Below are 57,671 nucleotides of genomic sequence, written 5' to 3'. Positions count from 1 at the left end.
TGTTCGTCTCGCTGCACCACCAGTGGAACTTCGGCGGCTACTACCAGTACGTGCCGCAGCAGTCCAGCACCACCCTGCGCAAGCTGTACGGGCAGCTCGACAACGCCACCGAGCAGCAGCTGTGGACCGACAAGCTGCGGGAGGTCATCGACGGCTACCAGCCCGACCTGATCTGGCAGGACCTCTATCTGGGCCGCATCGACGAGGCGCGCCGGCTCGACTTCCTGGCGTACTACTACAACAAGGCCGTCGCGTGGAACAAGGACGTGGTGGTCACCTACAAGGACGGGTTCAACAACCGCGGCGAGGTCTACGACTTCGAGCGCGGCGGCCCGGCGGGCATCCAGACCCCGTACTGGCTGACCGACGACAGCGTCTCCAGCAGCAGCTGGTGCTACACCCAGGGGATCGGCTACTACTCGACCACCGCGCTGCTGCACGCGCTGATCGACCGGGTCAGCAAGAACGGCACGATGGTGCTCAACGTCGCCCCGACGGCCGACGGCGTCATCCCGTCCGGGCAGCAGACCATCCTGCGGGGCATCGGCGACCACCTCAAGCGGTTCGGCGAGTCCATCTACGGCACCCGGGCCTGGTCCGTCTTCGGCGAGGGCCCCACCCAGATGGGCGGCGGGTCGTTCGTCACGCCGCGCGCGGGCACCAACAAGGACATCCGGTTCACCCGCAACAAGAACAACACCGTCCTGTACGCCACCGTCATGGGCTGGCCGGGCAGCACCCTGACCATCACCACGATGACCTCCAGCCGGGTCAACCTGGGCAACCTGACCGGCGTGCAGCTGCTCGGCTCCACCGCCGGCACGTACATCAACCTGCCCCGGCCCACCCAGGACGGGGGCGGCCTGCACATCACCATGCCGTCGGCGAGCGCGCCGTACAGCGCCCTCGCGTACGTGGTGAAGCTGACCTTCGTCGGCGCGACCCCCACCCCCACCGCGTCGCCGACCGTGGCGCCGACCCCGACGCCGACCGGCACCACCACCCCGCCGCCGGCCGGCCAGGCCACCGCGAAGTACACCGTCACCAACTCCTGGTCCGGTGGCTTCCAGGCCGACGTCACCGTCACCGCCGGGGCGGCACCGATCAACGGCTGGAAGGTGTCCTGGAGCTTCCCCAACGGCCAGGTGATCAACCAGATCTGGAACGGCAGCCACACCCAGAGCGGGTCGAACGTGACGGTCTCCAACGTCGCCTACAACGGCGCGCTCGCCGCGGGGGCGTCCACCACGTTCGGCTTCACCGCGACCTGGAACGGCACCAACAACCCGCCGGCCAGCATCACCTGCACCACCAGCTGACCGTCCGCGCCCGCGCCCGCCGGTGACCGGGCCGCTGCGGCGCGGGGCGTCCGTGCCCCGCGCCGCAGCGACCCGAACTGGTCAAGATTGACTAGTTTCGATGCATGTGGGAGTCTGCCAGGCAGAGCCGCAGCGGGAGCCACGCAAGCAGGCGCGGGAGCGGGCAACTCCCGACCGTCCGGGTGTCGTCGTCCGACCTTTCCCTGGAGGGCTCCGTGTCCCATCTCGTCCGATCACGTCGCATCCCCCTCGTGGCGTGGCTGCTTGCCGTCGGCGCGGCCGCCGCGCTGCTGCTGACCACCGCGCTGGCCAACCCGGCCGCCGCCCACGGCTCCACCGTCGACCCGGCGTCCCGCAACTACGGCTGCTGGGCCCGCTGGGGCAGCGACTTCCAGAACCCGGCCATGGCCACCGAGGACCCGATGTGCTGGCAGGCCTGGCAGTACAACGCGTCGGCCATGTGGAACTGGAACGGCCTGTACCGCGAGGGCGTCGCCGGCAACCACCAGGCCGCCATCCCCGACGGCCAGCTGTGCAGCGCCGGCCACACCGGCGACGGCCGCTACAACTCCCTCGACGCGCTCGGCGCGTGGAAGACCACCAACGTCTCCAACAGCTTCAAGGTCAAGCTGTGGGACCAGGCGAGCCACGGCGCCGACTACATCCGGGTGTACGTCACCAAGCAGGGCTTCAACGCCCTGACCAAGCCGCTGGCGTGGAGTGACCTGGAGCTGGTCGGCCAGATCGGCAACACCCCGGCGTCGCAGTGGCCGACCAAGGAGAGCCAGGGCGTGTCGATCCAGGTCCCGGCGAACGCGCCGGGGCGCACCGGACGGCACATCGTCTACACGATCTGGCAGGCCAGCCACTCGGACCAGTCCTACTACCTGTGCAGCGACGTGAACTTCGGCGGCACGACGACCCCGCCGACCACCCCGCCGCCGACCACCACGCCGACCACGGCTCCGCCCACCACCCCGCCCGCGACGACCCCGCCCGCGACCACGCCGCCGGCCTCCGCCGGTTGCTCGGCCGTCTACAAGTCCACCGGGCAGTGGTCCGGCGGCTTCCAGGGCGAGGTCGAGGTGACCGCCGGCAGCAGCCCGATCCGGGGCTGGACGGTCACCTGGACGTGGTCCGGCGGGCAGCAGATCGCCTCCTCCTGGAGTGCCACGGTCACCACCAGCGGGTCGACCGTGACCGCCCGCAACGCCAGCTACAACGGCACGCTGGCGGCCGGGGGGAAGGCCAGCTTCGGCTTCACCGGGTCGGGGGCGGCCAGCACCCCGACGCTGAGCTGCACCGCGACGGCCTGACCGACGGCCGGGCCGCCCCCGATCCCACGTCGGGGGCGGCCCGGCCCGTGGCCGCTGCCGCCGGCGGTCAGACCTGCGCGTACGCGGCCCGCCAGGCGCCGTAGCCGCCGAGCAGGTCGGAGACGTCCCGCCGGCCGGCGCTGCGCAGCAGGCTCGCCGCGACCGAGGAACGGTAACCCCCGGCGCAGTGCACGACCACGGGCCGGTCGGCGGGCACCTCGTCGAGGCGACGGGTCAGCTCGGCCAGCGGGATGTGCAGCGAACCCGCGATGGCCCCCTGCTCCCGCTCCCCGCCGTTGCGGACGTCGAGCACGACCGGCGGCTCGGCGCGGTCGAGCGCGGCGCGCAGCTCCGTCGCCGTGACCCGGCTGGCCCGGCTCGTCTCGGACGCCAGCTCGGCCAGGGTCGCCCCCGCGTCGCGCAGGTGGCCGAGGACCCGGTCGAAGCCGATCCGGGCGAGCCGTACGACCATCTCCTCCTCGCGGCCCTCCGGCGCCACGACGAGCACCGCGCGGTCGGGCGCCACCACGCTGCCGGCGGTCTCGGCGAACCGGCCGTCGGCCGGGATGTTGATCGCCCCGGCGACGTGCCCGGCGGCGAACTCCTGCGGGTCGCGGGCGTCGACGACGACCGCGCCGTCGGCGCGGGCCCCGGCGAACTCGGCGGCGGTGAGCGGGCGGGCCGTGGCGCGGGAGTCGAACAGCTCGTGCGCCCGCCGGTTGAGCACGGCGTCGAACGCGAAGTAGCCCGGCGCGGCCGGCTGGCCGCCGGTGACCAGGGCGAGGAACTGCTCCTGGCTCATCGGCGCGCAGGCGTAGTTGGTGCGGCGCTGCTCGCCGATGGTGGACTGCCGTTCGGTGGAGAGGTTCTTGCCGCAGGCGGAGCCCGCCCCGTGGGCGGGGAAGACCCGCACCTCGTCGGGGAGGCCCATCAACTTGCGCTGCACGCTGTCGTAGAGCATCGCGCCCAGCTCCTCTGCGGTGACGCCGAGGGACGCGAGCAGGTCGGGGCGGCCGACGTCGCCGATGAACAGCGCGTCGCCGGTGAGGACGCCGTGCGGCACCGGGTCGGCGGCGTGCTCGTAGACCAGGACGCTGATCGACTCCGGGGTGTGGCCCGGGGTCTCCATGATTTCCAGGGTGACGTCACCGAGGCTGATCCGCTCGCCGTCGGCGAGCTTGCGGATCGGGTACTCGGTCTCGGCGCGCCGGCCGTAGCCGATCCACGCGCCCGTCGCGGCGGCGACCTCCAGGTGGCCGGCGAGGAAGTCGGCGTGGAAGTGCGTGTTGATCACTCCCTCGATGGTCAGCCCGTGCGCCCGCGCGTCGGCGAGGTATTCGCCGATGTCGCGGCGGGGGTCGACCAGCACGGCCCGGCCGGTGCGCTCGTCGGCGACGAGGTAGGACGCCTGGGACAGGCAGTCGAGGTAGTACTGCGTGAACAACATGGGCCGGTCTCCTCTGCGGTGATGGTCGGCGGTACACCGACTGTAGCGTATACCCCCCGGGGTATATTCCGGGTCGAAGGTCCCGTCCCTTTCCGGGTGGGCCGCTGGCGGATCGCGTACCCCCGGGGGTATGTTCGACCCGGTGGCGCGCGGCCCGCATGGCGACGGCGGGCGCGGGTAGACCGTGGTGCGCCCGGCCTGGGGCGCAGTCCGCCGACAGCATACCCCCAGGGGTATTTGTGGAGGGAGTACGCAATGACGCTCGACGTGTCCGTTGTCGCGACCTCGTCGCTGGGCGACCGCAGCTACCTGGCCTCCGACGGCCGGGTGGCCGTCGTGGTCGACCCGCAGCGCGACGTCGACCGCATCCTGTACCTCGCCGGCACGAAGGGGACACGGATCACCCACGTGGTCGAGACCCACCTGCACAACGACTACGTCTCCGGTGGCCTGGAACTGGCCCGCCTGACCGGCGCGCGATACCTGGTCGCCGCCGCCGACGACGTCCGGTTCGACCGGGACCCGGTCACCGACGGCGACACCGTCGCCATCTCCGACACCCTGCGGCTGCGGGCCGTGGCCACGCCGGGCCACACCTTCCACCACCTGTCGTACGTCCTCGACGAAGCCGCCGCCGGCCGGTGGCGGCCCGTCGGCGTCTTCACCGGCGGCTCCCTGCTGTTCGGCACCACCGGACGCACCGACCTGCTCGGGCGGCGGCACGCCCACGACCTCGCCCACCGCCAGCACGCCTCGGCCCGACGGCTGGCCGACCTGCTCCCCGACGGGACGCAGGTGTGGCCCACCCACGGCTTCGGCAGCTTCTGCTCGGCCAGCCAGGCCGACGCGCCGGACTCCACCATCGGCCGGGAACGGCGGGTCAACCCCGTGCTGCGGCTCGCCGCCGACGACTTCGTCACCGAGACCCTCGCCGGGCTGGACGCCTACCCCGCCTACTACGCCCACATGGGCGTGGCCAACGCCGCCGGACCCGCGCCGGTCGACCTCACCCCGGCGGCCCGCGCCGACGCCGCCGAGCTGAGCCACCGGCTCGCCGCCGGGCAGTGGGTGGTCGACCTGCGCCACCGCAAGGCGTACGCCGCGTCGCACCTCGCCGGCACGGTCGCCCTCGGCCTCGACGGGCCGATGTCGACCTGGCTCGGCTGGCTGATCGACTGGGGCGCCCCGCTCACCCTGCTCGCCGAGACCCCCGAGCAGGTCGCCGACGCCCAGCGGGAACTGGCGCGCATCGGCATCGACCGGCCCGCCGCCCAGGCCACGGGCGCGCCCGAGCGGTGGGCGGCCCGGCCGGAGCAGCTACGGCAGCTGCCCACGGCCGACTTCCCCGCGCTCGCCGCCGCCCGCGCCGGACACCCGCCCGCCGGCCTGCCCGCGCCGGACGTCCTGCTCGACGTCCGGATGACCAACGAGTGGACCGCCGGCCACCTCGACGGCGCGGTGCACATCCCCCTGCCCGACCTGCCGAACCGCCTCGCCGACGTGCCCGCCGGCACCGTCTGGGTGCACTGCGGCTCCGGCTACCGCGCCACCGCCGCCGCGTCCCTGCTGGCCAACGCCGGCCGGGAGGTCGTCGTCATCGACGACCGGTTCGAGCGGGCCCAGACCCGACCGACCGGGACCGACAACAGGAACGAGGAGACATGAGCACTTCCGAGAACACCCGCCCGGCCACGCTCGACGCCGCCGGCCTCCGCGAGCTGATCGACTCCGGCCGCGCGCCCCGCCTGCTCGACGTGCGTACCCCCGCCGAGTTCGAGACCGCGCACATCCCCGGCGCCTACAACGTCCCGCTCGACCTGTTGCGCGAGCACCGCGAGGAGCTGCGCAACCACCTCGACGAGGACGTCGTGCTGATCTGCCGCTCCGGCGCGCGCGCCACCCAGGCCGGGCAGACCCTCGCCGGGGTCGGGCTGCCCCACCTCAAGGTCCTCGACGGCGGGATGCTGGCCTGGCAGGCCGCCCACGCGCCCGTCCGGCAGGGCGTCCCGCGCTGGGACCTGGAACGGCAGGTCCGCCTCGTCGCCGGCTCGATCGTCCTGGTCGCCGTCCTGGGATCGGTGCTCGTCCCCGGCCTCAAGTGGGTCGCCGCCGCCATCGGCGCGGGCCTCACCGTCGCCGCCCTCACCAACACCTGCGCGATGGGCATGCTGCTGGGCAGGCTGCCCTACAACCGGGGCGCGAGCTGCGACCTCGACACCATCGTCGGCCAGCTCCGCGAGGGCTCGACCGCCGGGCGGCGGTCGTGACCGGCAGCCTGGCCCTGACCGTCGGCCTCGCCGTCCTCATCGGCGTCAGCCTCGGCCTGCTCGGCGGCGGCGGCTCCATCCTCGCCGTGCCGCTGCTCGTCTACGTCGCCGACCTGCCGGCGAAGGAGGCGATCGCCACCTCGCTGCTCGTCGTCGGCGCCACCAGCGCCGTCGGCGTCCTGCCGCACGCCCGCGCGCACCGGGTGCGCTGGCGCACCGGCCTCGTCTTCGGCCTCGCCGGCATGACCGGCGCGTACGCCGGAGGCCGCCTCGCCGCGTACGTCCCGGCCGCCGTCCTGCTCACCGGGTTCGCCCTGATGATGCTCGCCACGGCGGTCGCCATGATCCGGGGGCGGCGCGACGCCGGGGACCGGCCCGTGCCGCACGAGCTTCCCGTGCCGCGGGTGATCCTCGACGGGGTTGTGGTCGGGCTGGTCACCGGCCTGGTCGGGGCGGGTGGCGGCTTCCTGGTGGTGCCCGCGCTGGCGCTGCTCGGTGGCCTGCCGATGCCGGTCGCCGTCGGCACCTCGCTGGTGGTCATCGCCATGAAGTCCTTCGCCGGCCTGGCCGGCTACCTCTCCACCGTCAGCATCGACTGGGGGCTGGCCGCCGCCGTCACCGCCGCCGCCGTGGTCGGCAGCCTCGCCGGAGGCCGGCTCGCCGGGCGCGTCCCCGAGGCGGTGCTGCGCCGGGCGTTCGGGTGGTTCGTGGTGGTGATGGGCGTGTTCGTCCTGGCCCAGCAGCTGCCCGACGGGCTGCGCACCAACCCGGTGCTGTGGATCGCCCTCGGCGTCGCCGTCGCCGCGGCGGTCACCGTCACCGCCACCCACGGCCGCCGGGCCGCCCCGGTGGAGGCACCGCCGCCAGCCGAGGCCGAGGTGGCGCACGCCGGCCCGGGGGCGGCGACGGGCCGTGGGCAGCGGAGCCGTAACGCCGGGGTGGTTTGATGGTCCGATGGCGCACCCGGTGATCCTCTCGATCGACGACGACCCGGCGGTCTCCCGCGCGGTCGCCCGCGACTTCCGCCGCCGCTACGGCGACCGGTACCGGGTGGTGCGCGCCGGCTCCGGCCCGGAGGCCCTCGACACGCTGCGCGAGATCAAGCTGCGCGGCGAGCAGGTGGCGGTGCTGGTCGCCGACTACCGGATGCCCGAGATGAACGGCATCGAGTTCCTCGAGGCCGCGATGGACCTCTTCCCCGCCGCGCGCCGGGTGCTGCTCACCGCGTACGCGGACACCGGCGCGGCGATCGACGCCATCAACCTGGTCGACCTCGACCACTACCTGCTCAAGCCGTGGCACCCGCCGGAGGAGAAGCTCTACCCGGTCGTCGACGCGCTGCTGGAGGCGTGGACGGCCAGCCCGGAGGCCGCCACCACGGAGATCCGGGTGGTCGGGCACCGCTGGTCCGCCCCGTCCTTCGCGGTGCGCGACTTCCTGGCCCGCAACCTGGTGCCGTACCGCTGGTTGCTGGCCGACGAGCCCGAGGGCGGCCGGCTGCTCGCGGCGGCCGGGGCGAGCGCCGCCGACGTGCCGCTGGTCGTCACCGCCGACGGCAAGGCCCTGGTGGCGCCCACGGAGACGGAGCTGGCCGGCCTCGTCGGCCTCAACGTCGTCCCGGCGGCGGACTTCTACGACCTGGTGGTCGTCGGCGGCGGGCCGGCCGGGCTCGGCGCTGCCGTCTACGGGGCGTCGGAGGGGCTGCGCACGGTGCTGGTGGAGCGGCGGGCCACCGGCGGGCAGGCCGGGCAGAGCAGCCGGATCGAGAACTACCTCGGCTTCCCCGACGGCGTGTCCGGGGCGCAGCTCACCGACCGGGCCCGCCGGCAGGCGCTGAAGTTCGGCGCGGAGCTGCTCAGCACCCGGGAGGTCGTCGGCCTGGCGGAGGCCGGCTCGGCGCGGCTGCTGCGCTTCGACGACGGGTCCACCATCGCCGCGCACGCGGTGGTGCTGGCGACCGGCGTGTCGTACCGGATGCTCGACGCCCCCGGCCTGGCCGAGCTCACCGGCCGGGGCGTGTTCTACGGCTCGGCCGCCACCGAGGCGCCGAGCTGCGTCGACCAGGACGTCTACATCGTCGGCGGGGCGAACTCGGCGGGCCAGGCGGCCGTCTACTTCTCCCGGTACGCCGCCCGGGTGCACGTGCTGATCCGGGGCGCGGACCTCACGGCGTCGATGTCGAGCTACCTGATCGACCAGCTCGACCGCATCGACCGCATCACCGTGCACCCGCACACCGAGGTGGTGGCCGGCGCGGGGGAGGAGCACCTGCAACGGCTGACCCTGCGCGACACCCGCACCGGCGAGCGGCGCGACGTCGACGCGTCGTGGCTGTTCGTGTTCATCGGCGCGGAGCCGCGTACCGAATGGTTGGAGGGCGTCGTGGTCCGCGACGAGCGGGGATACGTGGTCACCGGGCCGGACCTGGTGGCCGGTGGCAGCCGGCCGCCCGGCTGGTCGCTGCCCCGCGACCCCTACCACCTGGAGTCCAGCCTGCCCGGCGTGTTCGCGGCCGGCGACGTGCGCGCGGCCTCGGTCAAGCGGGTCGCCTCCGCCGTCGGCGAGGGCGCGATGGCCGTGTCGCTGGTGCACCGCTACCTGGAGGCGCAGTGACCGGCCTGACCCCCGCCGAGGTGCGGACGCTGTTCCTGTTCGAGTCGCTCGACGACCGGCAGGTCGCCTGGTTGGCCGAGCACGGCCGGGTCGAGCACCGCACGGCCGGGGAGGCCGTCTACGCCGAGGGCGAGCCGGCGACCTGCTTCTTCGTGCTGCTCGCCGGCGAGGTGCGGCTGTGCCGGACGATCCACGGCGAGGAGGTGGAGATCCTCCGCACGGCGCAGCGCGGGGTGTACGGCGGGGCCACCCAGGCCTACCTCGACGACCAGCAGATCTACCGCAACGGGATGTGGTCGGTCACCGACGCGGAGTTCTTCGTGCTGCCCGCCGAGACGTTCGCCCACGCGGTGCGATCCTGGTTCCCGATGGCGATGCACCTGCTGGAGGGGCTGTTCATCGGGATGCGGGACACCCAGACGGTCGTCGGGGAGCGGGAGCGGCTGGTGGCCCTGGGCGCCCTGTCGGCGGGGCTGACCCACGAGCTGAACAACCCGGCGAGCGCGGCGGTGCGGGCCGCGTCCGCCCTGCGGGACCGGGTCGCCGGCATGCGGCACAAGCTGGCGATGATCGCCGACGGCCGGCTCGACGGGCGGCGGCTGCACGCCCTCGTGGCGTTGCAGGAGGAGGCGGTCGAGCGGGCGGCGAAGGCGTGTGCGCTGTCGCCCCTGGCCACCAGCGACGCCGAGGACGAGCTGACCGACTGGCTGGACGACCAGGGGATCGCCGCCGGGTGGGAGCTGGCCCCGACGCTGGTCGCCGGCGGGCTGGACGTCGCCTGGCTGGACCGGGTCCGCGCGGAGCTCGGTGCCGACGACCTGGAGCCGGCGGTGCGGTGGCTGACCTACACCGTGGACACCGAGCTGCTCATGCGGGAGATCGCCGACGCGGCCACCCGGGTCTCCAAGCTGGTCGGCGCGGCCAAACAGTATTCCCAGCTCGACCGGGCGCCCTACCAGGTGGTGGACGTGCACGAGCTGCTCGACGCGACGCTGGTGATGTTCAAGGGCAAGCTCCCGCCGGGGGTCCGCCTGGTCCGGGAGTACGCCCCGGCGCTGCCCCCGATCCCCGCGTACGCGGCCGAGCTGAACCAGGTGTGGACCAACCTGATCGACAACGCGCTCGGCGCGATGGGCGACGAGGGCACGCTGACCGTCCGCACCGGCCGGGTCGACGACCAGCTGACCGTCGAGGTGGCCGACACCGGCCCCGGCATCCCGGCGGCGGTGCGCCCGCGCATCTTCGAGCCGTTCTTCACCACGAAACCGGTCGGCGAGGGGACGGGGCTCGGGCTGGACATCTCGTACCGGATCGTGGTCAACAAGCACCACGGGGACATCCGGGTGACGAGCGAGCCCGGCCGGACGGTGTTCCGGGTGCTGCTGCCGATCACCCCCGCCCCCGGCGTGGCCCCGGAGGTCGCCCCAGCGCCGTGACGCGGGCTGGCTGCGGCAGCGTGCCTGGCCTGGCCCGGCCTGGCCCGGCCTGGCTTGGCCCGGCCCGGCCGACGTCGCGTGACACGGCGTGGTTTCCGCTCGCCGGGTGCCGACACCTTCTCCGCCCCCTTTGCTCTGCACCCGCATACGCAACGCCTACGCAGCGCGACGGTCCGCCGGTCGCGGCGTCGTTCGCGTTCGCGTTCGCGTGCAGCCCAGCCGGGTGCTGCGTCCGTGGGTGCAGAGCAAAGGGGGCGTGCGAGGTCGGTTGGGGTCGGAGGAGGGTCACCCAGAGTCAGCCAGCGCCGTCGACCGCTGCACGCACAACCGGGGGTGGTCCACCACCCGTACCGGTGCCAGGGGCGGCCCCGGCAGGGCGGGTGTGGCCAGGGCGGTCGTGCGGTGGGCGGTCATCCGCTCCGCCGCGACCCGCAGGGCCAGCGGCCGACCGCCGCAGCGCCGGACCAGGTCGTAGGCGGACTCGGGGTCGGCGTCGACCCGGTCGCCGATCAGCCCGCGCAGCAGCTCGACGCCCGCCTCCGCGCTCAGCGGACCCAGCTCCAGCCGCCGCGCCCCGTGCCGCACGACCAGCTCGGCCAGGCCGTCCCGGCTGGTCACCAGGACCAGGCAGCCGGGCGAGCCGGGCAGCAGGGGGCGCACCTGCCCGACGGTGCTGGCGTTGTCGAGCAGCACCAGCATCCGGCGTCCCGACATCCGGGTGCGGTAGCGGGCGGCGAGGGCGGCCGGCGACGCGGGCAGGTCGGCGGTGGCGACGCCGAGGGCGTCGAGGAAGGCCGTGAGCACCTCGACCGGTGTCGGCGGCTGCCCGGGGCTCTCGCCGCGCAGGTCGGCGTAGAGCTGGCCGTCGGGGAAGCGGTCGGCGACCCGGTGGGCCCAGTGCACGGCCAGCGCGCTCTTGCCGATCCCGGTCGAGCCGGTGAGCAGCACGGTCATCATCGCCGCCCGGGTGGCGCCCTCGGCGAGCAGGCCGTCGAGCGCGGCGCGGACCGGGCCGCGCCCGGTGAACGGCAGCACGTCCGGCGGCAGCTCGCGGGGGACGGGCGTGGCGTCGGCGGGTGCCCACGGCCGGGCGTGCGGCGCAGGGTCGGCCAGGCTGTCGTCGTGCGACTGGCAGCGGTTGGCCCGACGCCACAACGTGGCGAACTCCTCGACGTCGCCGCCGAGCACCCGGACGATCTCGCCCACCACCTCCCACCGGGCCAGGCGGGGGCGCGTGAAGACCGCGTGGATCGACGTCGGGTTGATGCCCCGGGGCCGCCGCTCGGCGCGGGTGAGCTGTTGCAGCCGGCGCACGCTTGGCTGGCCGGCGGCGAGGTGCAGGGCGTGTAGTCGGTCGTAGAAGTCGGCGAGGGGACCTGCTGGCACGAGAGGGCGGGTGAGCCGGCCCATTGGCGTTCTCCCCACATCTTGGCGCTGGCCCGGAAACCTCCGAGCTTCACCACTGTCCGATGTTGAATCCTTGCGGTCAGTCAGGTCGCGGACACACTGTCAGCGACAGAGTTGACGGCCCCGGGTCCTTCCGTCGCCGTTTCCCGGCCCCGCATGCTGTGCCGAGCGCTTAGACAAGCGCCAATGTGTTTTGGTGGGAGGAGAACGAATGCACTTTCCGGACATCCGGCGGGTGGCCACGGTCACCGCGTCCGCCGCGCTCGTCGCGGCGACGGTGTTGGTGGGCACCGGGCCCGCGCAGGCAGCCCCCGTCGGCGGAGCGTCGGCCACCACGGTGGCGGCGACCACCTCCACCACTGCGGCCCGCAGCGGGCTGACCGCCGCCCAGCAGGCGAGCGACTACTGGACCAAGGAGCGGATGCGCACCGCGATCTCGGCGGACGTGCTGGTCGAGAAGGCGGGAGCCGTGGCCGGCGAGGGCCTGAAGCCGACCGGGCCGGCCCGCTCCGTGCCGCCGGCCGCGCCCACCGTGACGGCCGCCTCCAGCGTCGCGTCGCAGGCCGGTGGGGACATCAGCGCCTACGTCGCCGCGTCCGCCACCGTCGGCAAGGTCTTCTTCTACAACCCCGTGGACGGCAAGAACTACGTCTGCTCGGCCGGTGCCGTGAACAGCGCCTCCAAGCTGCTCGTCATGAGCGCCGGGCACTGCGTGCACGGCGGCAGGGGCGGCCAGTGGATGCAGAACTGGGTCTTCGTGCCGCTCTACAACTACGGCGCCGAGCCGTACGGCCGGTGGTCGGCCAAGTACCTGACCGCGTTCAACGCCTGGATCAACGACAGCAACCTCGACCGGGACGTCTCGTACATCACCGTGTACCCGAACGCGTCGGGCCAGCGGCTGGTCGACCGGGTCGGCGGCAACGGGCTCTCGGTCAACTACAGCTACACCCAGGCCGTCACCATCCTCGCCTACCCGGCGGCGCCGCCGTACGACGGCGGGTGGCAGCAGTACTGCCAGGGCACGACGTACCGGCCCGGCAGCGAGAACAAGATCGCCCTCAACTGCGGGTTCACGGGCGGCTCCAGCGGCTCGGTCTGGCTACGTCTCTACAACGACGTGTACGGCTACGTGAACGGAATCATGAGCACACTGAACAGCGCCGGGGTGAACAAGAGTTCGTACTTCGACACCGCGGTCATGGACGTCTACAACTCGGTCGCGGCCCGCGTCTGAGTCATCCGATCGGGTGATGCCCGCCCCCGGCCCGGACCCGACGGATCCGGCCGGGGGCGGCGCGCGTCCAAAGAGTGTGGTCGTGGCCGGGCGTCGGGTTCCCGGTCCCGCGTCGCCGCGGGGGCGGCGGAGAGGAGTGCGGGATGAGGCAGGGGTGGGGTGCGGCGGTGGCGGTGGCCGTCGCGGTGGTCGTGGTCGCCGTCGTGGTGGCCGGGGTGGCGGCCCGCCGGTCCGGGCCGGGGGAGCGGCCGGCGGCGCCGGCGTCCGTGGGGGACAGCGGCGCGTCGAGCAGCCGGGCGCCGTCCCCGGACGCCTCGTACTGGGACCCGGGCCGGATGGGCAGCGCGGAGCCGGCCCCGATGCCCACGGAGTGACCCGGAACCGTCGGCGGACGCCGGCTCAGGGGCGGGGCAGGCCCCGGCCGAGGTCGGCCAGCTCCCGGTCGAGCAGCTCGACCAGGAGCGCGGACCGGCCCGACGCGTTCTCCCCGGTCATCCCCCGGCTGGGCATTTCCACGATCATCAGCAGGTAGAGGTGCAGCCGGTAGAGGCCGAGCCGCACCCGGGCCGCCGGGTCGAACGCCGCCGGGTGCCCGCCGGCCGCCCGCCAACCGCGCAGGAAGGGGTGGTCCGGCTCGTTCTCGGCCCGCCGGAACAGCAGCGGCGAGACCAGGTCCAGCAGCGGGTCGCCCCACAGGTACCGCTCGCCGTCGACCAGCCCGCACATCCGGTCGCCGGTGATCCGGTGCAGCGCGACGGTGGCGGCGCCGAAGTCGGCGCGGGCCGGACCGGCGTCGACGTCGGCGGTCAGCTCGGCGAGGGGACGCCCGGGCAGCCGGTCGGTGAGCAGCCACTCGCCGCGTTCCGGGTCCCGGCCGTGGTGCAGCACCCGGGGCACGGGCACCTGCGGCGCGTGTGCGGCGACCAGCCGGAAGTAGCGTGCCTCCGCCGCCGCCAGGCCGCGCTCGTAACGCAGCAGGCGGGCCCCGGGCGGCGGCGCGACCTTCAGCACGGCCGCGGCGCCGTCGTCCAGCGTCAGCCACCACACGGTGGCGAAGCCGCCCCCGCCGAGCGGTCCGCAGTCGACCACGCCACGCCCAGGGCCGAGGGAGGCCCGGACGTGCCAGGCCACGTCGTCCCGGGTGAGGGACCGCTGGGTGGGGCTGGGCCCGCTCATTCCGCACCTCCGCGCCGTGTGTGGGGTGGACAGTCCGCCCGGCAGCGAGCCTAGGCAGGGCACCCAGGTGGCCGGGTCCGACCCCGCTGCGGGCCGCGTCGGTTAGCGTCGCGGCATGGAACACATGCTGGTCACCGGGGGTGCGGGGTTCGTCGGCGCCAACTTCGTGCGCCGGGCGCTGGCCGCCCGGCCGGGCCTGCGGCTGACCGTGCTCGACGCGCTCACCTACGCCGGGAGCCGGGACAGCCTCGCCGAGGTCGCCGACCGGATCACCTTCGTCCGTGGCGACGTCTGCGACGGCGACCTGGTCGACGCCCTCGTCTCGGACTGCGACACGGTGGTCCACTTCGCCGCCGAGTCCCACGTGGACAACTCGTTGCAGGACCCGACGCCGTTCCTGCGTACCAACGTCGAGGGCACGTTCGTGCTGCTGGAGGCGGTCCGCCGGCACGACCGGCGGCTGCACCACGTCTCCACCGACGAGGTGTTCGGCAGCCTGCCGTTGCACGGCGGCGGGGCGTTCACCGAGCAGAGCCGGTACGACCCGTCCAGCCCGTACTCGGCGACGAAGGCGGCCTCGGACCTGCTGGTGCGGGCGTGGGTCCGGTCGTACGGGGTGCGGGCGACGACGTCCAACTGCGCGAACAACTACGGGCCGTACCAGAACGTGGAGAAGTTCCTGCCCCGGCAGATCACCAACGTGTTGCGCGGTCAGCGGCCCAAGCTCTACGGCACGGGCGCGAACGTGCGGGAGTGGACCCACGTCGACGACCACAACGACGCCGTGCTGCTGATCCTCGACGCGGGGGTGTGCGGGGAGACGTACCTGATCGGCTCCGGGGCCGAGTGGAGCAACCGCGCCCTGCTGGAGTTGACCCTGACGATGCTCGGCCGGCCCGCCGACGACTTCGACCACGTGCCGGACCGCCCCGCCCACGACCTGCGCTACGCCTGTGACAGCTCCAAGATCCGCCGGGAGCTGGGCTGGCGTCCCCGCCACCGGGACCTGGCCGACGGGCTGGTCGCCACCGTCGACTGGTACCGCCGCAACGAGTGGTGGTGGGGGCCGCAGAAGGCCGCCACGGAGGCCCGCTACGCGGCGATCGGCCGGTAGCGGCGTCACCGTCGCCCTGCCCGTACGTGCTACCGTATCTTGTACGGCAACGTTGGTGGGGTGCGGCGGAGGGGGCGACGTGACAGCGGGTGGATACGCGATCGCGGCGGAGGGGCTGCGCAAGCGGTACGGGGACACCCCGGCCCTGGACGGCTTCGACCTGCGGGTCCGGCCGGGAAGGGTGTGCGGCCTGCTCGGCCCGAACGGGGCGGGGAAGACCACCGCCGTGCGGATCCTGTCGACCCTGCTGCGCCCCGACGCCGGCCGCGCCGAGGTCGCCGGCTTCGACGTGGCCCGCCGGCCCGACCAGGTGCGCCACCGCATCGGCCTGGTCGGGCAGCGCGCCGCCGTGGACGAGGTGCTCAGCGGCCACGAGAACCTGGTCATCTTCGGCCGGCTGTGCCACCTCGGCGCGAAGCGCGCCCGGCAGCGCGCCGACGAGCTGCTCGACCGGTTCGGGCTCGCCGACGCGGGCGGCAGGCCGGTCAAGGCGTACTCCGGTGGCATGCGCCGACGGCTCGACCTGGCCGCCGGGATGATCCTGGCCCCGGCGGTGCTCTTCCTCGACGAGCCGACCACCGGGCTGGACCCGCGCAGCCGCAACGAGGTGTGGGAGGCGGTCCGTGAGCTGGTCCGCGCGGGGACCACCGTCCTGCTCACCACCCAGTACCTCGACGAGGCCGACCGGCTCGCCGACCGGATCTCGGTGCTCGACGGCGGGCGGGTCATCGCCGAGGGCACCCCCGACGACCTGAAGGCCCGGCTCGGCGGCGACCGGATCGACCTGGTCGTCCGCGACGCCGCCGACCTGGCCGCGGCCGGGGCCCAGCTCGGCCGGGTGGCCGGCGGCGAGCCGGAGGTCGACCCGGACCGGCGGCTCGTCAGCGCCCGGGTGGAGCACCGGGCCGGCGCGCTGACGGAGCTGCTGCGGGCGCTCGACGCCGCCGGTGTCGCCGTCGAGGACGTGGCGCTGCGCCGGCCGACCCTGGACGAGGTGTTCCTGCACCTGACCGGCCGCCGCACCGAGACCGCCGAGGAGGTCCCCGCGTGACCAGCACGACCCTGCCCGACACCGCGTCCCCGCACGTGACGCCCGGCCGCCCCGCCCTGCTGGCCGACAGCGTCACGCTGACCCGGCGCAGCCTGGCCCACTGGCGGCGCGACCCGGGGCCGCTGGTCGCGGCCCTCGGGTTCGACATCGTCATGGTGCTGATGTTCGCCTACCTGTTCGGCGGCGCGTTGCGGGTGCCCGGCGGCGGCGACTACCGGGAGTTCCTGATGCCCGGCATGTTCGCCATGACCATGGTGTTCGGCATCAGCCTCACCACGCTCGCCGTCTCCGCCGACCTGGACCGGGGCGTCACCGACCGGCTCCGCTCGATGCCGGTCTCCCCGCTGGCCCCGCTGGTCGGCCGGGCGGCGGCCGACCTGCTCTTCGCGGTGCTCACCCTCGCGGTGATGCTGCTCGTCGGCCTCGCGGTCGGCTGGCGGGCGCACGGCGGCGTCGGCGACACCGTCGCGGCGTTCGGGCTGATCCTGCTGCTGCGCTTCGCCCTGGTCTGGGTGGGCGTCTTCCTCGGCCTCGTGCTGAAGGGCCAGCAGGCCGTGGCCGGAGTGCAGACGCTGGAGTTCCCGCTCGGCTTCCTGTCCAGCGCGTTCGTCGCCCCGGCCACCATGCCCGGCTGGCTCGGCGCGGTCGCCGAGTGGAATCCGCTGTCGGCGACCGTCGGCGCGACCCGGGAGCTGTTCGGCAACCCCGGCTGGGGCGGCGACTCCTGGGCCGTCCAGCACGCGCCCGCGCTGGCGCTGATCTGGCCGGTCGTGCTGGTCGCCGTCTTCCTGCCGCTGTCGGTGCGCAGGTACCGGGCCCTCGGCCGCTGACGCCCGCCGCGATCGTGCCACCTACGGTACGACGTACGCTAGGATTGTCCTTCCCTCGGCGGGCGGTCGCCGCCCGCCCGATCACCGCTGGAGGCACGGTGCGACTCGGCCGGTTCGCGGTCGTCTTCGAGCCGGGCGACCCGCCCCGGGCCGGCACGGTCAGCTTCTACGACCCCGCCGGGCACGCGCTGCCCGAGGAACTCGACGCGCTGGGGGAGTGCGGCGAGCTTGACCTCGCCCTCCGGCTCGACGGCCCCGTGGCGGCGTGGACGGTGCCCGCCTGCGCCGTGCCGGTCGGCGACGCGGTCCGGCAGCTCGCCGCGCTGCGCGACGCCGACGCCCCCACCCCCGCCGCCGCGTTCTGGTCGGCGGTGGCGGTCACCGGCCTGCACCTGGCCGCCCGGGGGCGGATCCTGCCCGGCGTCTCCCCGCAGGGCTGGGACGCCTGGCGGGTGGGCCCCCTCGACGTGGCCGACGTGGAACGCATCCGGGCCCTCGCGGCGGCGATGCCGCCCGAGGCGCGGGCGATACCGGTCGACGCCGCTGCCGAACACCTCACCCTGCCCGAGCCGGAAGGGCTGGTCCGCGCCTTCCTCGACGCGGTGGCCGACACCCTGCCGCGCACCCCGGCCGCGACGTGGCTGACCGGCGACCCCCGGTTCGCCGGCCTGGACCCGGAGCCGGTGGACGACCTGCGCGACTGGGCGCGGGAGGTCTCCGCCGGCGTCGACACCGGCCTGCGGGTGGCGCTGCGGCTGGAGGGCCGGGGCGACCTCGGCAGCACGCCGCTCGCCGCCGTGGTGCGGCTGCGCAGCCTCGCCGACCCGACGCTGGTCGCCGACGCGGCGGCCCTGTGGGAGGGCGACGGGCACGGCCTCGGCGAGCAGGCCACCTTCGAGGCCATGCTCGCCGTGCGCCGCGCCGCCGTCGTGTGGCCGCCGTTGGAGCGGCTCCTCGACCACGCCGCGCCGGTCGAGCTGGAGCTGCTCGACGAGGACCTGGTCGACCTGCTCGGCGGCGCTCAGGCGCGGCTCGCCGCCGCCGGCATCGACGTCGAGTGGCCGCCCGGGATCTCCCGCGAGCTGGCCGCCCGGGTGCTGGTCGGCTCCCCGCCGGAACGGCCCGCCGAGGTGGCGGAGTTCTTCCGCTCCGCCACGCCGCTGCCGCTGAGCTGGCAGCTCACCCTGGCCGGCGACGCACTGACCGACGACGAGATGGACCTGGTGGCGAAGTCCCGGCCGATCGTCCGGCTGCGGGACCGGTGGGTGGCGGTCGAGCCGGAGCTGGCCCGCCGGGCCCGCGAGCGGCAGCTCCCGCCGCGCAGGGCGTACGACGCCCTGGCCGCGACGCTGATCGCCAGCACCGACGTCGAGGGCGAACGGGTCGACGTGGTCGCCGACGGCTGGCTGGGCGCGCTGCGCGAACGGATCGCCGAACCCGACGCCGGCCCCGAGCCGCTGGAACCGCCGGCCGGGCTCCATGGCACGCTGCGCGAATACCAGCTCCGCGGCCTGCGCTGGCTGGAGCGGATGACCTCCCTCGGCTTCGGCGGCTGCCTCGCCGACGACATGGGCCTCGGCAAGACCGTCACCGTCATCTCGCTGCACCTGCGCCGCCAGGCGGAGCCGGCCACCGCCGGGGCCACCCTCGTCGTCTGCCCCGCGTCGGTGCTCGGCAACTGGGAGCGGGAGATCCGCCGATTCGCCCCGGGCGCGAGCGTCCGCCGGTTCCACGGCACCGCCCGGTCCCTCGACGGGCTCACCGGCGGGTTCGTGCTGACCAGCTACGGCACCATGCGCCTCGACGCGGGCAGCCTCGCCGGGCACGAGTGGGGCCTGGTGGTCGCCGACGAGGCGCAGTACGTCAAGAACCGGCTCAGCGGCACCGCGAAGGCGCTGCGGGCGATCCCCGCCCGGGCCCGGGTCGCGCTCACCGGCACGCCGGTGGAGAACAACCTCTCCGAGCTGTGGGCGATCCTCGACTGGACCACCCCCGGCCTGCTCGACTCCGTCGGCGCGTTCCGGGCCACTTGGGCCCGGCCGATCGAGGTGGACCGCGACGGCCCCGCCGTGGCGCGGCTGTCCCGACTGGCCCGCCCCTTCCTCCTGCGGCGGCGCAAGTCCGACCCCGGCATCGCCCCCGAACTGCCGCCGAAGACCGTCACCGACCACCTCGTGTCGCTCACCGCCGAACAGGTGGCCCTCTACCAGCGGGTGGTCGCCGACGTGCTGGCCGAGATCCGCGCCAGCACCACCACCATCGCCCGGCGCGGCCTGGTGCTCAAGCTGCTCGTCGGCCTCAAGCAGGTCTGCAACCACCCGGCGCACTACCTGAAGGAGGCGCACGGCCCGCTCACCGGCCGGTCGGAGAAGCTGCAACTCCTCGACGACCTGCTGGAGACCATCCTCGCCGAGGACGGCGCGGCGCTGGTCTTCACCCAGTACGTCCAGATGGCCCGGCTGCTCCAGCGGCACCTGGCCGAGCGGGGCGTGCCGGCGCAACTGCTGCACGGCGGCACGCCCGTGCCGCAGCGCGAGGAGCTGGTGCGCCGGTTCCAGGCCGGCGAGGTGCCGGTGTTCCTGCTCTCGCTCAAGGCGGCCGGCACCGGCCTGAACCTGACCCGGGCCGACCACGTCGTCCACTACGACCGGTGGTGGAACCCGGCCGTGGAGGAGCAGGCCACCGACCGCGCGTACCGGATCGGGCAGACCCGGCCGGTGCAGGTGCACCGGCTGATCGCCCAGGGCACCCTGGAGGAGCGGATCGCCGAGCTGTTGGAGGCCAAGCGGGAGCTGGCCGACGCGGTGCTCACCGGCGGCGAGACCGCACTGACCGAACTCTCCGACGCCGAGCTGCTCCGGCTCGTGCAACTGCGCCACCAGGGATGAGGGGCCGCGACGTGGACTTCGACATCGAGTACGACTTCGACGAGGCGGAGCCCGACGACGAGCGGGAGCCGGACGCCGGGCCGACCGCCGACGAGCGGCGGGCGCGCAGCTTCCCGAGGTTCGGCCCCGGCCGGCGGGTCGGCAGGAAGTTCGCCGACACCTGGTGGGGCAACGCCTGGATCGAGTCGATGGAGCGCACCGCCCTCGACCCGGAGCAGCTCAAGAAGGGCCGCCGGTACGCCTTCGCCGGGCAGGTCGGGTCGATCACCGTCAGCCCCGGCCGGATCTCCGCCGGGGTGCACGACGGCGACCAGTACACCCCGCACGACACCATCGTGCGCGTCGGCACCCTCGCCGCGGCCGAGTGGGACCGGCTGCTCGACCGGGTCGCCGCGAAGGCCGGGCACATCGCGGCCCTGCTCGACCGGGACATGCCCCACGACCTGGTGCAGACCGCCGACGACGCCGGGGTGCGCCTGCTGCCCGGCTACGGCGACCTCGACCCCGAGTGCGACTGCCCGTCCTGGGACCACCCGTGCCGGCACGCCGCCGCGCTTGCGTACCAGGCGGCGTGGCTGCTCGACCGGGACCCGTTCGTGCTGCTGCTGATGCGTGGGCGGGGCGAGGCGGAGCTGATGGCGGACCTGCGCCGGCGCAACGCCCGCCGGTCCGTCGCCGCCGACGCCACCGACGAGGCGGCCGGCACCCCGGCCGAGCAGGCGTACGCCGCGCCGCCCGCCGCCCTGCCCGCGTCGCCGGGGCCGGTGACCGGCGAGCCCCTCGCCCTCGCCCCGCTGCTCGCCGGGCACGAGGCGCCCGGCATCGACGCCGAGGCGCTCGGGGTGCTCGCCGCCGACGCGGCGCACCGGGCCCGGGACCTGCTCGCCGTGACCGGATCGGGGCCGCTCGTCCCCGAGCCCGACGCCTGGTGCGACGCGGTGCGGTTGGCGGCCCGGATGCCGCGATCTGCGGCGACGAGGCGGCTGGGCGAGGCCAGCGGCCGGGTCGCCGACCTCCCCCGGGCCGTCAGGGCCTGGGAGTACGCGGGCGCGGCCGGCGTGGACGTCGTCGACGCGGTGTTCGGCCCGCCGAAGGAACTGGTCGCCCGGGCCACCGAGGCGCTGCGCGAGGCGGGCGGGGTCGACGGGGCCGCGCCCGAGGTGCGCAACTGGCGCAACCGGTGGACGGTCGGCCGCGACGCGCAGGTGCGCTACGGGCGCGACGGCCGCTGGTATCCGTTCCGCAGGCGCGCGGGCCAGTGGTGGCCGGCGGGGCCGCCCGGTCCCGACCCGGCGGACGCGCTGCTCGACCTGATCGAGGAGTGACCACCAACCGCGGTGGCCGGTCATGTCGGGAGGCCGATGGCCGTGGCCAGGCTGGCCACGTCGGCCGGCAGCGGCCCGCCGCGCGTCAGCTCGGCGATCACCGTACGCGCCGCAGGCCGCAACCGAACCTCGCTGGGCGCGGTCCGATCCGCCTGGATCAGGGTCCGCCCCGCCGCGAGCAGGTCGCCCACGAGCAGGTGCGCCTGTGCGACGTCCAGCAGGTAGGCCGCCCGGTGCTCGACCGGCAGCCGTAGCCACTGGCCGAGGGCGACGACCTCGGCGTGCAGGGTGACGGCCTCGTGGGCGTCGCCGAGGTCGGCGGCGGTGGTGACCCGGGCCAGTGTCACGGTGGCGGGGCAGAAACCGACGCGGCACGGGTCGTCACCGTGGTTGACCTGCGCGGCGATGCTGGCCGCCTGGTCGAGCAGCTCCCGTACGCCGTTCGCGTCTTTGCACGCTGCGGCGGCGCGGGCGGCCTCGACCAGCAGGGCCCCGCGCAGCAGCATGGTGCCGGGCGGTCGAGGGGTGGTGATCCGGTGTGTGGCGGGGACGGTGGCGGCCAGCGCCAGCCGGGCGCAGCCGAGGGCGCGTAACGCCTGCCCGAGCGGCACGACGGCCGACGCTGACAGCGACGGGTCGCTGCTGGCCACGGCCATCGCCCGGTCTGCGGCGAACCAGCTGAGGTCGGCCTGACCGAGCTTGACCAGCACCGACGCGGTGATCCGGTACGCCTGCACCAGCAGGCTGGCCGTCTTGCCGCTGCCGCTGGCGGCGTGGGCGAGTTGGGCGTCGCCGAGTAGGCCGGGCAGCGCGCGCAGCAGGCCCGGGTAGTCGGCGTGCTCGTACGCCAGCCAGGCATGCCCCACCCGTGCGGCCAGGTCGCCGGCCGGGGTGGCCGCGGGGCGGTCCGGGTCGGTGTCGTAGCGGGCGAGAGCAGCGCGTACCGCGTCGATTCCGGCCGCGACCGATGCGCCGCCGGTCGGTGGCGGGGTGTCCCGTCCGAGCAGGAGTGTCGGGTCGACGCACAGCACGGTGGCGACCTCGGCGATGACGGAGAACCTGTCCAAGGTGCGTACGCCGCGTTCGACCTTGTCGACCCAGCTCTTGGATCTGCCCAGCCGGTCGGCGAGCATCTGCTGGGTCATGTGCCGCCGGCTTCGCAGGCGGGCCACGCGGCGGCCTATCGGCAGCTCATCATTGGTCACGACGCCACCGCCGGTCGGGTATTGCCCGGGTGGTCTCCTCGGCGGGTATCCGCTCCGCCTCGGCCAGCTCCAGCAGGCGTTGCCGGGCCGCCTGCCGTTCGGCTTCCTGTATCTGCTCGCCCCGACTCTGCTCCTGGTCACTGCCCAGCATGTCTCCCGCCTTCTGGCTGGTGCGCATACCACCGCCGGTGGCCTCGACCTGTCGAATCGGGCGCTCTGGTGCCGCCCACGACCCGAGCGGTCTGGCGCACCACCCGACGAAGCGCTCGGTGATCTCGGCGGTGCTGACGCCGACGATCTCCTCGCGGGCGTCGCGCAGGTAGTCGCTCATGTACCGGGTGAGCGTCCGAATGTTGCAGTGGCACAGCTCCTTGAGCTGGCGTTTGCGGGTCAGGCAGGGCCACGGCTCACCGCAGGCGCGACAGTTCCAGTCCGGCCGCGACGGGCTGTGCGGCGCCGGACAGTCAGCCATCGCCGCACCCGTCGTCCGCCTGCCGGTGGCTGCCGGGGCGGCGCTGGGAGTCGGGCGGCCACATGGGCGGGTCGGCGGGCTTGTCTGTGCTGGGCTCCATCTGGGTCCTTCTGCTGTCGACGTCATGGTGCTCATCGCGAGTGGTGCGCGTGTGGTGCCGATCCCCGCGTCAGACGCCAGCCAGGGCGGGGGACTGCAGATCTAGGTCACTGTATGACCTAGGTCAATCACTGCGCGGACCCCGTCGGCGAGTCGTGATCTAATCGCCGGGCCAGCCAGGGAGTGACCACATGCCCATACCGATGTCGTCGCGGCAGATCGCAGACGACCTGACTGCCCGGATCAACGCTCGGGAGTACCAGCCCGGCACCAAGCTGCCGTCGTTGCGCGAGCTGTCCGACCTCTACTCGGTCAGCGTGTCGACCATCCAGCGTGCCCTGGAGTTGACCCGTGATCGGGGTCTGACGGTGGGCCGCGCCGGCAGTGGGGTGTACGTCGCGGACGAGCCGCAGAGGTGACGGTGCGGTGCCGGTGCGCCTGGTGTGGGCGGGATCTGTTCGGCAACGCCGTCTGAGCCGCATCTCCGGGCCGGTCGGCGACCGGCCCGCCGCTCGCCCCGTACGAGGTACGGTATCCCGCCGTTAGGATGGCGGCACTATGTCGAACGCGCGCAAGGGCAAGGTCGACCCCGCCCGCAGCCTGGCCATCCTCTGGCGCACCCGCGAGCCGGCCAGCCGCAGCGCCGGGCCCGGCCTCAGCGTCGACCGGATCGTCCGGGCGGCGATCGAGATCGCCGACGCCGAGGGGATCGACGCGCTCACCATGCGCCGGGTCAGCGAGGCGCTGGGCGCCGGCACCATGTCCGTCTACACGTACGTGCCCGGCAAGGCCGAGCTGCTCGACGTCATGGTCGACACGCTCTACGGCGAGATGAGCCGCCCGGTCGACGTGCCCGGCGGCTGGCGGGCCCGGCTGGAGCAGATCGCCCGGGAGAACCTGCGGCTCTACCGCGCCCACCCGTGGCTGCTGCGCGCCGAGACGAGCCGGCCGGTGCTCGGCCCGAACCTGCTCGCCAAGTACGACTACGAGCTGGGCGCGGTGGCCGACATCGGGCTCGACGACGTCGAGATGGACGCCGTGCTCACCCTGGTCCTCGGCCACGTGCGGAGCGCGGCGCGGGCCGAGCTGGACGTGGTGAACCTGGAGCGCGAGACCGGCATGACCGACGGCCAGTGGTGGCAGTCGCACGCGCCCTGGCTGGAGCGGTTCATGAAGTCGGGCAGCTACCCGACGGCCGCCCGGGTCGGCACCGCGGCCGGCGAGGCGCACGGCGCGGCGTACGGGCCGGAGCACGCGTTCGAGTTCGGCCTGCAACGGGTGCTCGACGGCATCGCCGTGGTGGTCGCCGACCGTCAGGGCACTTGATCCGGGCGGGCCCGGACGGGGAAGCTGTACGCATCCACGCACGCCGATACATGGAGGTTCGGATGCGCCGCTTCCCCCTGCTCGCCCTCCTGCTCGCCGTACCCCTGCTCGCGCCGCCGGTGGCTGCCCACGCCGCCCCCACCGCCCCGACCGGCGTGCCCGCCCCGGTCGTCGTCGCCGACGCGCCGGCCGGCACCGCGTGGACCGTGGACCCGGCCACCGGCCGGACCACCGTCGCCGCCGACGACACGGTCGGCGAGGGCCAACTGGCCGCCCTGCGCGTCCGGCTCGCCGGCACCGACGCCGTGGTCCGCCGCGAACCGGGCCGGCTGAGCACCCTCATCGCCGGCGGGCAGGCCGTCTACGCCGCCGGCGGCGGGCGCTGCTCGCTCGGCGCGAACGTCCGCAGCGGCAGCACCTACTATTTCGTCACCGCCGGCCACTGCACGACGACCGCCACCACCTGGTACGCCGACAGCGCCGGCACCAGCGTCCTCGGCTCCCGCGCCGGCAGCAGCTTCCCCGGCAACGACTACGGCATCGTCCGCTACACCTCCACCACCGTCGCCCACCCCAGCGCCGTCCACACCTACCCCGGCACGCTGACCGTCACCGGCACCGCCGCGCCCGTCGTCGGCATGGCCGTCTGCCGCAGCGGGGCCACCACCGGCGTGCGGTGCGGCTCGATCACCGGGCTCAACGCCACCGTCAACTACGCCCAGGGCTCGGTCACCGGCCTGATCCGCACCAACATCTGCGCCGAACCCGGCGACAGCGGCGGCCCGCTCTACGTCGCCGCCACCGGCAGGATCGTCGGCATCCTCTCCGGCGGCAGCGGCAACTGCACCACCGGCGGCACCACCTACTACCAGCCGATCAACGAGATCCTCGCCGCGTACGGGGTGACGATCCCCTGAGCGGGCGGGCCGGGCGGCCTCAGGCGACGAAGTGCGGGTTGCCCGCCGTCAGCCGCAGCGTGTAGCCGCCCGGCCCCCGGTGCGCCGACACGTGGTTGCAGGACTGGTGGGCGATCCACAGGCCGAGGCCGCCTTCGGCGCCGTCGCCGGCCGGGAGCAGCCCCGCGAACGGGTCCTTCGGCCCGTCGCCGCCGTCGGAGACCGTCGCCACCAGCCGGTCGGGCCCCACCCACAGCCGCAGGCAGACCGGCGGCTGGCCGTGGCGCAGCGCGTTGGTCACCGTCTCGCTGACCGCCACCACCAGGTCCTCGGCGTCGTCGACGGGCAGCCGGCCCCCGCCGGCGGCGTGCACGGCGGCCCGGGCCTGCGCCGCCGTGGGCTCGGCCAGCTCGACCACCGGCGGCGTCGACTGGAGCGGGTCCGGCGGCGCAGGCCGGTTCTCCCGCAGGTAGGTGGTCGGTTCCGTGTAGCCGGGACTCGGCACGTGCCGCCCGTCCGGGGTGGCGTGCCGGGGATGGGTGCGCGCCACGTCCCGCAGCACCGACGCGGGCGTGCTGCGCGTGTCGTACGCGCACATGCTCCACAGCGGGAACTCGTCGTACGCGTGGTTGATCGCCGACTCGTAGCGGGCCCACCAGTCCCAGGTCACCCCCAGGGCGACCGGCGGCAGCTCCCCGACGATCCGGATCTGCCGCGCCCCGTCGGCCACGTGCCCGGCGAGCATCTCGCGGTAGGAGCGGATGGCGGCGGTCGGCCGGGCGTAGACGTCGCCGCCGGGCAGGAAGGTGACCCCGCAGCCGGCGGGCAGGGCGCCCCGCACCAGGGCGGCGTTGCGCGCGCCCAGCGACACCACCGTCGGCTCCCCGGCCGCGACCCCGCCGAGCAGGAACGGCACCACGACCGCCAGCAGCTCCTCCTCGGAGGCATAACAGACCGCCTCGTGGAAGTAGCCCCGGTGACCCGCCGCCGCACCCGTCCTCACCGCGCGGCCTCCACGCGTATCCCGGGCAGGCCCAGCAGGTCGACGAGGCGGGCCACGCCGACGCCGGGCAGGACGCGCAGCACCGCCACGGCACCCAGACCGCGGGCGTACTCGCCAAGGAGCTGCAGGCAGCGGTGGTCGGCGAAGCGCAGCCGGCCCGCCTCGAACACCACCCGCCCGTCGACCGGCCGGGGCGCGGCCCGCTCCAGCGCCGTGGCGAGCAGGTCGCGGGCCGACCGGTCCAGCTCGCCGGCCAGCCCCGTGCGGCCCCGGCCCGCCGCGTAGAGCCGGAACAGCACGTCGTCGACGTTGCCCGCCGGGTGCAGGCAGGCCAGCTCGGCGACCGCCGCCGCACCCAGCTCACGGGGGTCGTAGACGCACATGGCGGAGAACGGGTGGGCCCGCATGTAGCCGTCGATCAGGTGTTCGTAGCGGGTGAAGGCCACCCGCTGCCGTGGGGTGCGGACCAGCCCGGTGGCCTCCGCGACCACCCGCAGCCCGGCGTGGCCGGCGGCCAGGGCCGCCTCGGTCGCCTCCGCGTAGGCCCGCACCTGGGCGGCCGGGTCGGCGACCCGGCCGTCGACGTAGGTGCCGTCGAGCGGGACGACCCGGGCGCTGCCGTCGCGCAGGGCGTCGGCCAGCCCGGGGACGGCGGCCAGCCACTCGCGGGCCCCGGCCGGATCCCGCTCCGTCACGAACCACAGCTCCTCGCCCGCGGCGAGGCCGACGGTGAGGAACGCGCGGGCGGCGGCCTCGAAGGCGGCCGGGTCGTCGTGGCGCCAGCAGACGTGGTCGGTGGGCAGCGCGGGGCACCCGTCGCCGCTCACCGATGCTGCCCCATGCCCGCAGTCTATGCCCACCCCGCCGCGGCCGGCCGTCCCGGCCGTCCGCGCTGGTGGGGGCGGTTCTGCGGCGGCCGGTTCAGCGCCCCCGCAGCACGCGCAGCGCGCCGGCCCAGGCGACCACCTGGTCGAGCATCTCGCCCACCGCCTTCGCCTGCGCCGGGGCCGGCCGGAACTCGGTGAAGTCGACGAAGTCCGTCACCAGGGAGAGCGACACCTGCGACCGGACGTCGGCGACCTCCACCTGGGAGAGGACCAGCCGCAGGTGCTCGGCCGCCCGGGTGCCCCCGTGCACCCCGTAGCTGACCAGCCCGGCAGCCTTATTCCGCCACTCCCGGTAGAGGTAGTCGATCGCGTCCTTGAGCACCCCGGGCACGGAGTGGTTGTACTCCGGGGTGACGAAGACGTACGCGTCGAAGGCGGCGATCCGGGCGGCCCACCGGCGCACCGCCGGGTCACCCGACGGGGCCATCGACGGCGGCAGCGGCGTGTTCAGGTGCGGCAGGGCGTGATCGGCGAGGTCCACCAGCTCGGCGGTCGCGTCGCCGCGCTGGGCGGCGATGTCCCGCACCCAGGCGGCGACGGCCTCCGCCTTGCGGCCCGGCCGGGTGCTGCCGACGACGACACCGATCCTGATCATGTGCGTTCCTCTCGGTCGAACGGGCGGCCCGGGTCGACCCGGGCCGGTGCGGCTTCAGCGGGGCGCGGCCAGGTCCCGGGCCAGCGCCACCGCGCCGTGCAGCGAGGAGAGCCCGCCCAGGGCGGCGGCCCGCACGGCGGGGGCCGGGCGGCCCGGCCGGGCGAGCCGGATCACCTCCCGACCGACCAGGTCGACGAAGCCGGGCAGCCCGGCGGCGAAGCCGCCGCCCAGCACCGCCACCGCCGGGTCGAGCAGCTCGCCCAGGCTGACCACGGCCGCCGCGAGGGCCGTACCCGCCGGTCGGACCGCGTCGTGGGCCCACGGCCGGTCCTGCGTCAGCCCGTCGCGCAGCTCGGCGAAGCCCACCTCGCCGCCCCGGGCTGCTGCGGCCCGGCGCAGCGTCGCCGGCCCGGAGGCGATCGCCTGGAGGCAGCCGTGCCGGCCGCAGTCGCACCGGGGCCCGTCGATGTCGACGACCAGGTGGCCGACCTCGGGGGAGCCCCGGCCCGGCACCGGCAGCGGCCGGCCGCCGAGCACCACGCCACCGCCCACGCCGGTGCCGACCCCGAGGTAGACGACGTCCTGCGCGCCCACGTGCCGGGCCTCGGCCAGCGCCGCCAGGTCACCGTCGTCGGCCCAGGCGGTGCGGCTGCCCGGGAAGAGCCCGCGCAGCGTCTCGTCGAAGGGCAACCCCGCCCAGCTCGGCCGGCCCGGCCACACGACCACCCGGCCCGTCGGGCCGGTGGTGCCGGGCATCGCCACCCCGACCGCCGCGAACCGCAGCCCCGACTCCGCGCGCAGCGCGCCGACCGCGTCGGCCAGCGCCGCCACGTCGGCCTCGACGCCGCCGCCGGGCCAGGCCAGCACCCGCTCGTACGCCCGGACGCCCGCTCCCGTCGCGCCCCGGACCTCCCCGGCGCGCGCGCCCTCCGCAGGCCCGGCCGCGAACTCCTCGGCGCGCAGCGCCACCTTGGTGCCGCCGATGTCGACGCCGAGGACGCCGACGTGGTCCCTGTCGCTGCCCCCGGGCACCGGTCTCACCTCTGGAGCACGTGCAGCACCGCGAGCGCGGCGGCCGCCAACCCGAACGCGATCGGCATCACCGTCACCGCGAACGGGTCCCGGGCGCGCAGGTGGTAGCCGGCGGCGCCGATCATCAGCGGGACGAGGCCGACCGCCGCCGCGAGCCCGGCCAGCGGCCAGAACAGCCCGACGAGCAGGCCGACGACGGCCGCCAGCTCCAACACCCCGATGACCCGGGTGAGGCCGGCGGAGACGCCGAGGTGGTCCATCCGCTCGCGGGTCTTGCGCTCGCCGACGAGCTTCTGCACGGCCGTGGCCATGAACACGGCGGCCAGGATGATGCTGAGGGTGATGGTGGGAGTCCGCACGGAAACATCCTTAGTGGAGGGGGGTGACGGGTCGCCGGGACCCTGTCGGGCTGCCCGGACCCGGCGGGCCGGTCGACGCGGGGGGTCCTGCCTTCCGGCCGGGCTCAGCCGACCGTGGCGACGAGGGCGCGGGCGGCCAGCCGGTAGCCCAGCGGGCCGAGCCCGACGATGACCCCGCTGGCCAGCGGGGCGAGCACCGAGTCGTGCCGGAAGCTCTCCCGGGCCCACACGTTGGACAGGTGGACCTCCATCCACGGCCGGGGATAGTTGGCCAGCGCGTCGCGCAGGCTCCAGCCCGCGATCATCAACGCGCCCGGGTTCACGATCGCGCCGACCGTGTCGTAGCGCTCCTGCACCGTACGCACCAGCGAGCCCTCGCAGTCGTGCTGCACGGCCACCACGTTCCAGCCCCGCGCGGCGACCTCCTCGCCGACCGCCCGCTCGATGTCGGCGAGCGTGTCGGTGCCGTAGATCTCCGGCTGGCGTCGACCGAGGATGCCCAGGTTCGGGCCGTTCAGCAGGAGCACGTCGGACACAGCTCACCTCGCGTGGGGCGACCCGGCGGGGCCGGCGACAGATTCCCCGCAGTCTTACTACGCCACCCGCCGACCACGGGCCGGGCACCGCCGGCCGACCGGCGAACTAAGGGGTGGGTAGGGGCCCGCTAGGGGAAGTGAGCAGGCTGCCGGGTCGGTTAGCGTCCACCGCGAGCCGATGACGTTGCCAGCTGGAGACCGCTGCGTCCAGCCGCCGCGGGACGGCCGGGGAACCGCTGGTCCTCCTGGATTGGGAAGTGGGAAGTCATGAGTGGTCAGCCGTCGACGGTGCCGGAGTTCCCCGAGTGGCCGCAGTTCGGTGACGAGGAACGAGCCGGCCTGATCCGCGCCCTCGAACAGGGCCAGTGGTGGCGGATGGGCGGGAGCGAGGTCGACACCTTCGAGGCCGAGTTCGGGGCGTACCACGGCACGCCGCACGCCCTCGCCGTCACCAACGGCACCCACGCCCTGGAGGTGGCCCTCGAGGTGCTCGGCGTCGGGCCCGGCGCCGAGGTCATCGTGCCGGCGTTCACCTTCATCTCGTCGTCGCTCGCGGCGCAGCGCCTCGGCGCGGTCGCCGTGCCGGTCGACGTCGACCTCGACACCTACTGCGTCGACCCGGCCGCCGTCGCCGCCGCCGTCACCGACCGCACCAAGGTGATCATGCCGGTGCACATGGCCGGGCAGTTCGCCGACATGGACGCGCTCGACAAGATCGCCGCCGACGCCGGGGTGGCGCTGCTCCAGGACGCCGCGCACGCCCACGGCGCGCAGTGGCAGGGCCGCAAGGTCGGCGAACTCGGCTCGATCGCCGCGTTCAGCTTCCAGAACGGCAAGCTGATGACCGCCGGCGAGGGCGGCGCGGTGCTCTTCCCCGACGAGGAGACCCGCGAGCGCGCCTTCCTCGTGCACAGCTGCGGCCGGCCGCGCACCGACCGCGACTACCTGCACCGCACCACCGGCTCCAACTACCGGATGGGCGAGTTCACCGCCGCCGTGCTGCGCGCCCAGCTCGCCCGCCTCGCCGGCCAGATCGACGTACGCGAGCAGCGCTGGCCGCTGCTGGCCGGCCTGCTCGCCGAGATCCCCGGCGTGGTCCCGCAGACCATCGACCCGCGCACCGACCGCAACCCGCACTACATGGCCATGTTCCGCATCCCGGGGATCACCCCGGAGCGCCGCCGCGCCGTGGTCGACGCGCTCATCGCCCGGGGCGTGCCCGCGTTCGTGGCGTTCCGGGCCATCTACCGGTGCGAGGGCTTCTGGAAGGCCGGCGCCCCCGACGAGACCGTCGAGCAGATCGCCGCCCGCTGCCCCAACGTCGAGCAGATCCACTCCGACTGCGTCTGGCTGCACCACCGCACCCTGCTCGGCACCGAGCAGCAGATGCACGACATCGCCGCCGTGCTGGCCGACGTCCTCGCCGGATGACCACCCCGCCGCCGGCCGTCTCCGGCGTCGCCGTGCCGCCCGGCGGCCCGATCCGGGTCGCCGTGGTCGGCCTCGGCTGGGCCGGCCGGGAGATCTGGCTGCCCCGGCTCGCCGCGCACCCGGCCTTCGAGGTGACGGCCCTGGTCGACCCGCAGCCGGCCGTCCGGGAAGCCGCCCGCGACACCCACGCGGTGCCCTTCGCGTACGCCGACGTCGACGACCTGCCCGCCGGCGCGGCGGACCTGGTGGTGGTGGCCGTGCCCAACCACCTGCACGCCGCCGTCGCCGCCCGGCTGCTGCGCCGGGGCGTACCCGTGTTCCTGGAGAAGCCCGTCTGCCTCAGCTCCGCCGAGGCGGCGCTGCTGGCCGACGCGGAGCGCGCCGGCGGCGCGGTGCTGCTGGCCGGCAGCGCCGCCCGGTGGCGCGCCGACGTGCGGGCCCTCGCCGACGCCGCCGCCGAGCTCGGCCCGATCCGGCACGTCGACGTGGCGTGGGTCCGTGCCCGGGGGGTGCCCGACGCGGGCGGCTGGTTCACCCGCCGCGACCTCTCCGGCGGCGGCGCGCTCGTCGACCTCGGCTGGCACCTGCTCGACACGGTGCTGCCGCTGCTCGGCCCGGCCACCCGGATCACCCGCGCCGTCGGCAGCGTCTCCGCCGACTTCGTCAACGACACCGCCGCACACGCCGTCTGGCGCGACCCCGCCGGTTCCGCCGCTGCCGCAGGCGCGCTACGGGGTGACGGTTCGGTCGGCGGGTCGCGGGGCGACGTCGAGGACACCGCGCGGGGGTTCCTGCTCACCGCCGACGGCGCGTCCGTCGCCGTGCACGCCTGCTGGGCGTCGCACGAGGCGCTGGACCGCACCACCATCACCGTGCATGGCGTCGCCGGCACGGCCACCCTGCGCTGCACGTTCGGGTTCAGCCCGAACCGGGAGCCGTCGCCGGTGCTCACCCGCACCCGCGACGGCGAGACCGTCGCGCTGCCGCTGCCCGCCGAGGCGATCGGCACCGAGTACGACCGCCAACTCGATGCCCTGCCCGGCCTGCTCACCGCCCCGGCCAGCCGGGGCGCGGCCGTCGCCGAGGCACACCGGACCATCGACATCATCGAACGGATCTACCGCACCGCCCGGCCCACCGAGCCGGAGCGGGAGCACGCGCTGGCGGGCCAACGCGACCGGTGAGAACCACCGGCGACCTCACTCGCTCCGGGGAGCAGCCAATGACCCATCCACCGTCCACCATCGACGTCACCCTCCCGCCGCCGCCCGCCCGGGGCCCGATCCGCGCGGTCGTGTTCGACCTCGACGGCGTCGTGGTCGACAGCTCGGCCGTCATGCGCGAGGCGTTCAGCATCGCGTACGCCGAGGTGGTGGGCGACGGGCCCGCGCCGTTCGAGGAGTACAACCGGCACATGGGCCGGTACTTCCCGGACATCATGCGGCTGATGGGGCTGCCGCTGGAGATGGAAGAGTCGTTCGTCCGGGAGAGCTACCGGATGGCGCACCTCGTGCCGCTGTTCCCCGGCGTACGCGAGACCCTGGAGGAGCTGCACGGCCGGGGCGTCCGGATGGCCATCGCCACCGGCAAGAGCGGCCCCCGGGCCCGCTCGCTGCTCGACACGCTCGGCGTGCTCGGTCTGTTCGACCAGGTGATCGGCTCCGACGAGGTGGCCCGCCCGAAGCCGGCCCCGGACATCGTCCTCGCCGCCCTCGGCCACCTCGACGTGCCGCCGGAGCAGGCCATGATGGTCGGCGACGCGGTGATCGACCTGCTCAGCGGCCGGGACGCCGGCGTCACCACGGTCGCCACCACCTGGCACGGCGGGGACGTCGCCGCCCTGCTCGCCGCCGGCCCGGACGTGGTCGCCCACGCGCCGACGGACCTGCTGGCGTACTGCCCGGCGGCCCTGGTCCCCTGACCCGCGCGCCCTGGGCCGCGCGGCGGCGCTGGGCCGCGGCGCGGCCAGGTGCGGCCAGGTGCGGCCTGGCGCGGTCGGGCGCGGCCGAGCGCGGTCGGGCGCGGCCGCCATGTCGGCGGCATGGCGGTATCAAGTCGGCCCGGATGCCGCGATGTCGCCGACATGGCGGGGCGACCCGCCGGCCCCGGACCCCGCCGACGCGGCGGCGGGGCGTTCGGCGGGCGCGGCGACCGGTCAGGGGAGGCGGTACACGGAGACGTGGTCGCGCGACTCGGCGGTGAACTCGCCGCCGGCCCAGTCCGCGTGCCGCGACTCCAGCTCGAAGCCGGCCAGCTGCGCCATCAGGTCCAGCTCCGCCGGCCAGATGTAGCGGTGCGGCGTGCGGAACACCTGCGCCTCGGTGCCCTCGCCGAACCTGAAGTGGTGCGACACGACGTGCTGGCGCAGCACGTCGTAGGTGTCCAGGCCGAGGTAGCCGGGCTCGCAGTGCCAGACCGTGGCCTGCCGGCCCGGCGGGAGCTGGCGCAGCTCCGGCACCCACAGCTCGACCACGAACCGGCCTCCCGGGCCGAGGTGGCGGGCCGCGTTGCGGAAGCAGGCGACCTGCTCGGCCTGGGTGAGCAGGTTGGCGATCGTGTTGAAGACCAGGTAGACGAGCGTGTACGCCCCCGGCGCGACGGTGGTGGCCATGTCCCCGACGACCACGGGCAACGCCGCCTCGTCCACCTTCGTCCGCAGCCTGTCGACCATGGCGGTGGACAGCTCGATGCCGGTGACGGGCACCCCGCGCTCGGCGAGCGGCACGGCCACCCGGCCGGTGCCGACGGCGAACTCCAGCGCCGCCCCGCCGCCCGCGAGCGCGGCGAGCCGGTCCACGGTCGGCCCCAGCACCTCGGGGGCGAACATGCCGACGCCCGGCGTGTCGTAGCGCGCGGCGGCGTCCGCGTCCCAGATGTCTTCCTGCCTCATGGGCCGACGATCGTCCTACGACGGCACGCTGTCCACCCGATTACGGCTTGTTAGGAAGGGTCCCCTGTACAACAGAATGCGTTAACAAGGTGCCCTTCCTTACGCCAAGGCGGTGCGGACGGCCTCCGGTGGGACGTCCGCCACCAGCTCCGGCCCGGCCGGGCCGTCGAGGACGAACGACAGGCCCGCCGTGGCCTTCTTGTCGCGCCGCATGAGCGCGACCAGCTCGTCGTGGTCCACGTCAGAGGGCAGCTCCGGGTCCAGGCCGTAGCCGGCGACCACCTCGTGGTGCTCGGCGACCCGCTCGGGGCCGATCCGGCCGAGGACGCCGGCGAGCCGGCCCGCGAAGACCGTGCCGACGCCGACGGCCTCGCCGTGCCGCAGCCGGAAGCCCGTGGCGACCTCCAGCGCGTGCCCCAGCGTGTGGCCGTAGTTGAGGATGTGCCGCAGCCCCGAGTCGCGTTCGTCGGCGGCGACGACCCGCGCCTTGAGCGCCACGCACGCGGCGATCTGCTCCGCGACGGGCCGCCCGCGCAGGTCGCCCGCGCCGATGAAGTGGGCGCGGGCGATCTCCCCGTAGCCGTTGCGCCGCTCCCGCTCCGGCAGGGTCGTCAGGTGTTCGGTGTCGCAGAGCACCGCGCGGGGCTGCCAGTAGACGCCGACGAGGTTCTTGCCCTCCGGCAGGTTCACCGCCGTCTTCCCGCCGACGCTGGCGTCGACCTGGGCCAGCAGCGACGTCGGCAGGTGGATGACGGCGATCCCCCGGTGGTAGAGGCCGGCGGCCAGCCCCACCACGTCGGTGGTGGTGCCGCCGCCGCAGGAGACCACCGCGTCGGTGCGGGTCAGCCCGAACTCGGCGAACGCCCGGCACAGCTGTTCCACCGTGGCGAGGGTCTTGTCGTGTTCGCCGTCGCGGGCCGGCACCACCCGGTGCGGCACGCCCGGGTCGGGCGTCCACTCCGGCGGCCGGGCCGAGACCACGACGACCCGCCGCGCGCCGATCCGTGCCACCTCCGTCGGCAGCCGGTGGCGCACGCCCGGCCCGATCAGCACCGGGTAGGCGCGCTCGCCGAGCGCCACCTCGATCCGCGCGGGGGTCCCTGTCACCTGCATGCGGCTGCTCTCTCCTCCGACTCGGGTGTGCGGCGGACCAGCGTCAGCCGCAGCGCCAGCGCGGCCAGCGCGTCGACGTCCGGGGCGATGCCCCACCGGTCGTGGCTGAGCTGGGCGTGGTGGGCCAGCAGGAAGCCGCGCGGCGCGTCCGGGTGGTCCCGCCCGGCGAGGTCGGCGACCCGGTCCAGGTAGCGCCGCCACGCGGCCTCGGTCGCCCCGCCCGGCGGCAGGTCGTCCGCCGCGAGGACGATCTTGTCCGCCCCGGCGGCGGCCTGCGCGGCCAGTTCCCGCCGCTGCGCCCCGGTGAGCGCCGCGCCGCGGTCCTGCCAGTGCAGGAAGAGGAACGCGGCCCGGTCGGCCGCGGGCAGCAGCCCGGCCAGGTGCCGCAGGTGCGCCACGGCGAGCGGCAGCTCCGTGCCGGGCAGCCACGGCCCGTCCCCGGCGAGCAGGGCCAGCGCCAGGTCGCTGCCGGCCTGCGCGAGGGGTCCGCCCCGGGCCGGGTCGCGGACCACGTGCGGCTCGTCGACCAGGGAAAACCCTCGGTCGTACGCGCGCAGCCCGGCCCGGACCGCGGCGAGCCCCGCCGCCGACGCGCAGATGCCGAGGCGCAGCCGCGGCCCGGCGGCGGAGCCGGCCGGGGCGACGGGGACGCCGGTGGGGTCGAGCCGGTCGTAGAACCAGCCGGACCCCGGGTCGGCGCGGCGGGCTGCGGCGACCAGCCCGGCGACGACGGTGCCGACCAGCTCGGCCGCCCGGGCGTCCGGGCAGCCGCCGGCCGGCACGGCCAGGCGGGCGAACAACCACGAGCGTTCCAACGACGGCACCTCGACTGACGGAAGGCGGGGCATGGGCGCGACGGTCTGCGCAGGCTCGCCCCATCATCACCTCCGCCGCAGGTCGCGCCGGTCGGTCGGCGGCCGGAACTGGGGACGGGTTAGGGGTGCGACAGGGGTAGGTCGCCGCCACGACGCTGGGAAGACTTGTGCCGTTACGGCGAGCGAGGTCTACGCCGCGGATGGGGAGTCTCGCCGAGCGGACGGATGGTGACATGCTTCGGAGCGACCTGGTCCAGCCGTTGCCCGGTCTGCTGAAGGCGCACGCGGAGGAGTTCGGGGACCGGGTCGCGTTCCGCGACGACCGCCGCGCCGTCCGGTACGCCGAGCTGGCGGCGCGTACCGCCCGGCTGGCCGGGCACCTCGCGGCGGCGGGCGTGGGCCGGGGCGAGCGGGTGGCGTTCTGCCTGGGCAACCGGGTGGAGACGGTCGAGACGTGGCTGGCGGTCACCCGGGCCGCCGCGGTCGGCGTACCCCTGAACCCGCGCTGCACCGACGCGGAGCTGGCCCATCTGCTGGACGACTCGGGTGCGGTGCTGGTCGTCACCGACCCGGAGCACCTCGACCAGCTGCTGCGGCTGCGCGCCGACCGTACCGCCCTGCGCCTCTGGGTCACCGGCGACGGCGTCACCGGCGACGGCGTGGCCGCCTGGGGCGAGCTGGTCGACGCCGAACCGGGCGTGCCGGCCCGCGACGACCTGGGCCTCGACGAGGTCGCCTGGATGCTCTACACCTCGGGCACGACGGGCCGGCCCAAGGGCGTGCTCTCCACGCAGCGCACCTGCCTGTGGTCGGTGGCGTCCTGCTACGTGCCGATCCCCGGCCTCACCGGCGACGACCGGGTCGTGTGGCCGCTGCCGCTGTTCCACAGCCTGTCCCACATCGGTTGCGTGCTCAGCGTCACCGCCGTCGGCGCGAGCGCCCGGCTCGTCGACGGCTTCTCCGCCGACGACGTGCTGGCCGCCGTCGCCGAGGACTCCGCGACGGTGCTGGCCGGCGTGCCCGCCATGTACCACCACCTGGTCACCGCCGCCCGCAGCACCGGCTTCCGCGCTCCCGACCTGCGGGTGTGCCTGGTCGGCGGGGCGATCACCACCGGGGCGCTGCGCCGGGCGTTCGAGGAGGTCTTCGACGCGCCGCTGCTCGACGCGTACGGCAGCACCGAGACCTGCGGCTCGATCGCGATCACCCGCCCGGACCGGCCCCGGGTCGAGGGCTCCTGCGGGCAGCCCGTGCCCGGCGTCGAGGTGCGCCTGGTCAGCCCGCAGACCGGGGTGGACGTCCCGGCCGGCGTCGAGGGCGAGGTGTGGGTACGCGGCCCGAGCGTGATGCTCGGCTACCACGGCCTGCCCGAGGTGACCGCCGCCGCGCTGCGCGACGGCTGGTACCGCACCGGGGACCTGGCCCGCCGCGACGCCGACGGCAACCTCTTCGTCACCGGCCGGCACCAGGAGCTGATCATCCGGGGCGGGGAGAAGATCCACCCGGCCGAGGTGGAGGACGCGCTGCGCTCGGTGCCCGGCGTCGCCGACGTGGCGGTCACCGGCCGGCCGCACGAGGTGCTCGGCGAGGTGCCGGTGGCGTTCGTCGTACCCGGCCCGGACGGGTTCGACCCCGCCGAGGCGTACGCGGCCTGCCGGGAGCGGCTGTCCTACTACAAGGTCCCCGACGCGCTCTACGAGATCGACCAGGTGCCCCGCACCGCGTCCGGCAAGGTCACCCGCCGGCTGCTGCTGGCACGGCCGGCGCGGCTGCGCGCGGTCAACGGCGGCCACCACGGGGCGCTGAGCCGGGTCACCTGGCAGCGGCTGGACCTGGCCGCCGCCGCTGTGGAGCCCACCGCCGACCCCGCCACCGAGCCGCGCCGCTGGGCGGTCGTCGGGCCGGGCGGCGCGGCCCTCGTCGAGGCGCTGGCCGTGGCGTCGGCGGGCGAGGTGTTCCGGGCGTACCCGGACCTCGCCGCGCTGGGCGACGACCCGGACCCGCCCGACGTGGCGCTGCTGCCGGCCGGCGTCGCCGACCCACCGGACCTCGCCGGGCGGCTGGGCGACCTGCTCGCCGACGCCCGGTACGCCCACACCCGGCTGGCGCTGCTGACCACCGGCGCGGTCGACGCGTCCACTCCCGACCGCCCCGACGACCCCGACCTGGTGCCGGCCGCCGTGGCGGCGTGGGCGTGGGGGCGCTGCCTCCAGGCCGCGTACCCGGATCGGGTCGTGCTGGTCGACCGGGACGCCGACGACCTGTCGCTGGCCCTGGTGCCGGCCGCCGTGGCCGCCGACGTCGCGCAGGTCGCGCTGCGCGCCGGCGCGGCCCGGCACCCGGCCCTCGGGCCGGCCCCCGCCCGCGCGCCCCGCCGGCCGGCGACGGTGGTCGAACCGGCCGCCCCGGTGGTGGTGACCGGGGTCGACGGGCCGACCGGGGCGGCGCTGGCCCGGCACCTCGTCGCCGCGCACGGCGCCCGCCGGCTGCTGCTGACGCCCGCCGGCCCGCCCGACGACGCCGTCCTGCGGCGACTCGTCGCGGACCTGGCCGACGCGGGCGCGGCGACCACTCCGTCCGACACCGGCGCGGCGGTCGCCCCGCTGGCAGCGGCCGGCGGGCCGGTCGGCGCGGTCTTCCTCTGCCCGTCCGCCGCCGACCTCGCCGACGACGCCGCCGTCGCGGCGCTGCTGACCCTCGCCGGGGCGCTCGACGCCCGGACCCGGCACGCCGCCGCCACGGCGTTCACCGTCGCCGTCCCGGCGGCCCTGCTGCTCGGCGCGGCCGGGCGGGAGCGCGCGGCCGCGGCCGTCGCGGCGCTGCACGCCCTCGTCGCCCGCCGCCGCGCGGCGGGCCTGCCCGCCCGGCTGATCGGCACGACCGACCCGGCCGCACCGACGCCGCCGGCCGATCCTGCCGCACCGCCGCAGCCGACCGACACCGCCGGCCGGCCGGTCGCCCCCGCCGCGCCGACGCACGCGGCCGACGCCGGTGCTCCGGCGGGCGGGACCGCCGCCGACCTGGCCGCGTTCGACGTCGCCCACGACGGCGACGACCTCGTGCTGCTCGCCGTCGCGGCCGACGCGCCCCATCCGGCCTGGCGGCTGCCCGCCCGCACGGCGGGCGGCGGCGGCGCGCCGGACGCCGCCGAGCTGCGCCGCCGGTTGGCCGGCCTGACCACCGCCGAGGGCGACCGGCTCCTGCTCGACCTGGTCCGCGCCGCCACCGCCGACGTCGCCGGCCTGCCCGGCCCGGCCGCCGTCCGCCCCGGCCGCGCGTTCAAGGAGCTGGGCTTCACCTCCGTCGGCGCGGTCGCCCTGCGCGACCGGCTGGCCCGGGCCACCGGGGTACGGCTGTCCGCCACTGCCGCGTTCGACCAGCCGAGCCCGGACGCCCTCGCCCGGCACCTCGCCGCCCGGCTGCGCGGCGGCCCGGGTGTCCCCGTCGCCCCGGCTGCCGGGCCGGCCGCCGCGCCCGACGCCGCCGACCCCGTGGTCATCGTCGCGATGGCCTGCCGGCTGCCCGGCGGGGTCGGCTCCCCGCAGGAGCTGTGGGACCTGGTCGCCGATGGGCGGGAGGGGCTCACCGGGTTTCCCACCGACCGGGGCTGGGACCTGGCGCACCTGTTCTCCGACGACCCCGACGCCCCCGGCACCTCGTACGTGCGGGTCGGCGGGTTCCTGCCCGACGCGGCGGACTTCGACGCCACCCTGTTCTCGATCAGCCCCCGCGAGGCGCTGGCGATGGACCCGCAGCAACGGCTGCTGCTGGAGACCTCCTGGGAACTGTTCGAGCGCGCCGGCATCGACCCCACCTCGCTGCGGGGCAGCGCCACCGGCGTCTTCACCGGCGTCATGCACCACGACTACGCCGCCAACCTGCGCCAGGCCCCGCCCGGCACCGAGGGCTACCTGGGCGTCGGCACCGCCGGCAGCGTCGTCTCCGGACGGGTCGCGTACGCGCTCGGGCTGGAGGGGCCGGCGGTCACCGTGGACACCGCCTGCTCGTCGTCGCTGGTGTCGCTGCACCTGGCCGCCCAGGCGCTGCGCGCCGGGGACTGCGACCTCGCGGTGGCCGGTGGCGTCGCGGTGATGGGCACCCCGCAGGCGTTCGTCGAGTTCAGCCGGCAGCGCGGGCTCGCCCCCGACGGCCGGTGCAAGGCGTTCGCCGACGCCGCCGACGGCACCGGCTGGTCCGAGGGCGTCGCCGTGCTGCTGCTGGAACGCCTCTCCGCCGCCCGCCGCAACGGCCATCCGGTGCTCGCCGTGCTGCGCGGCAGCGCCGTCAACTCCGACGGGGCGTCCAACGGACTGACCGCCCCCAACGGCCCCGCCCAGGAGCGGGTCATCCGCCGGGCGCTGGCCAACGCCGGCCTCACCACCGCGGACGTGGACGCCGTCGAGGCGCACGGCACCGGCACCCGGCTCGGCGACCCGATCGAGGCGCAGGCGCTGCTCGCCACGTACGGGGCGGGGCGCGGCGACGCCGGGCCGCTGTGGCTGGGCTCGCTGAAGTCGAACCTCGGCCACACCCAGGCCGCCGCCGGGGCCGCCGGGGTGATCAAGATGGTGCTCGCCCTGCGGCACGGCACGCTGCCCGCGACCCTGCACGTGGACGCCCCGACGTCCGAGGTGGACTGGGCCGGCGGTGCGGTGGAGCTGCTCACCGAGGCGCGCCCGTGGCCGGCGGTGGACCGGCCGAGGCGGGCGGCGGTCTCGTCGTTCGGCATCAGCGGCACCAACGCCCACGTGATCATCGAGGCGCCCCCCGCCGACGACGAGGAGACCACCGCCGCCGACATACCCGCCCCGGGCACCGCCACCCGCCGGCTGCCGGTGCCGTGGCCGCTGGCCGCCGCCACCGGCGAGGCGCTGCGCGACCAGGCGGCCCGCCTGCTCGCCTGGCTCGACGGCCCCGGCGCGGACGCCGACCCGGCCGACGTCGGGCACGCCCTGGCCACCACCCGCGCCGCCCTGGAACACCGGGCCGTGGTGCTGGCCGGCGACCCGGCCGCCGCCCGCGCCGGGCTGACCGCGCTGAGCCGGGGCGAGGCGGAACCCGACACCGCCGCCGTGCTGACCGGCCGCGTCGCCGACGGCCGGCTCGGCCTGCTCTTCGGCGGGCAGGGCGGCCAGCGCCCCGGGATGGGCCGCGAGCTGCGGGCCGCGTACCCGGTCTTCGCGGAGGCGTTCGACGCCGCCTGCGCCGAGCTGGACCGCTGCCTGACCGGGCACGCCCCGCACCCCGTCGCCGACGTGGTCGCCGCCGCCGACGGCACCGACCTCGCCGCCCGGCTCGACCACACCCTCTACACCCAGCCGGCCCTGTTCGCCTTCGAGGTGGCCCTTTACCGGCTGCTGGAGTCCTGGGGCGTACGCCCCGACGCGCTGCTCGGCCACTCCGTCGGCGAGCTGGCCGCCGCCCACGTCGCCGGGGTGTTCTCCCTCGCCGACGCGGCGGCGCTGGTGGCCGCCCGCGCCCGGCTGATGCAGCAGCTGCCCGACGGCGGCGCGATGGTCGCCGTGGAGGCCGACGAGGCCGAGGTGGCCGCCCACCTCACCGACCGGGTCGGGCTCGCCGCCGTCAACGGGCCGAGCAGCGTCGTCCTCTCCGGCGACACCGACGCGGTGCTGGCCGTCGCGGCGACCCTGCGCGCCGCCGGCCGCCGCACCAGCCGGCTGCGGGTGTCGCACGCGTTCCACTCGCCGCGCATGGAACCGATGCTCGACGCGTTCCGCGCCGTGGCCGCCGGCCTCACCTACCGCACCCCGCACCTGCCCGTGGTGTCCAACGTGACCGGTCGGCCGGTCGACCCGGCCCGGCTCTGCTCGCCGGAGCACTGGGCGGAGCACGTGCGCGGCACCGTCCGCTTCCTCGACGGGATGCGCGCCCTGCGCGGGCTGGGGGTCACCACGTTCCTGGAGGTCGGCCCCGGCGGGGTGCTCACCGCGATGGCCCAGGACTGCCTCGCCGACGACACCGCCGACGAGCTGGCCTTCGTGCCCGCCGTGCGGACCGTCGACGGCGAACCGGACGCGCTGGTCGCCGCCGTCGCCCGGCTGCACGTGCGCGGCGTCGCCGTGGACCCCGCCGCCCCCGCCGGCCCCGGGCCGCGCCGCCGGGTCGACCTGCCCACCTACGCGTTCGCGCGCCGGCACTACTGGCTGCCGTACTCGGCGGTGGCCGGCGGGCCCGCCGACGTGGGACTGGCCGACGCCGGGCACCCGCTGCTCGGCGCGGTGCTGCCCGTCGCCGGCACCGGGCAGGTCGTTTGCACCGGGCGGGTCGCCGTCGCCACCCACCCGTGGCTCGTCGCGCCCGACGCCGACGGGCCGGCGCTGCTGCCCGCCACCGCCCTGCTGGACCTGTTCGCCCACCTCGGCGTGCTGCTCGACCTGCCCACCGTGGAACGGCTGCGCGTCCCCGCGCCGGTGCCGCTGCCCGCCGACCTCTCCGTCGACGTGCAGGTCACCGTCGACGCGCCCGACGAGCACCCGCGCCGGGTGGCGCGCTGCCACGTGCGGGCCGGCGACGGCCAGCCGTGGCGGGAGGTCGCCGAGGCCGTCCTCGCCCCCGCCGACCACCAGGCCGGACCGGCCGCCGCCGCGGCGGCGTGGCCGCCCGCCGGGGCCCGGCCCGTCGACCTGGACACCCCGCAGCGGCGGGCGCTCGCCGACGGGCTGGCCCGGGCCGCCTGGGTCGCGGGGGACCGGCTCTGCGTCGACGTACGCCTGCCGGAGGACGCCCGGGACGCGGACGCCGAGCGGTACGCGGTGCACCCGCTGGTGCTGGACGCGGCCCTGCGCCTGCTCCCGCTCGCCGGCTTCGCCCTCGCCGCCGGGGAAGTGGCCCGGCTGACGCCCACCGACTGGGCGGGGGTGCGGGTGCACGCCACCGGCGCGCACGCCCTGCGGGTCGTGCTCGCCCCCGCCGGGGCGGACGCGGTCACCCTCTCCGCCGTCGACGACGCCGGTGCCCCCGTGCTCGACGTGGAGCGGGTGGTGCTGCGCACCGTGGCCGCCCCGACCCTCGCCGGCCCGGCCCCCGCCGCCGCCCCCGCCGGCCTGTACGCCGTGGACTGGCTGCCCGCCGCCGCCCCGGCGACGCCGGTGCCCGCCTGGGCGCTCGCCGACGGCGCGCCGCCGGCCGGCCCGCTGCCGCCGCTGCTGGTGCTGCGGGTCGGCGACGGCGACCCGGCCGCACCGGTGCCCGACCGGGCGCACGCCGTCGGCCTGGACACCCTCGGCGTGCTCCAGCGCTGGCTGGCCGACCCCCGCGCCGAGAGCACCCGGCTCGCCGTCGCCGTCCGCGACGGCGACCCCGCGCACGCGACCGTCGCCGGGCTGGTCCGCGTCGCCCAGGCCGAGCACCCCGACCGGTTCCTGCTGCTGCGCCTCGACGCGGCCGACGACGCGGGGATCCGCACGGCCCTGGCCGTCGGCCCCGACGAGCCGGAGGTCGCCGTCCGCGACGGCCGGGCCCTGCTGCCCCGGCTGCGCCCCGCCGAGCCCCCCGCCGGTGGTTCGCCGGCCCCGGCGGTGGACTGCGCCGGGCCGCTGCCCGCGCTGGCCGGCGGGACCGTCCTCGTCACCGGCGGCACCGGCGGGATCGGCCGGCACGTCGCCACCCACCTCGCCACCGCCCACGGCGTCGCCGAGCTGGTGCTGGTCAGCCGCACCGGCCGGCACGCCGACTGGATGGACGCGCTCACCGCCGCCGGGACGACCGTGCGGGTCGTCGCCGCCGACGTCGCCGACCGGGCCGCCCTCGACGCGGTCCTCGCCCCGCTCGCCGGCCGGCTCACCGCCGTCGTGCACGCCGCCGGGGCCACCGACGACGCCCTGCTCACCGGCCTCGACGCCGCCCGCTGGGAGCGGGCCCTGCGGTCCAAGGTGCACGGCGCGTGGCACCTGCACGAGCTGACCGCCGGCCTCGACCTGGCCGCGTTCGTGCTGTTCTCCTCCGCGTCGGCCGTGTTCGGCAGCCCCGGGCAGGGCAACTACGCGGCCGGCAACGCGTTCCTCGACGCCCTCGCCGCGCACCGCCGCGCCCACGGCCTGCCCGCCACCGCCCTGGCCTGGGGCCTGTGGGCCACGCCTGAGGGGATGGCCGGCGCGCTCACCGCCGCCGACCTGGCCCGCCTCGCCCGGGGCGGCACCCGCCCCCTGGACACCGCCGCCGGCCTGGCCCTGTTCGACGCCGCCCTGCACGCCGACCGGCCCGCGCTGGTGCCGATCGGGCTGGACCTGGCCGCCGTCCGGGCCGCCGGGGAGGCGCCCGCCCTGCTGCGGGCCCTGCTGCCCCCGCCGCCGCGCCGGGCCGTCAACGCCGACCCCGCGCCCGCGTCCGCCGCCGGGTTCGCCGACCGGCTCGCCGGCCGCACCGAACCCGAACGGGCCGCCGCGCTGCTCGACCTGGTGCGCGCCCGGTGCGCCACCGTCGTCGGGCACGCCGGCGGCGAGCAGATCGAGCCGCGCCGCCCGTTCAAGGACCTCGGCTTCGACTCGCTGATGGCCGTGGAGCTGAGCAACCGGCTCTCCGCCGCCACCGGCGTCCGGCTCGCCCCGCACGCCGTGTTCAACCACCCCACCCCGGAGCTGCTCGCCGCGCACCTGCACGCCCGGCTGCTCGGCACCACCGCCGCCGAGGTCGCCGACGCCGCCACCGTCGCCGCCGACGAACCCGTCGCCGTCGTCGCCATGGCCTGCCGGTTCCCCGGCGGCATCGGCTCGCCCGAACAACTGTGGCGGCTGCTCGACGGCGGCGGCGACGTCATCGGCGACCTGCCCACCGACCGGGGCTGGCCCGACCTGTACGACCCGGTCCCCGGCACCCCCGGCCGCACCTACGTGCGCTCCGGCGGGTTCCTCACCGGCATCGCCGACTTCGACGCCGCGTTCTTCGGCATCAGCCCCCGCGAGGCGCTGGCCATGGACCCGCAGCACCGGCTGCTGCTGGAGACCTCCTGGGAGGCCCTGGAGCGCGCCGGCATCGACCCCGGGACCCTGCGCGGCAGCCGCACCGGCGTGTTCGCCGGCACCCACGGGCAGGACTACGCCGACCAGATCGCCTCCGGCGTCGCCTCCGACGACGGGGAGACCACCGCCGACGAGGGACACCTGCTCACCGGCACCGCCGGCAGCGTCCTGTCCGGCCGGGTCGCGTACGCCCTCGGGCTGGAGGGGCCCGCCGTCACCGTCGACACCGCCTGCTCGGCGTCCCTGGTCGCGCTGCACCTGGCCGCGCAGGCGCTGCGCGCCGGCGACTGCGACCTGGCCCTCGCGGGCGGCGTGTCGGTGCTGTCCAGCCCCGCCGGCCTCACCGGGTTCAGCCGCCAGCGCGGCCTCGCCGCCGACGGCCGGTGCAAGGCGTTCGCCGAGGACGCCGACGGGTTCGGCATGTCCGAGGGCGTCGGCGTGCTCGTCGTGGAACGCCTCTCCGACGCCCGCCGCCGCGGCCACCCCGTCCTCGCGCTGATCCGGGGCACCGCCGTCAATCAGGACGGGGCGTCCAACGGGCTGACCGCCCCCAACGGGCCCTCCCAGGAGCGGGTCATCCGGGCCGCGCTGGCCGCCGCCGGCCTCACGCCCGCCGACGTGGACGCCGTCGAGGCCCACGGCACCGGCACCCCGCTGGGCGACCCGATCGAGGCCGAGGCGATCCTCGCCACCTACGGCCAGCGCCCCGCCGACGCCCCGCCGCTGCTGCTCGGCTCCGTCAAGTCCAACCTCGGGCACACCCAGGCCGCCGCCGGCGTCGCCGGGGTGCTGAAGATGGTCCTCGCCATGCGGCACGGCGTCCTGCCCCGCACCCTGCACGCCCAGCAGCGCACCACCCGCGTCGACTGGGCCGCCGGCTCCGTGGAACTGCTCACCGAGGCCCGCCTGTGGCCGCGCGCCGACCGGCCCGCCCGCGCCGGGATCTCCTCCTTCGGCATCAGCGGCACCAACGCCCACGTCGTCGTCGAGGCCGTCGCCGCCGAGCCGCAGCCCGGCCCCGCCCCGCCCGCCGACCCCGCCGCCCTGCCGTGGCTGCTGTCCGCGCGTACCCCCGAGGCGCTGGCCGGGCAGGCCCGCCGGCTGCGCGACCACCTCGCCGACCACCCCGACCAGCCGCCCCGCGACGCGGCCTGGTCGCTGGCCACCACCCGGGCCGCGTTCGACTCCCGGGCCGTGGTCGTCGCCGCCGAACCCGACCGGGTCGCCGCCGCCCTCGACGCGCTCGCCGCCGGCCGCCCCGACCCCGACCTGGTACGCGGCGACGCCACCGCCGCCGGGAAGGTCGTGTTCGTCTTCCCCGGTCAGGGCTCCCAGTGGCCCGGCATGGGCCTCGACCTGCTCGATGCGGCACCCGTGTTTGCCGAGCGGATGGCCGCCTGCGACGCGGCCCTGCGCCCCCACCTGGGCTTCTCCGTGCTCGACGTGCTGCGCCAGGCCCCCGACGCGCCCAGCCTCGACCGGGTCGACGTGGTGCAGCCGGCCCTGTTCGCGACGATGGTGTCGCTGGCCGAGCTGTGGCGCTCCCACGGCGTGCGGCCCGCGGCCGTCGTCGGCCACTCGCAGGGCGAGATCGCCGCCGCCTGCGTCGCCGGGGTGCTCTCGCTGCCCGACGCGGCGAAGGTGGTGGCGCTGCGCAGCCGCGCGATCCGGGCCCTGGCCGGGCACGGGGCGATGGCGTCCGTGGCGCTGCCCGCCGACGTGGTCCGCGACCGCATCGCCCGCCACGGCGACGCCGTCGCCGTCGCCGCCGTCAACGGGCCCGCCGCCGTCGTCGTCTCCGGCGAGGAGGCCGCCGTCGAGGAGGTGCTCGCCGAGCTGGCCGCCGACGGGGCCCGGGTGCGCCGCATCGCCGTCGACTACGCCTCCCACTCCGCCCAGGTGGAACGGATCCGCGCCGACCTGGCCGAGGCGCTGGCCGGCATCAGCCCCGGCCCGGCCGCCGTGCCGCTGTTCTCCACCACCGACCTGCGCTGGCTCGACGGGCCGGAGCTGGGCCCCGACTACTGGTACCGCAACCTGCGCCAGCCCGTCGAGCTGCACCGGGCCGTGGCGGAGCTGGCCGCGCTCGGCCACGACACGTACGTCGAGTGCAGCCCCCACCCGGTGCTCACCGTCGGCATCACCGAGACCCTCGCCGAGCACGACACCCCGCACGTCGTCGTCGGCTCCCTGCAGCGCGACCAGGGCGACCGGGCCCGGTTCCTGCTCTCCGCCGCCCAGCTGCACGTGCGCGGCGTCGCCGTCGACTGGCGGCCCGCCCTGGCCGGCGGCCGGCGCGTCGACCTGCCCACGTACGCGTTCGAGCACCGCCGCTACTGGCCCCGGCCCGCCACCGGCCCCGGCGACGTCGGCGCGGCCGGCCTCGACGCCGCCGGGCACCCGCTGCTCGGCGCGTCCGTGGCGCTGGCCGAGGCGCGCGGGCACCTGTTCACCGGCCGGATCGCCGCCGGCGCGCCGGCGTGGCTGGCCGACCACCGGGTCGGCGAGACGGTGCTGGTGCCCGGCACCGGCCTGGTCGAGCTGTGCCTGCGCGCCGGCGACGAGGTCGGCTGCCCCGTCCTCGACGAGCTGGTCATCGAGGCCCCGCTCGCGCTGCCCGCCGACGCCGCCAGCAGCCCCGGAACCGGCCCGACCGGCGCCGCCGGCAACCCGGGACCGGGTCGCGCCGCCTCCCAGGTGCAGCTCACCGTCGGCCCGGCCGACGACGCCGGCCGTCGCCCCGTCGCCGTGCACTCCCGCCCCGCCGACGCCCCGCCCGGCACGCCGTGGACGCGGCACGCCAGCGCGACGCTCTCCGCCGCGCAGCCCGCCCCGCCCGCCGCCGGCCTCGCCGCCTGGCCGCCGCCGCACGCCCGCCCCGCCGACCTCACCGGCTTCTACGCCGGGCTCGCCGCCGACGGCTACGCGTACGGGCCGGCGTTCCAGGGGCTGCGCGCCGTGTGGACCGGCGACGACGAGGTGTACGCCGAGGTGGAACTGCCCGCCGGGCAGCGCGCCGACGCCGACCGGTACCACCTGCACCCGGCCCTGCTCGACGCCGCCCTGCACGCCGCGCACTTCGGCGGCATCGGCGACGCCGGCCCCGACCGGCTGCTGCTGCCGTTCGCCTGGAACGGCGTCGCCCTGCACGCCGCCGGCGCGTCCGCGCTGCGGGTCCGGCTCACCCGGGTCGCCCCGCAGGCGATCGCGCTGACCGTCGCCGACGCCACCGGCGCACCCGTGGCCGAGGTGGCGTCGCTGGCGATGCGCCCCATCTCCCGCGCCGAACTCGGCACCCGCGACGCCGCCGTCGACGACGCGCTGTTCCGCCTCGACTGGCAGCCCCTGGCCGCACCGGAGACCCCCACCCCGGCCCGCGTCGTCGCGCTCGGCCGGGCCGTCGGCGCGTTCCCGCACCACGCCGACCCGGCGGCGCTCGCCCGCGCCGTGGACGGCGGCGCGGCCCCACCCGACGCGGTCCTCGCCCCGCTGGGCCGGTCCGACGCCCCCGCGGCCGGCGCGCCCGATCTGCCTGACGTGCCCGCCGCGTCCGACGCGTTCGCGGGGGAGGCCGACCGGGCGCGGGCCGTCGCCGCCGAGGCGCTCGCCCTCGTCCAGGCGTGGCTGGCCGACCCCCGCTGGGCGGCCACCCCGCTGGTGCTGCTCACCCGGGGCGCGGTCGGTGTGCACAGCCCCGCCGAGGTCGACGACCCCGACGCTGCCACCGCCTGGGGGCTCGTCCGCACCGCCCAGTCCGAGCACCCCGACCGGTTCGTCCTGCTCGACGCCGACACCCCGCCCACCGACGCTGAGCTGACCGCCGTCCTCGCCGTCGCGGAACCCCAGGTGGCGCTGCGCGCCGGCACCCCGTACGCCCCCCGGCTGGCCCGCCGCGTGGAGGCCGCGACGCTCACCCCGCCGGCCGGCGCGACCGCCTGGCGGCTCGACACCACGGCGCGCGGCAGCCTGGAGAACCTCACCCTCGCGCCCACCGACGCCGCCGACGCCCCCCTCGGGCCCCTCGACGTGCGGGTGCGGGTCCGCGCCGCCGGCCTCAACTTCCGCGACGTGCTCAACGCGCTCGGCCTCTACCCCGGCGACCCCGGGCCGCCCGGCGGCGAGGCCGCCGGCGTCGTCACCGAGGTCGGCGCGGACGTCACCGACCTGCGCCCCGGCGACCGGGTCCTCGGCGTCTTCGTCGGCTGCTTCGGCCCCGTCGCCGTCACCGACCGCCGGCTGCTCGCGCCGGTGCCCGACGGCTGGACGTACGCCCAGGCCGCGTCCGTGCCCGTGGTGTTCCTCACCGCCTACCACGGGCTGGTCAACCTGGCCGGGCTGCGGGCCGGCGAGTCCGTGCTCGTGCACGCCGCCGCCGGTGGCGTCGGCATGGCCGCCGTGCAACTCGCCCGCCACCTCGGCGCGACCGTCTACGCCACCGCCAGCCCCGGCAAGTGGCCCGCCCTGCGGGCGATGGGCATCCCCGACAGCCACCTCGCCTCGTCGCGCACCCTCGACTTCGAACCGCACTTCCTCGCCACCAGCGGCGGACGCGGCGTCGACGTCGTCCTCGACTCCCTCGCCCGGGAGTTCGTCGACGCGTCCCTGCGGCTGCTGCCGCGCGGCGGCCGGTTCGTCGAGATGGGCAAGACCGACCTGCGCGACCCCGACCGGGTCGCCGCCGACCACCCCGGCGTCGCCTACCAGGCGTACGACCTGACCACCGTCGACCCCGACGAGACCCAGCGGATGCTCGTCGAGCTGATGGGCCTGTTCGCCGCCGGCAGGCTGACCCCGCTGCCGGTGCGCGCCTGGGACGTCCGGCAGGCCCCCGACGCGTTCCGCCACGTCCAGCAGGCCCGGCACGTCGGCAAGGTGGTGCTCACCGTGCCGGCCCCGTGGGACCCCGACGGCACCGTCCTGCTCACCGGCGGCACCGGCCTGCTCGGCGGCCTCGTCGCCCGCCGCCTCGTCACCGGCCACGGGGTGCGGCACCTGCTGCTCGCCAGCCGGGGCGGCCCCGACGCACCCGGCGTCGCCGAGCTGACCGCCGAGCTGACCGCCCTCGGTGCCACCGTCACCGTGGCCGCCGCCGACGTCGCCGACCGCGCCGCCGTGGCCCGGCTCGTCGCCGCCGTGCCCGCCGAGCGTCCGCTCACCGCCGTCGTGCACCTCGCCGGGGTCCTCGACGACGGCGTGGTCACCGCGCTCACCCCCGACCGCCTCGACACCGTCTTCGCGCCCAAGGTGGACGCCGCCCGGCACCTCGACGAGGCCACCCGCCACCTCGACCTCGCCGGGTTCGTGCTGTTCTCCTCCGGCGCCGGGGTGTTCGGCGTGCCCGGCCAGGGCAACTACGCCGCCGCCAACGCCTACCTCGACGCCCTCGCCACCCGCCGGCGCGGCGCGGGCCTGCCTGCCCAGTCGTACGCGTGGGGCCTGTGGGAGCAGGCCAGCACGATGACCGCGAAGCTGGACCGCGCCGACCCCCGGATCACCGCCCGCGACGGGCAGCTCGCGATCTCCTCCGACCTGGGCATGGCGCTGTTCGACGCCGGGCTCGCCGCCCCCGAGGAACACCTCGTGCCCACCCGGGTCGACGTGACCGCCCTCGCCGGCCGGGCCAGCGTGCCCGCGCTGATGCGCGGCCTCGTCCGACGTGCTCGCCCCCGGGCCCGCGCCGAGGCCGCCCCCGGCGGCCGGGACCTCGCCGGCCGGCTGCGCGCCCTCACCACCGGCGAGCAGTCCGCCCTGCTGCTGGACCTGGTCCGCGCCGAGGCGGCCACCGTCCTCGGCCACACCAGCACCGACGCCGTCAAACCCGCCCAGGCGTTCAACGAGATCGGCTTCGACTCGCTGACCGCCGTCGAGCTGCGCAACCGGCTCACCGAGGCCACCGGCCACCGGCTGCCCGCCACCGCCATCTTCGACTACCCGGACCCGACCGCGCTGGCCGGCTTCCTGCGCGCCCAGCTCGTGCCCGACGGCGGCCAGGCCGCGCCGGCCATCCTCGCCGAGCTGGAGAGCCTGGAACGGTCCCTGGCCGAGACGGTCGTCGAGGCGGAGCTGCACACCCAGGTCGCGGCCCGGCTGGAGGTGCTGGTCGCCAAGTGGCGCACCATGCGCGGCGCGTCCGCCACCGACCACGACCTGGACCTGGACCTCGACCAGGCCAGCGACGACGAGATCTTCAGCCTGATCGACACGGAACTCGGGCTGTGACGCCCGACCCGACGCGCGGACCCGGGGGGACGGCGATGACCGACGTACTGATCGTGGGCTACGGCCCGGTGGGCCAGGTGGCGGCGATCCTGCTCGCCCAGCGCGGCTTCACCGTGCAGGTGGTGGAGAAGTGGGCCACCCCCTACAGCATGCCCCGCGCCGTCTCCTACGACGGCGAGGCCAGCCGCGTCCTCGCCGCCTGCGACCTCGGCGACACCCTCGACCCGGTGTGCGAGCTGTCCGGCGAATACACCTGGAAGAACGGCTTCGGTCGCACCCTGCTGCACGTCAAGGTCGCCGAGGACGGCCCGACGGGCTGGCCCGACTCGATCTCCTTCTACCAGCCCGGCCTGGAGGCCGCCCTCGCCGCGCGCGGCGCGGCCCTGCCCGGCGTACGGGTGCTGCGCGGCGTCGAGGTGACCGACCTCGCCGACCACGGCGACCACGTCGAGGTGGCCGCCGTCGACGCCGACGGCACGCCCCGCACCTTCACCGCCGACTGGGTGCTCGGCTGCGACGGCGCCAACAGCTTCGTCCGCCGCTGGCTCGGCGCGACCATCACCGACCTCGGGTTCGGCTACGACTGGCTGGTCTGCGACGTCGTGCTGAACGAGCCCGTCGAGTTCAAGCCCAACAACCTGCAGATCTGCGACCCGGCCCGCCCCCGCACCGCCGTCTCCGCCGGCCCCGACCACCGGCGGTGGGAGTTCATGCGGGTGCCGGGGGAGACCCTGGAGGAGTTCCAGACCGAGGCCAGCGTGTGGCGGCTGCTCGGCCTGTTCGACATCACCCCCGCCACCGCCCGCCTCGACCGGTACGGCGTCTACACCACCCAGGCCTGCTACGCCGACACGTGGCGCTCCGGGCGGGTGTTCCTCGCCGGGGACGCCGCCCACGTCATGCCGCCCTTCCTCGGCCAGGGCATGAGCTCCGGCTTCCGCGACGTCATCAACCTGGCCTGGAAGCTGGACCTCGTGCGCCGGGGACTCGCCGACGCCACCCTGCTCGACACGTACGAGGTGGAACGCAAGGCGCACGTGCAGCACGCCATCCGCATGTCCATCGACTCCGGCAAGGTGATCTGCGAGACCGACCCGAAGCAGGCCGCCGGCCGCGACTCGGTGATGCTCGCCGCGCTGCGCCGCCGCACCCAGGCCAAGCACGCCCGGTCGCTGCGCGAGGCCATCGTCGACGGGGCGCTGCACCGCCGCCCCGACGGCACGCCCGCCCCGCGAGCCGGCGACCCCGTACCCCAGGGGCGGGTGGCCGCCGGCGGGCGCACCGGGCGCTTCGACGACGTCGTCGGCGGTGGCTTCGTGCTGATCACCTGCGCCGACCCGGCCGCCGGGGGCGATCCGGCCGCCGCCCTCGACGACGCCGCCACCGCGTTCCTCGACGCCCTCGACGTCCGCCGGGTCACCGTCCGTCCCGCCGACGCACCCGCGATGCCCGCCGACGCCGACGCGGCCGGCACCGACGTCGTCGACCTCGACGGCGTCTACCTCACCTACCTGGCCGGCGCGGACGCCGACGCCGTGCTGGTCCGGCCCGACTTCTACGTCTTCGGCGTCGCCGCCGGCCCCACCGGCCTGGCCGCCCTGGTGGACGACCTGCGCCAGCAGGTCTCCGCCCGGGTGCCGCAACCCTGACCACCTGCTGCGCAAGGAGTGACATGCTGGAGAACCTCCGCACCCTCGGCCGGGTCATCCGCACCCTGGCCACGAAGGACCCGGTGACCCGGGTCCGCCGCTTCTACGAGATCCAGTCCCCGAACGTGGAGTTCGCCGCCCGCACCACCCGCTACATGAACGTCGGCTACTGGGAGGACGGCGTCACCAGCCTCGACGTGGCCGGTGAGGCGCTGGCGATGAAGCTCGCCGACGCGGCCGGCTTCAAGCCCGACGACACCGTCCTCGACGTCGGCTTCGGCTACGGCGACCAGGACTTCGCCTGGCTGCGCGAGCGCCGCGTGGCCAAGGTGCACGGCATCAACGTCACCCCCCGCCACGTCGAGCACGCCCAGCAGCGCGCCCGCCGCGAGGGCCTGGCCGAGCAGGCCGAGTTCCAGCTCGGCAACGCCCTCGCCCTGCCCTTCGCCGACGGCACCTTCGACCGGGTCGTCGCCCTGGAGTCGGCGTTCCACTTCTATCCGCGCAGCGCCTTCTTCGCCGAGGCGTTCCGGGTGCTCAAGCCCGGCGGCACCCTCGCCACCGCCGACATCATCCCGCTCAGCAACGACACCGCCCGCATGTCGATCAACTCGGGCCCGCTGAGCTTCATCAAGTTCAGCATCCCCGACGAGAACTGGCACGACCGCGCCGGCTACGCCGAGCAGCTCACCGCCGCCGGCTTCGCCAACGCCGACGTGCAGTCCATCCAGGACCGCACCTGGGAGGGCTGGCGGCGGTTCCAGGCCAGCCGCCCGTCCGACCCCGCGTTCCAGGCCGAGGCCGACCGCAGCGCCGTCAAGGGCATGGCCAACCACTGGCGCGACGAGACGCTCATCAAGAAGGAACTCGCGCTGCTCGACTACGTCATCGCCGTCGCGCACAAGCCGTGACACCGACGCGGCCCCCGCCGGTGTCCGGCGGGGGCCGCGCCACGAACCACTGTGGTCAGGACACCGGCGTACGCGCCAGAGCCGCCGAGATCGTACGCAGGATCGCCGGCTGGTGCTGCGCCAGGAAGAAGTGCCCACCCGGGAACACCTGAAGGTCGAACGCGCCCGTCGTGTGCCGCTCCCACGCCCGCGCCTCGTCGACCGTCGTCTTCGGGTCGGCGTCGCCGGTGAACACCGTCACCGGGCAGCCCAGCTTCGGCCCCGGCGTGTACTCGTACGTCTCCGCCGCCCGGTAGTCGTTGCGGATCGCTGGCAGCGCCGCCCGCAGCAGCTCCGCGTCGCCGAGCACCGCCGAGTTCGTGCCGCTGAGCCTGCGTACGTCGGCGAGCAGCCCCTCGTCGTCGAGCAGGTGCACCGTCTCGTGCCGGGGGCACGACGGGGCCCGCCGCCCGGACGGGAACAGGTGCGCCGCCGACGCGCCCGTCTCCGCCTCGATCAGCCGCGCCACCTCGAAGCCCAGCGTCGCGCCCATGCTGTGCCCGAAGATCGCCAGCGGCTGGTCCAGCCACGGCCGCAGCACCCCGAACACCTGCCGGGCCAGCTCCGGCAGATTGTCCACGCACGGCTCCTGGCGGCGGTCCTGCCGCCCCGGATACTGGATCGCGAGCACCTCCACGGCCGGCGACAGCGCCCGCGACACGGGGAAGTAGAAACTCGCGGACCCACCGGCGTGCGGCAGGCACACCAGCCGCCGCGCCCCGGCCGGCGCCGGGTGGAACCGGCGGACCCACAGGCCGTTGTCTGAGTCGGTCATGCGTACACGCGGTCCTTCCAGCGGTGGTGCCGGGATCCGCCGGCACCGGTGCGATCAAAAGGACGCTAATCGGATCCACCGGGGGCGGCCACCCCTAGCGGACCGCCGCGCGGGTTAGGGGTTGTCGCAGGTCATCGCGACGCCATAGCTTTCCCCGGCAGAGGGGACCCGGGGGCTGCCGGCCGCATTGTGCAAAGGACGTAGAACCGATCTGGCCTGAGGAATTCGCGCATTCGTCCCGTCGCCTACGTCAGGTCTCCGCCGGCCACCGCGATGGGTCAGGTTGATGGACACCGAAGAGAAGCTCCGGGAGTATCTGAAGAGGGTCACCACCGACCTGCGGCGGACCCGGCAACGCCTCCGCGACGTCGAGGACGCCGCCGGGCAGCCGATCGCCATCGTCGGGATGGCCTGCCGCTTCCCCGGCGGGATCACCTCGCCCGACGCGCTGTGGGACCTCGTCGCCGCCTCCGGCGACGCCGTCGGCCCCTTCCCCGCCGACCGGGGCTGGGACCTCACCGACCTGCACGACCCGACCCGCGAGCGCCCCGGCACCTCCTGCGTCGCCGAGGGCGGCTTCGTCCACGACGCCGGTGACTTCGACCCCCGGTTCTTCGGCATCTCCCCCCGCGAGGCCCTCGCCATGGACCCGCAGCAGCGGCTGCTGCTGGAGGTGTCCTGGGAGGCGTTCGAGTCCGCCGGGATCGACCCGACCGGGCTGCGCGGCGGCCGCGTCGGCGTGTTCGCCGGCCTCACCCACGGCGACTACGCCGCCGGGGCCGCCGACGTGCCCGAGGGCGTCGTCGACTACCTCGGCCTCGGCAACGCCGGCAGCATCAGCTCCGGCCGGGTGGCGTACGCCCTCGGGTTCGAGGGCCCGGCCGTCACCGTCGACACCGCCTGCTCGTCGTCGCTGGTCGCCCTGCACCTGGCGGCGCAGTCGCTGCGCTCCGGCGAATCCGACCTGGCCCTGGCCGGCGGCGTCACCGTGATGCCCACCCCCGCCGTCTTCGTCGACTTCACCCGGCAGGGCAACCTGTCCATGTCGGCCCGCTGCAAGGCGTTCGCCGACGGTGCCGACGGCACCGCCCTCGCCGAGGGCGTCGGCATCCTCCTCGTGGAACGCCTCGACGACGCCCGCCGGCTCGGCCACCGCGTCCTCGCCGTGGTGCGCGGCACCGCGGTGAACCAGGACGGCGCGTCGAACGGGCTCACCGCGCCGAACGGTCCGTCGCAGCAGCGGGTGATCCGGCAGGCCCTGGCGAACGCCCGGCTGGCCCCGGCCGACGTGGACGTGGTGGAGGCGCACGGGACGGGCACGACCCTCGGTGACCCGATCGAGGCGCAGGCGCTGCTCGCGACCTACGGCCAGGACCGTGCCACGCCGCTGCTGCTGGGGTCGATCAAGTCGAACCTCGGCCACCCCCAGGCCGCGGCCGGCGTCGCCGGGGTGATCAAGATGGTGCAGGCGATGCGGCACGGCCTCGTCCCCGCCACCCTGCACGTCGACGCCCCGTCGTCCAAGGTGGACTGGTCTGCCGGCGCGGTCACCCTCGCGACCGAACCGACGCCGTGGCCGACGGCCGACCGGCCGCGTCGGGCGGCGGTGTCGTCGTTCGGGATCTCCGGCACCAACGCGCACGTGATCGTCGAGCAGGCGGAGCCCGTCGAGGCCGAGCCGTCCCGGCCCGTCGACCTGCCCGTGGTGCCCTGGCTGGTGTCGGCGCGCGCGGCCGACGCCCTCGCCGGGCAGGCGGGCCGGCTGGCCGCGCATGTCCGGGAGCAGTCCGGGCTGTCGCCGGTCGACGTGGGTTGGTCGCTGGCGACGTCGCGGGCCGCCCTGGAGCACCGGGCGGTGCTCCTCGGCACCGACCGCGACGCCCTGCTGTCCGGGCTGGACGCGCTTGTCGCCGGCGAGACCGCCCCGGGTGTGTTCACCGGCGAGGTGTCGTCGGGCCGCCGGGTGTTGTTGTTCACGGGTCAGGGTGCGCAGCGGCCGGGGATGGGTCGGGAGTTGTATGACCGGTTCCCGGTGTATGCGGAGGCGTTCGATCGGGTGTGTGCCCTGTTCGCGGGCCGCCTCGATCATCCGTTGGGGGAGGTGGTGTTCGCGGAGCCGGGTTCCGACCTGGCGGCCCTGTTGGATCAGACTGTTTACACGCAGGCGGGTCTGTTCGCTCTGGAAGTGGCGTTGCATGAGCTGTTGGCCTCGTTTGGTGTGACGGCTGACTATCTGGTGGGTCATTCGATCGGTGAGGTGACGGCCGCCTATGTGGCGGGTGTGTTGTCGTTGGAGGACGCGTGCGTTCTGGTGGCGGCGCGGGGTTCGTTGATGCAGGCGTTGCCTGCTGGTGGTGGGATGTTGGCGGTGGGCGCGCCTGAGGCTGAGGTGCGTGCGTTGGCCGGTGACGGTGTGGATGTGGCGGCGGTGAATGGTCCGCAGTCCGTGGTGCTGTCGGGGCCGGTCGCCGACCTGGACGTGATCGCCCAGCGGTGTGCCGAGCAGGGTTGGCGGGCGAAGCGGCTGTCGGTCAGTCACGCGTTTCATTCGCGGTTGATGGAGCCGATGCTCGCCGAGTTCCGGGCGGTCCTGGCTGGCCTGGACTGGCGTGCGCCGAGGTTGCCGGTCGTGTCGAACGTGACCGGCCGGGTGGCCGAGGCGGGGGAGATCACTGACCCCGAGTACTGGGTGCGGCATGTGCGGGAGGCCGTCCGGTTCGGTGATGCGGTCACCACCTTGCACGGGCTGGGCGTGACGTCGTTCGTGGAGGTGGGCCCGGACGCGACGTTGACGGCGATGGCCGCCGACACGCCCGTCGACCGTCCGGTGCACCTGGTGGCGGCGCTGCGCCGCGACCAGCCCGACACGACTGCGCTGGTGACCGCCCTGGCCCGGCTGCACGTCACCGGCACGCCCGTGGACTGGGCGGCGTGGTTCACCCACACCGGCGGCCGGCCCCGCACCGTGGACCTGCCCACCTACGCCTTCCACCACCAGCGCTACTGGCTCGACGC

At 75.8% G+C, this 57,671-nt stretch carries 39 protein-coding genes (1 of these 39 running past the window's edge); 24 read left to right on the top strand and 15 right to left on the bottom strand.

Going from position 1 to position 57,671, the window contains the following annotated elements; translation table 11 throughout:
- Together GA0070558_RS25700 and GA0070558_RS25695 are read left to right on the top strand one after the other, a co-directional pair.
- Positions 1–1,319, top strand: the 3' portion of a protein-coding gene (locus GA0070558_RS25700; protein ID WP_077936976.1) for an alpha-L-fucosidase. Its footprint begins 604 nt before the window's first position; the window shows 1,319 of its 1,923 coding nt (coding positions 605–1,923); its start codon lies off the left edge, out of view; the stop codon is at positions 1,317–1,319.
- 251 nt (positions 1,320–1,570) lie between these two features.
- Positions 1,571–2,635: a lytic polysaccharide monooxygenase gene (locus GA0070558_RS25695; RefSeq protein WP_439709634.1), complete on the top strand. Its 1,065-nt coding sequence runs from the start codon at positions 1,571–1,573 to the stop codon at positions 2,633–2,635.
- A gap of 67 nt (positions 2,636–2,702) precedes the next feature.
- On the opposite strand, the gene GA0070558_RS25690 is transcribed toward GA0070558_RS25695, so the two are convergent.
- The gene (locus tag GA0070558_RS25690; protein ID WP_091284347.1) at positions 2,703–4,082 is read right to left on the bottom strand and encodes an MBL fold metallo-hydrolase; all 1,380 of its coding nucleotides are present in this window, start codon (positions 4,080–4,082) and stop codon (positions 2,703–2,705) included.
- Between the two features lie 255 nt (positions 4,083–4,337).
- Here GA0070558_RS25690 and GA0070558_RS25685 point away from each other — a divergent pair, with 255 nt between their 5' ends.
- The 5 genes from GA0070558_RS25685 to GA0070558_RS25665 are packed head-to-tail and all read left to right on the top strand — an operon-like array spanning position 4,338 to position 10,398.
- A complete protein-coding gene (locus GA0070558_RS25685) occupies positions 4,338–5,747 on the top strand; it encodes an MBL fold metallo-hydrolase (protein ID WP_091284345.1) in 1,410 nt (469 codons plus the stop codon).
- Positions 5,744–6,349 carry a rhodanese-like domain-containing protein gene (locus GA0070558_RS25680; protein WP_077936982.1) on the top strand — a complete coding sequence of 202 codons (606 nt, stop codon included), beginning with the start codon at positions 5,744–5,746 and terminating at the stop codon, positions 6,347–6,349. Before GA0070558_RS25685 ends, GA0070558_RS25680 begins: the two co-directional genes overlap by 4 nt.
- The gene (locus GA0070558_RS25675; RefSeq protein WP_091284342.1) at positions 6,346–7,296 is read left to right on the top strand and encodes a sulfite exporter TauE/SafE family protein; all 951 of its coding nucleotides are present in this window, start codon (positions 6,346–6,348) and stop codon (positions 7,294–7,296) included. Before GA0070558_RS25680 ends, GA0070558_RS25675 begins: the two co-directional genes overlap by 4 nt.
- Before the next feature lie 7 nt (positions 7,297–7,303).
- Positions 7,304–8,962 carry an NAD(P)/FAD-dependent oxidoreductase gene (locus GA0070558_RS25670; protein ID WP_141722322.1) on the top strand — a complete coding sequence of 553 codons (1,659 nt, stop codon included), beginning with the start codon at positions 7,304–7,306 and terminating at the stop codon, positions 8,960–8,962.
- Positions 8,959–10,398, top strand: coding sequence for an ATP-binding protein (locus GA0070558_RS25665; RefSeq protein ID WP_218107097.1), 1,440 nt, complete (start codon positions 8,959–8,961; stop codon positions 10,396–10,398). Before GA0070558_RS25670 ends, GA0070558_RS25665 begins: the two co-directional genes overlap by 4 nt.
- Positions 10,399–10,683: 285 nt before the next feature.
- Here GA0070558_RS25665 and GA0070558_RS25660 read toward each other — a convergent pair whose 3' ends face one another.
- Positions 10,684–11,784 (bottom strand): NB-ARC domain-containing protein, encoded by a 1,101-nt coding sequence (locus GA0070558_RS25660; protein ID WP_176734374.1) that lies wholly within the window; start codon positions 11,782–11,784, stop codon positions 10,684–10,686.
- A 232-nt stretch (positions 11,785–12,016) separates the two neighbouring features.
- Between GA0070558_RS25660 and GA0070558_RS25655 the strand changes: the two genes are divergently transcribed.
- Positions 12,017–13,042, top strand: a complete 1,026-nt coding sequence (locus tag GA0070558_RS25655) for a trypsin-like serine peptidase (protein ID WP_091284338.1) — start codon at positions 12,017–12,019, stop codon at positions 13,040–13,042.
- A gap of 143 nt (positions 13,043–13,185) precedes the next feature.
- Positions 13,186–13,416: a hypothetical protein gene (locus GA0070558_RS25650; protein WP_141722321.1), complete on the top strand. Its 231-nt coding sequence runs from the start codon at positions 13,186–13,188 to the stop codon at positions 13,414–13,416.
- 25 nt (positions 13,417–13,441) lie between these two features.
- On the opposite strand, the gene GA0070558_RS25645 is transcribed toward GA0070558_RS25650, so the two are convergent.
- Positions 13,442–14,218 carry a phosphotransferase family protein gene (locus GA0070558_RS25645; protein WP_091284335.1) on the bottom strand — a complete coding sequence of 259 codons (777 nt, stop codon included), beginning with the start codon at positions 14,216–14,218 and terminating at the stop codon, positions 13,442–13,444.
- Between the two features lie 115 nt (positions 14,219–14,333).
- On the opposite strand from GA0070558_RS25645, the gene rfbB reads away from it, so the two are divergent.
- The 5 genes from rfbB to GA0070558_RS25620 all read left to right on the top strand — a co-directional run bounded on the left by rfbB (position 14,334) and on the right by GA0070558_RS25620 (position 21,426).
- Positions 14,334–15,332, top strand: a complete 999-nt coding sequence (gene rfbB, locus GA0070558_RS25640; protein WP_176734373.1) for a dTDP-glucose 4,6-dehydratase — start codon at positions 14,334–14,336, stop codon at positions 15,330–15,332.
- A 79-nt stretch (positions 15,333–15,411) separates the two neighbouring features.
- Positions 15,412–16,383, top strand: a complete 972-nt coding sequence (locus GA0070558_RS25635; protein ID WP_091284328.1) for an ATP-binding cassette domain-containing protein — start codon at positions 15,412–15,414, stop codon at positions 16,381–16,383.
- The gene (locus tag GA0070558_RS25630) at positions 16,380–17,213 is read left to right on the top strand and encodes an ABC transporter permease (RefSeq protein ID WP_091284325.1); all 834 of its coding nucleotides are present in this window, start codon (positions 16,380–16,382) and stop codon (positions 17,211–17,213) included. Before GA0070558_RS25635 ends, GA0070558_RS25630 begins: the two co-directional genes overlap by 4 nt.
- Before the next feature lie 98 nt (positions 17,214–17,311).
- Positions 17,312–20,101 carry an SCO1167/SCO6262 family helicase gene (locus GA0070558_RS25625; protein WP_091284323.1) on the top strand — a complete coding sequence of 930 codons (2,790 nt, stop codon included), beginning with the start codon at positions 17,312–17,314 and terminating at the stop codon, positions 20,099–20,101.
- Positions 20,102–20,112: 11 nt separating this feature from the next.
- Positions 20,113–21,426, top strand: coding sequence for an SWIM zinc finger family protein (locus tag GA0070558_RS25620; RefSeq protein ID WP_256092121.1), 1,314 nt, complete (start codon positions 20,113–20,115; stop codon positions 21,424–21,426).
- Positions 21,427–21,446: 20 nt separating this feature from the next.
- Here the strand turns inward: GA0070558_RS25620 and GA0070558_RS25615 are convergent, their stop codons facing one another.
- Positions 21,447–22,598, bottom strand: coding sequence for a helix-turn-helix domain-containing protein (locus tag GA0070558_RS25615; RefSeq protein ID WP_256092127.1), 1,152 nt, complete (start codon positions 22,596–22,598; stop codon positions 21,447–21,449).
- A 22-nt stretch (positions 22,599–22,620) separates the two neighbouring features.
- Positions 22,621–23,103: a hypothetical protein gene (locus GA0070558_RS25610; RefSeq protein ID WP_091284317.1), complete on the bottom strand. Its 483-nt coding sequence runs from the start codon at positions 23,101–23,103 to the stop codon at positions 22,621–22,623.
- A gap of 290 nt (positions 23,104–23,393) precedes the next feature.
- Between GA0070558_RS25610 and GA0070558_RS25605 the strand changes: the two genes are divergently transcribed.
- The 3 genes from GA0070558_RS25605 to GA0070558_RS25595 all read left to right on the top strand — a co-directional run bounded on the left by GA0070558_RS25605 (position 23,394) and on the right by GA0070558_RS25595 (position 25,445).
- Positions 23,394–23,621, top strand: a complete 228-nt coding sequence (locus GA0070558_RS25605; RefSeq protein WP_091284315.1) for a GntR family transcriptional regulator — start codon at positions 23,394–23,396, stop codon at positions 23,619–23,621.
- A gap of 139 nt (positions 23,622–23,760) precedes the next feature.
- Positions 23,761–24,528: a TetR/AcrR family transcriptional regulator gene (locus GA0070558_RS25600; protein ID WP_091284313.1), complete on the top strand. Its 768-nt coding sequence runs from the start codon at positions 23,761–23,763 to the stop codon at positions 24,526–24,528.
- Between the two features lie 62 nt (positions 24,529–24,590).
- Positions 24,591–25,445, top strand: coding sequence for a S1 family peptidase (locus tag GA0070558_RS25595; protein ID WP_091284310.1), 855 nt, complete (start codon positions 24,591–24,593; stop codon positions 25,443–25,445).
- Positions 25,446–25,464: 19 nt separating this feature from the next.
- On the opposite strand, the gene GA0070558_RS25590 is transcribed toward GA0070558_RS25595, so the two are convergent.
- From GA0070558_RS25590 to GA0070558_RS25565, 6 genes are all read right to left on the bottom strand, one after another.
- Positions 25,465–26,427, bottom strand: a complete 963-nt coding sequence (locus tag GA0070558_RS25590) for an anti-sigma factor RsbA family regulatory protein (protein ID WP_091284308.1) — start codon at positions 26,425–26,427, stop codon at positions 25,465–25,467.
- Positions 26,424–27,254, bottom strand: a complete 831-nt coding sequence (locus GA0070558_RS25585) for an MEDS domain-containing protein (RefSeq protein WP_218107096.1) — start codon at positions 27,252–27,254, stop codon at positions 26,424–26,426. The genes GA0070558_RS25590 and GA0070558_RS25585 overlap by 4 nt, the downstream gene beginning before the upstream one ends.
- A gap of 94 nt (positions 27,255–27,348) precedes the next feature.
- Positions 27,349–27,909, bottom strand: a complete 561-nt coding sequence (locus tag GA0070558_RS25580; RefSeq protein WP_077936999.1) for an NADPH-dependent FMN reductase — start codon at positions 27,907–27,909, stop codon at positions 27,349–27,351.
- A 54-nt stretch (positions 27,910–27,963) separates the two neighbouring features.
- The gene (locus GA0070558_RS25575; protein WP_091284307.1) at positions 27,964–28,941 is read right to left on the bottom strand and encodes an ROK family protein; all 978 of its coding nucleotides are present in this window, start codon (positions 28,939–28,941) and stop codon (positions 27,964–27,966) included.
- A gap of 5 nt (positions 28,942–28,946) precedes the next feature.
- The gene (locus GA0070558_RS25570; RefSeq protein WP_077937001.1) at positions 28,947–29,300 is read right to left on the bottom strand and encodes a DoxX family protein; all 354 of its coding nucleotides are present in this window, start codon (positions 29,298–29,300) and stop codon (positions 28,947–28,949) included.
- A gap of 104 nt (positions 29,301–29,404) precedes the next feature.
- Positions 29,405–29,836, bottom strand: a complete 432-nt coding sequence (locus GA0070558_RS25565; RefSeq protein ID WP_091284306.1) for a type II 3-dehydroquinate dehydratase — start codon at positions 29,834–29,836, stop codon at positions 29,405–29,407.
- 267 nt (positions 29,837–30,103) lie between these two features.
- On the opposite strand from GA0070558_RS25565, the gene GA0070558_RS25560 reads away from it, so the two are divergent.
- The 3 genes from GA0070558_RS25560 to GA0070558_RS25550 are packed head-to-tail and all read left to right on the top strand — an operon-like array spanning position 30,104 to position 33,188.
- Positions 30,104–31,267 carry a DegT/DnrJ/EryC1/StrS family aminotransferase gene (locus GA0070558_RS25560; RefSeq protein WP_091284303.1) on the top strand — a complete coding sequence of 388 codons (1,164 nt, stop codon included), beginning with the start codon at positions 30,104–30,106 and terminating at the stop codon, positions 31,265–31,267.
- Positions 31,264–32,451: a Gfo/Idh/MocA family protein gene (locus GA0070558_RS25555; RefSeq protein ID WP_091284300.1), complete on the top strand. Its 1,188-nt coding sequence runs from the start codon at positions 31,264–31,266 to the stop codon at positions 32,449–32,451. The genes GA0070558_RS25560 and GA0070558_RS25555 overlap by 4 nt, the downstream gene beginning before the upstream one ends.
- Before the next feature lie 38 nt (positions 32,452–32,489).
- Entirely contained in the window at positions 32,490–33,188 is a 699-nt protein-coding gene (locus tag GA0070558_RS25550) for an HAD-IA family hydrolase (RefSeq protein WP_091284298.1), read from the top strand.
- Positions 33,189–33,422: 234 nt separating this feature from the next.
- Here the strand turns inward: GA0070558_RS25550 and GA0070558_RS25545 are convergent, their stop codons facing one another.
- The 3 genes from GA0070558_RS25545 to GA0070558_RS25535 form a co-directional block, all read right to left on the bottom strand.
- On the bottom strand, positions 33,423–34,157 hold the full coding sequence (locus GA0070558_RS25545; protein WP_091284296.1) for a class I SAM-dependent methyltransferase: 735 nt from the start codon (positions 34,155–34,157) through the stop codon (positions 33,423–33,425).
- A 99-nt stretch (positions 34,158–34,256) separates the two neighbouring features.
- Positions 34,257–35,270, bottom strand: coding sequence for a 3-dehydroquinate synthase family protein (locus GA0070558_RS25540; protein ID WP_091284294.1), 1,014 nt, complete (start codon positions 35,268–35,270; stop codon positions 34,257–34,259).
- On the bottom strand, positions 35,261–36,085 hold the full coding sequence (locus tag GA0070558_RS25535; RefSeq protein WP_091284424.1) for a hypothetical protein: 825 nt from the start codon (positions 36,083–36,085) through the stop codon (positions 35,261–35,263). Before GA0070558_RS25535 ends, GA0070558_RS25540 begins: the two co-directional genes overlap by 10 nt.
- 233 nt (positions 36,086–36,318) lie before the next feature.
- Here GA0070558_RS25535 and GA0070558_RS25530 point away from each other — a divergent pair, with 233 nt between their 5' ends.
- Genes GA0070558_RS25530 through GA0070558_RS25520 form a run of 3 tightly spaced genes read left to right on the top strand, consistent with a single transcriptional unit; the run spans position 36,319 to position 53,842 of the window.
- Entirely contained in the window at positions 36,319–51,282 is a 14,964-nt protein-coding gene (locus GA0070558_RS25530; RefSeq protein WP_091284292.1) for a type I polyketide synthase, read from the top strand.
- Positions 51,283–51,317: 35 nt separating this feature from the next.
- Entirely contained in the window at positions 51,318–52,931 is a 1,614-nt protein-coding gene (gene mhpA, locus GA0070558_RS25525) for a bifunctional 3-(3-hydroxy-phenyl)propionate/3-hydroxycinnamic acid hydroxylase MhpA (RefSeq protein ID WP_091284290.1), read from the top strand.
- Between the two features lie 23 nt (positions 52,932–52,954).
- Positions 52,955–53,842, top strand: a complete 888-nt coding sequence (locus GA0070558_RS25520; RefSeq protein ID WP_077937012.1) for an SAM-dependent methyltransferase — start codon at positions 52,955–52,957, stop codon at positions 53,840–53,842.
- Positions 53,843–53,897: 55 nt separating this feature from the next.
- On the opposite strand, the gene GA0070558_RS25515 is transcribed toward GA0070558_RS25520, so the two are convergent.
- Positions 53,898–54,656: a thioesterase II family protein gene (locus GA0070558_RS25515; protein ID WP_077937013.1), complete on the bottom strand. Its 759-nt coding sequence runs from the start codon at positions 54,654–54,656 to the stop codon at positions 53,898–53,900.
- A 286-nt stretch (positions 54,657–54,942) separates the two neighbouring features.
- On the opposite strand from GA0070558_RS25515, the gene GA0070558_RS25510 reads away from it, so the two are divergent.
- Positions 54,943–57,671: type I polyketide synthase (locus GA0070558_RS25510; protein WP_176734372.1), on the top strand; the 2,729-nt coding region annotated here is incomplete at its 3' end.

The sequence above is a fragment of the Micromonospora haikouensis genome (genome assembly GCF_900091595.1).
GTDB lineage: Bacteria > Actinomycetota > Actinomycetes > Mycobacteriales > Micromonosporaceae > Micromonospora > Micromonospora haikouensis.
Note: the sequence above shows the minus strand (reverse complement) of the source record. Positions and strands in the feature narration are given on the sequence as shown.

Coding starts and splice junctions, on each gene's coding strand:
- GA0070558_RS25690 (WP_091284347.1), bottom strand. CDS start 4,082: ATGTTGTTCACGCAGTACTACCTCGACTGCCTGTCCCAGGCGTCCTAC.
- GA0070558_RS25685 (WP_091284345.1), top strand. CDS start 4,338: ATGACGCTCGACGTGTCCGTTGTCGCGACCTCGTCGCTGGGCGACCGC.
- GA0070558_RS25680 (WP_077936982.1), top strand. CDS start 5,744: ATGAGCACTTCCGAGAACACCCGCCCGGCCACGCTCGACGCCGCCGGC.
- GA0070558_RS25670 (WP_141722322.1), top strand. CDS start 7,304: ATGGCGCACCCGGTGATCCTCTCGATCGACGACGACCCGGCGGTCTCC.
- GA0070558_RS25655 (WP_091284338.1), top strand. CDS start 12,017: ATGCACTTTCCGGACATCCGGCGGGTGGCCACGGTCACCGCGTCCGCC.
- GA0070558_RS25650 (WP_141722321.1), top strand. CDS start 13,186: ATGAGGCAGGGGTGGGGTGCGGCGGTGGCGGTGGCCGTCGCGGTGGTC.
- GA0070558_RS25645 (WP_091284335.1), bottom strand. CDS start 14,218: ATGAGCGGGCCCAGCCCCACCCAGCGGTCCCTCACCCGGGACGACGTG.
- rfbB (WP_176734373.1), top strand. CDS start 14,334: ATGGAACACATGCTGGTCACCGGGGGTGCGGGGTTCGTCGGCGCCAAC.
- GA0070558_RS25610 (WP_091284317.1), bottom strand. CDS start 23,103: ATGGCTGACTGTCCGGCGCCGCACAGCCCGTCGCGGCCGGACTGGAAC.
- GA0070558_RS25605 (WP_091284315.1), top strand. CDS start 23,394: ATGCCCATACCGATGTCGTCGCGGCAGATCGCAGACGACCTGACTGCC.
- GA0070558_RS25600 (WP_091284313.1), top strand. CDS start 23,761: ATGTCGAACGCGCGCAAGGGCAAGGTCGACCCCGCCCGCAGCCTGGCC.
- GA0070558_RS25595 (WP_091284310.1), top strand. CDS start 24,591: ATGCGCCGCTTCCCCCTGCTCGCCCTCCTGCTCGCCGTACCCCTGCTC.
- GA0070558_RS25580 (WP_077936999.1), bottom strand. CDS start 27,909: ATGATCAGGATCGGTGTCGTCGTCGGCAGCACCCGGCCGGGCCGCAAG.
- GA0070558_RS25560 (WP_091284303.1), top strand. CDS start 30,104: ATGAGTGGTCAGCCGTCGACGGTGCCGGAGTTCCCCGAGTGGCCGCAG.
- GA0070558_RS25555 (WP_091284300.1), top strand. CDS start 31,264: ATGACCACCCCGCCGCCGGCCGTCTCCGGCGTCGCCGTGCCGCCCGGC.
- GA0070558_RS25550 (WP_091284298.1), top strand. CDS start 32,490: ATGACCCATCCACCGTCCACCATCGACGTCACCCTCCCGCCGCCGCCC.
- GA0070558_RS25545 (WP_091284296.1), bottom strand. CDS start 34,157: ATGAGGCAGGAAGACATCTGGGACGCGGACGCCGCCGCGCGCTACGAC.
- GA0070558_RS25540 (WP_091284294.1), bottom strand. CDS start 35,270: ATGCAGGTGACAGGGACCCCCGCGCGGATCGAGGTGGCGCTCGGCGAG.
- GA0070558_RS25530 (WP_091284292.1), top strand. CDS start 36,319: ATGCTTCGGAGCGACCTGGTCCAGCCGTTGCCCGGTCTGCTGAAGGCG.
- mhpA (WP_091284290.1), top strand. CDS start 51,318: ATGACCGACGTACTGATCGTGGGCTACGGCCCGGTGGGCCAGGTGGCG.
- GA0070558_RS25520 (WP_077937012.1), top strand. CDS start 52,955: ATGCTGGAGAACCTCCGCACCCTCGGCCGGGTCATCCGCACCCTGGCC.
- GA0070558_RS25515 (WP_077937013.1), bottom strand. CDS start 54,656: ATGACCGACTCAGACAACGGCCTGTGGGTCCGCCGGTTCCACCCGGCG.